The 48,695-nt window shown below is 61.6% G+C and carries 41 protein-coding genes and 4 pseudogenes (1 of these 45 only partly in view); 20 read left to right on the forward strand and 25 right to left on the reverse strand.

The annotated features are described in order from the left end of the window. Together traG and NKI95_RS11245 are read left to right on the forward strand one after the other, a co-directional pair. Window positions 1-524 (forward strand): annotated as a pseudogene (gene traG / locus NKI95_RS11240) (IncP-type conjugal transfer protein TraG) (its annotated part extends 892 nt beyond the left edge of the window); the annotation flags it as partial. Further along, window positions 518-1,939 (forward strand): annotated as a pseudogene (locus tag NKI95_RS11245) (transketolase-like TK C-terminal-containing protein); the annotation flags it as partial. The pseudogenes traG and NKI95_RS11245, both read left to right, overlap by 7 nt. Before the next feature lie 141 nt (window positions 1,940-2,080). On the opposite strand, the gene NKI95_RS11250 reads toward NKI95_RS11245, so the two are convergent. After that, window positions 2,081-2,380, reverse strand: coding sequence for a HigA family addiction module antitoxin (locus NKI95_RS11250; RefSeq protein WP_352716682.1), 300 nt, complete (start codon window positions 2,378-2,380; stop codon window positions 2,081-2,083). Window positions 2,381-2,821: 441 nt separating this feature from the next. Between NKI95_RS11250 and NKI95_RS11255 the strand changes: the two genes are divergently transcribed. The 3 genes from NKI95_RS11255 (at window position 2,822) to NKI95_RS11265 (ending at window position 4,711) form a co-directional block, all read left to right on the forward strand. Further along, complete coding sequence (locus NKI95_RS11255) at window positions 2,822-3,988, forward strand: acyltransferase family protein (RefSeq protein WP_352716684.1); 1,167 nt, start codon at window positions 2,822-2,824, stop codon at window positions 3,986-3,988. 91 nt (window positions 3,989-4,079) lie between these two features. Further along, entirely contained in the window at window positions 4,080-4,256 is a 177-nt protein-coding gene (locus tag NKI95_RS11260; RefSeq protein ID WP_352716686.1) for a hypothetical protein, read from the forward strand. A 209-nt stretch (window positions 4,257-4,465) separates the two neighbouring features. Further along, window positions 4,466-4,711: a hypothetical protein gene (locus NKI95_RS11265; RefSeq protein ID WP_352716688.1), complete on the forward strand. Its 246-nt coding sequence runs from the start codon at window positions 4,466-4,468 to the stop codon at window positions 4,709-4,711. A 476-nt stretch (window positions 4,712-5,187) separates the two neighbouring features. Here NKI95_RS11265 and NKI95_RS11270 read toward each other — a convergent pair whose 3' ends face one another. The 3 genes from NKI95_RS11270 to NKI95_RS11280 form a co-directional block, all read right to left on the reverse strand. Further along, the gene (locus NKI95_RS11270) at window positions 5,188-5,505 is read right to left on the reverse strand and encodes a YMGG-like glycine zipper-containing protein (protein WP_352716690.1); all 318 of its coding nucleotides are present in this window, start codon (window positions 5,503-5,505) and stop codon (window positions 5,188-5,190) included. Window positions 5,506-5,698: 193 nt separating this feature from the next. Then, window positions 5,699-6,100, reverse strand: coding sequence for a type II toxin-antitoxin system HicB family antitoxin (locus NKI95_RS11275; RefSeq protein ID WP_352716692.1), 402 nt, complete (start codon window positions 6,098-6,100; stop codon window positions 5,699-5,701). Between the two features lie 4 nt (window positions 6,101-6,104). Further along, window positions 6,105-6,293 carry a type II toxin-antitoxin system HicA family toxin gene (locus tag NKI95_RS11280; RefSeq protein ID WP_352716693.1) on the reverse strand — a complete coding sequence of 63 codons (189 nt, stop codon included), beginning with the start codon at window positions 6,291-6,293 and terminating at the stop codon, window positions 6,105-6,107. Between the two features lie 141 nt (window positions 6,294-6,434). Between NKI95_RS11280 and NKI95_RS11285 the strand changes: the two genes are divergently transcribed. Next, window positions 6,435-6,584 (forward strand): hypothetical protein, encoded by a 150-nt coding sequence (locus tag NKI95_RS11285; RefSeq protein WP_352716694.1) that lies wholly within the window; start codon window positions 6,435-6,437, stop codon window positions 6,582-6,584. A gap of 57 nt (window positions 6,585-6,641) precedes the next feature. Here NKI95_RS11285 and NKI95_RS11290 read toward each other — a convergent pair whose 3' ends face one another. The 4 genes from NKI95_RS11290 to NKI95_RS11305 form a co-directional block, all read right to left on the reverse strand. Beyond that, window positions 6,642-6,959, reverse strand: a complete 318-nt coding sequence (locus tag NKI95_RS11290) for a DUF7674 family protein (RefSeq protein ID WP_502909147.1) — start codon at window positions 6,957-6,959, stop codon at window positions 6,642-6,644. Window positions 6,960-7,305: 346 nt separating this feature from the next. Then, window positions 7,306-7,596, reverse strand: coding sequence for a hypothetical protein (locus tag NKI95_RS11295; RefSeq protein ID WP_352716779.1), 291 nt, complete (start codon window positions 7,594-7,596; stop codon window positions 7,306-7,308). Window positions 7,597-7,684: 88 nt separating this feature from the next. Next, window positions 7,685-8,020 (reverse strand): hypothetical protein, encoded by a 336-nt coding sequence (locus tag NKI95_RS11300; RefSeq protein WP_352716696.1) that lies wholly within the window; start codon window positions 8,018-8,020, stop codon window positions 7,685-7,687. Between the two features lie 172 nt (window positions 8,021-8,192). Then, the gene (locus NKI95_RS11305; protein ID WP_352716698.1) at window positions 8,193-8,402 is read right to left on the reverse strand and encodes a hypothetical protein; all 210 of its coding nucleotides are present in this window, start codon (window positions 8,400-8,402) and stop codon (window positions 8,193-8,195) included. Between NKI95_RS11305 and NKI95_RS11310 the strand changes: the two genes are divergently transcribed. Then, window positions 8,402-8,758: a hypothetical protein gene (locus tag NKI95_RS11310; protein WP_352716699.1), complete on the forward strand. Its 357-nt coding sequence runs from the start codon at window positions 8,402-8,404 to the stop codon at window positions 8,756-8,758. The two genes, NKI95_RS11305 and NKI95_RS11310, sit on opposite strands and share 1 nt — an antisense overlap. A gap of 502 nt (window positions 8,759-9,260) precedes the next feature. Here the strand turns inward: NKI95_RS11310 and NKI95_RS11315 are convergent. The 10 genes from NKI95_RS11315 to NKI95_RS11360 all read right to left on the reverse strand — a co-directional run bounded on the left by NKI95_RS11315 (window position 9,261) and on the right by NKI95_RS11360 (window position 32,204). Continuing rightward, the gene (locus NKI95_RS11315; RefSeq protein WP_352716701.1) at window positions 9,261-9,911 is read right to left on the reverse strand and encodes a hypothetical protein; all 651 of its coding nucleotides are present in this window, start codon (window positions 9,909-9,911) and stop codon (window positions 9,261-9,263) included. A 32-nt stretch (window positions 9,912-9,943) separates the two neighbouring features. Further along, window positions 9,944-16,405, reverse strand: a complete 6,462-nt coding sequence (locus tag NKI95_RS11320) for an RHS repeat-associated core domain-containing protein (RefSeq protein ID WP_352716702.1) — start codon at window positions 16,403-16,405, stop codon at window positions 9,944-9,946. A gap of 25 nt (window positions 16,406-16,430) precedes the next feature. Continuing rightward, complete coding sequence (locus tag NKI95_RS11325) at window positions 16,431-19,265, reverse strand: leucine-rich repeat domain-containing protein (RefSeq protein WP_352716704.1); 2,835 nt, start codon at window positions 19,263-19,265, stop codon at window positions 16,431-16,433. A gap of 66 nt (window positions 19,266-19,331) precedes the next feature. After that, window positions 19,332-21,452 carry an RICIN domain-containing protein gene (locus tag NKI95_RS11330; protein WP_352716706.1) on the reverse strand — a complete coding sequence of 707 codons (2,121 nt, stop codon included), beginning with the start codon at window positions 21,450-21,452 and terminating at the stop codon, window positions 19,332-19,334. 19 nt (window positions 21,453-21,471) lie between these two features. Continuing rightward, the gene (locus NKI95_RS11335) at window positions 21,472-23,517 is read right to left on the reverse strand and encodes a hypothetical protein (protein ID WP_352716707.1); all 2,046 of its coding nucleotides are present in this window, start codon (window positions 23,515-23,517) and stop codon (window positions 21,472-21,474) included. Continuing rightward, window positions 23,514-24,845 (reverse strand): hypothetical protein, encoded by a 1,332-nt coding sequence (locus tag NKI95_RS11340; protein WP_352716709.1) that lies wholly within the window; start codon window positions 24,843-24,845, stop codon window positions 23,514-23,516. Before NKI95_RS11340 ends, NKI95_RS11335 begins: the two co-directional genes overlap by 4 nt. Window positions 24,846-24,850: 5 nt before the next feature. Then, window positions 24,851-28,699, reverse strand: coding sequence for a hypothetical protein (locus NKI95_RS11345; RefSeq protein WP_352716711.1), 3,849 nt, complete (start codon window positions 28,697-28,699; stop codon window positions 24,851-24,853). Beyond that, on the reverse strand, window positions 28,696-30,024 hold the full coding sequence (locus NKI95_RS11350) for a hypothetical protein (protein WP_352716713.1): 1,329 nt from the start codon (window positions 30,022-30,024) through the stop codon (window positions 28,696-28,698). Before NKI95_RS11350 ends, NKI95_RS11345 begins: the two co-directional genes overlap by 4 nt. Then, on the reverse strand, window positions 30,021-31,094 hold the full coding sequence (locus NKI95_RS11355; protein WP_352716715.1) for a hypothetical protein: 1,074 nt from the start codon (window positions 31,092-31,094) through the stop codon (window positions 30,021-30,023). Before NKI95_RS11355 ends, NKI95_RS11350 begins: the two co-directional genes overlap by 4 nt. Window positions 31,095-31,649: 555 nt before the next feature. Next, window positions 31,650-32,204 carry an Lcl domain-containing protein gene (locus tag NKI95_RS11360; protein ID WP_352716716.1) on the reverse strand — a complete coding sequence of 185 codons (555 nt, stop codon included), beginning with the start codon at window positions 32,202-32,204 and terminating at the stop codon, window positions 31,650-31,652. A 300-nt stretch (window positions 32,205-32,504) separates the two neighbouring features. Between NKI95_RS11360 and NKI95_RS11365 the strand changes: the two are divergent. Further along, window positions 32,505-32,645: pseudogene (locus NKI95_RS11365) on the forward strand (SOS response-associated peptidase); the annotation flags it as partial. Between the two features lie 58 nt (window positions 32,646-32,703). On the opposite strand, the pseudogene NKI95_RS11370 reads toward NKI95_RS11365, so the two are convergent. From NKI95_RS11370 to NKI95_RS11385, 4 genes and pseudogenes are all read right to left on the reverse strand, one after another. Then, window positions 32,704-33,177, reverse strand: a pseudogene (locus NKI95_RS11370) (SOS response-associated peptidase family protein); the annotation flags it as partial. A gap of 670 nt (window positions 33,178-33,847) precedes the next feature. Beyond that, complete coding sequence (locus tag NKI95_RS11375) at window positions 33,848-34,003, reverse strand: DUF3606 domain-containing protein (protein ID WP_352716718.1); 156 nt, start codon at window positions 34,001-34,003, stop codon at window positions 33,848-33,850. A 337-nt stretch (window positions 34,004-34,340) separates the two neighbouring features. After that, window positions 34,341-34,616 (reverse strand): hypothetical protein, encoded by a 276-nt coding sequence (locus NKI95_RS11380; protein WP_352716719.1) that lies wholly within the window; start codon window positions 34,614-34,616, stop codon window positions 34,341-34,343. Between the two features lie 412 nt (window positions 34,617-35,028). Further along, window positions 35,029-35,157, reverse strand: coding sequence for a hypothetical protein (locus NKI95_RS11385; RefSeq protein WP_352716721.1), 129 nt, complete (start codon window positions 35,155-35,157; stop codon window positions 35,029-35,031). A 665-nt stretch (window positions 35,158-35,822) separates the two neighbouring features. On the opposite strand from NKI95_RS11385, the gene NKI95_RS11390 reads away from it, so the two are divergent. The 5 genes from NKI95_RS11390 to NKI95_RS11410 all read left to right on the forward strand — a co-directional run bounded on the left by NKI95_RS11390 (window position 35,823) and on the right by NKI95_RS11410 (window position 37,173). Continuing rightward, a complete protein-coding gene (locus tag NKI95_RS11390; RefSeq protein WP_352716723.1) occupies window positions 35,823-36,038 on the forward strand; it encodes a ribbon-helix-helix protein, CopG family in 216 nt (71 codons plus the stop codon). Next, entirely contained in the window at window positions 36,032-36,397 is a 366-nt protein-coding gene (locus NKI95_RS11395) for a type II toxin-antitoxin system VapC family toxin (RefSeq protein ID WP_352716725.1), read from the forward strand. The genes NKI95_RS11390 and NKI95_RS11395 overlap by 7 nt, the downstream gene beginning before the upstream one ends. Before the next feature lie 39 nt (window positions 36,398-36,436). Beyond that, window positions 36,437-36,562, forward strand: a complete 126-nt coding sequence (locus tag NKI95_RS11400) for a recombinase family protein (RefSeq protein ID WP_352716727.1) — start codon at window positions 36,437-36,439, stop codon at window positions 36,560-36,562. 74 nt (window positions 36,563-36,636) lie between these two features. After that, window positions 36,637-36,918, forward strand: coding sequence for a recombinase family protein (locus NKI95_RS11405; RefSeq protein WP_352716728.1), 282 nt, complete (start codon window positions 36,637-36,639; stop codon window positions 36,916-36,918). Window positions 36,919-36,930: 12 nt separating this feature from the next. Beyond that, complete coding sequence (locus NKI95_RS11410; RefSeq protein ID WP_352716729.1) at window positions 36,931-37,173, forward strand: type II toxin-antitoxin system Phd/YefM family antitoxin; 243 nt, start codon at window positions 36,931-36,933, stop codon at window positions 37,171-37,173. 92 nt (window positions 37,174-37,265) lie between these two features. Here NKI95_RS11410 and NKI95_RS11415 read toward each other — a convergent pair whose 3' ends face one another. Beyond that, entirely contained in the window at window positions 37,266-37,946 is a 681-nt protein-coding gene (locus NKI95_RS11415; RefSeq protein ID WP_352716731.1) for a GntR family transcriptional regulator, read from the reverse strand. A 233-nt stretch (window positions 37,947-38,179) separates the two neighbouring features. On the opposite strand from NKI95_RS11415, the gene NKI95_RS11420 reads away from it, so the two are divergent. The 7 genes from NKI95_RS11420 (at window position 38,180) to NKI95_RS11450 (ending at window position 46,639) form a co-directional block, all read left to right on the forward strand. Further along, window positions 38,180-39,307, forward strand: coding sequence for a sugar ABC transporter substrate-binding protein (locus NKI95_RS11420; RefSeq protein ID WP_352716732.1), 1,128 nt, complete (start codon window positions 38,180-38,182; stop codon window positions 39,305-39,307). Between the two features lie 72 nt (window positions 39,308-39,379). Next, entirely contained in the window at window positions 39,380-40,918 is a 1,539-nt protein-coding gene (locus NKI95_RS11425; RefSeq protein WP_502909148.1) for a sugar ABC transporter ATP-binding protein, read from the forward strand. After that, a complete protein-coding gene (locus NKI95_RS11430; RefSeq protein ID WP_352716734.1) occupies window positions 40,915-42,987 on the forward strand; it encodes an ABC transporter permease in 2,073 nt (690 codons plus the stop codon). The genes NKI95_RS11425 and NKI95_RS11430 overlap by 4 nt, the downstream gene beginning before the upstream one ends. A 13-nt stretch (window positions 42,988-43,000) precedes the next feature. Further along, window positions 43,001-43,807 carry an SDR family oxidoreductase gene (locus tag NKI95_RS11435; RefSeq protein WP_352716736.1) on the forward strand — a complete coding sequence of 269 codons (807 nt, stop codon included), beginning with the start codon at window positions 43,001-43,003 and terminating at the stop codon, window positions 43,805-43,807. An 11-nt stretch (window positions 43,808-43,818) separates the two neighbouring features. Then, window positions 43,819-44,766: a 3-hydroxyacyl-CoA dehydrogenase gene (locus NKI95_RS11440; protein WP_352716738.1), complete on the forward strand. Its 948-nt coding sequence runs from the start codon at window positions 43,819-43,821 to the stop codon at window positions 44,764-44,766. Then, complete coding sequence (gene kce, locus NKI95_RS11445) at window positions 44,763-45,725, forward strand: 3,5-dioxohexanoate:acetyl-CoA acetone transferase (protein WP_352716739.1); 963 nt, start codon at window positions 44,763-44,765, stop codon at window positions 45,723-45,725. The genes NKI95_RS11440 and kce overlap by 4 nt, the downstream gene beginning before the upstream one ends. Before the next feature lie 35 nt (window positions 45,726-45,760). Beyond that, entirely contained in the window at window positions 45,761-46,639 is an 879-nt protein-coding gene (locus NKI95_RS11450) for an SMP-30/gluconolactonase/LRE family protein (protein ID WP_352716741.1), read from the forward strand. Between the two features lie 883 nt (window positions 46,640-47,522). On the opposite strand, the gene NKI95_RS11455 is transcribed toward NKI95_RS11450, so the two are convergent. Both NKI95_RS11455 and NKI95_RS11460 read right to left on the reverse strand, forming a co-directional pair. Continuing rightward, entirely contained in the window at window positions 47,523-47,798 is a 276-nt protein-coding gene (locus tag NKI95_RS11455; protein ID WP_352716743.1) for a hypothetical protein, read from the reverse strand. A gap of 171 nt (window positions 47,799-47,969) precedes the next feature. After that, entirely contained in the window at window positions 47,970-48,167 is a 198-nt protein-coding gene (locus NKI95_RS11460) for a hypothetical protein (RefSeq protein ID WP_352716744.1), read from the reverse strand. Between the last annotated feature and the right edge of the window lie 528 nt (window positions 48,168-48,695).

Below are 48,695 nucleotides of genomic sequence, written 5' to 3' on the forward strand. Positions count from 1 at the left end.
ATGCAGGCCCGCATCCGGTGGTGGCGTCGGCTGCACGGGAACTGCTTAACAAGTCCGAGAACGAGCGCTCCGGCGTGCTCTCGACGGCCATGAGTTTTCTGGGCCTCTACCGCGATCCAGTTGTGGCCAAGGTGACGTCATCTTGCGACTGGCGGATCGCAGACCTTGTCGAGGAGAGACGGCCGACGACGCTCTATCTGGTCGTGCCGCCATCGGACATCAGTCGTACAAAGCCGCTGATCCGACTTGTGCTTAACCAGATCGGCCGCAGGCTCACCGAAGATCTTCACGCGAAGGATCACCGACAGCGTCTTTTGATGATGCTGGACGAGTTTCCCGCGCTCGGCAGGCTCGATTTCTTCGAAAGCGCGCTAGCCTTCATGGCCGGCTATGGCATCAAGTCGTTCCTGATCGCACAATCGCTCAATCAGATCGAAAAGGCCTACGGACCGAACAATTCCGTCCTCGACAATTGTCATGTGCGGGTGAGCTTCGCCACCAATGACGAAAGGACAGCCTGCCGCTGGCCGGCCACAAAGACAACCATGCCGGGCTGATGACCAAGGATCAGATGGCAGTCTTTCGCGCCTCGATGTCGATCGGTGAGGGGCGGGAGTGGGATGCCTTCGAAGGCTTGGATATTGGCAAGGTTGATTTCCGACGTTTCCTCGATGCGGTGCCTTTTGCCGCGAAAGGCCGACGCCGCCGGCACGCCCAACGCATCCGCGTCCCCGATCGTCTCGGCCCGGAAGCCAAGGGCAGCGTTTCCACCCAGGTAGGCTTCGGCAGGATCCTGGACGAGATTGCACGGGCCGGCGGGCCGCTTGCCGACGCAATCGTCACCACGTCGCCCGATGTCACCGTTTCGACCAATCTCGGCCCCTGGGTCAACCGGCGCGGCCTGTTTGCGCGTAGCTCGCTCGCCGACACGTTCCGCAGTGAACGCATAGCCTCGGCGCAGAAATGGGAATTCGGCCCCTCCGGCCAGCACATCGAGCTCGGCATTGCCGAGAACAATCTGTTCATCCTGCTGTCGGCCCTCGGGTTGTCGCATTCGGTCTTCGGCAAACGGCTGTTGCCGATCGGCACGCTCTACGATCCGTTCATCCAGCGCGGTCTCGATGCGCTCAACTATGCCTGCTACCAGGATGCGCGCTTTCTCCTTGCAGCCACCCCGTCGGGCGTCACGCTGGCGCCGGAAGGTGGCGCGCATCAGTCGATCGCCACCCAGTTGATCGGCATGGCGCAGGACGGGCTTGCGGCTTACGAGCCGGCATTCGTCGATGAGTTAAGCGTCATCGCGCGTTTTGCACTGGATTATATGCAGCGCGACGGCGACGCCGTGCAGTCGGAGCGCACCTGGCTGCGCGACGAGACCGGCGGCTCGGTCTATCTGCGGCTCTCGACGCGCCCGGTTGAGCAGATCATTCGTACCATGGAACCTGAGCTCGAGCAGGACATTGTCGACGGCGGCTATTGGCTGCGGCATCCTGGCCCGAATGCCGAGGTGATCGTCGCCTATACAGGCGCCGTCGCGCCGGAAGCCATCGAGGCGGTCGGCATGATGGCCGAGGATCGTCGCGACGTCGGTCTTTTGGCGGTAACTTCGGCCGATCGGTTGAACGCAGGCTGGACTGCGGCAAGCCGCGCACGCGAGCGCGGCCTTCTTCATGCCAGGAGCCATGTCGAACGGCTGTTCGCCGATCTTCCATCCCATTGTGCGATCGTCACCGTCGCCGACGGCCACCCAGCGGCACTCGGCTGGCTGGGCTCGGTCTACGGCCATCGCACACGTAGTCTCGGCGTCGAGCACTTTGGCCAGTCGGGGACAATCGGTGACCTTTACCGGCACTTCGGAATCGACGCCAATTCGATAGCGACAGCCGCCGACCGGATTGCTGGTGGGCGCCCCATCCGCTATCTGCGCGCGCTGGATTGACCGATGATGTCGTTGACGGCTGTTGCAGACCGGAAGGGTGAATATTGTGCCCAAGATGCGGCCTCGCCTGCTTGGCCCTTCGTCGCCATGCCGGCTCCAGGCCGCTTCGTCTCCAGTCGGGTGCCGTGACCGCAAAACTGTTCAGCCCGCGACTTTGAGCTGTTCGATCTCAGCAATCTCGGCTTGCTTCGCTCGGCCTTGGACGGCGAGGTCATAGCTGGCCTGCATGTTCATCCAGAACTGCGGCGTGGTGCCGAAGAACTTGGCCAGGCGCAGTGCGGTATCCGGAATGATCGGGGTCGCCTCGTGCGTCAAGCGCTCAATGCGGGTGCGCGGTACATGCAGCTTCTTCGCCAGCGTATAGGGCTTCAGGCCAAGCGGTGCGAGATATTCCTCGCGAAGGATTTCTCCCGGATGGATCGGAATGTCAAGGTTCAACATTGTTAAGCTCCTGGCAGTGAGCGATAGGTTGGTTTTGTCTAGATTGTTTGGCAAGGGCATCGACAGTCGCAATATGCTTAGTGATAGTCGGTGATTGCTACATCCTCTGCCGCCCCCGTCTACCCACCGAAAGAGACAGGGTATTGATCATTGATGCGGATCGAATGCTGACCGGCACGATTGCCTTTCAGCGGGGCAATTGGTGTCCGGCTCAACGTCCGATGACGCTTGGCCCGGCACGTCGTTCGAGTGCAGCTCCGATCATTGGTTCTGTGACCGAACCTAATCGTCATTATAGATGATGGCAGTCAACCGCATGCAAATCATGGCCTTGAACGTTTTTCCGTAACAGCCGAGCGCAGATCGTGTTCCTTCCACGCGGTTGACATTCCTCCCTCAGCCGCCATGCTGCATTGCAACATGGCCATCGAGGAGTTCGGCATGACGGAAGGCCGGTCATCGCGCATCGAGTGCCTGGACGGGCTTCGGGCGCTCGCCGCGATCTGGGTGCTGATTGGGCACTGCCTGCTGTTGACCGGCTGGCAGATTCCCATCCTCGGCGAACCGGATCTCGGCGTCGATCTCTTCATCATGCTGTCCGGCTTCCTGATGGTGTTCCACTACCAGCTGCGCCAGGACAAGGAGCCCTGGCAAAGGCCGGAAACCTGGCTGAAATTCTGGACCCGCCGCTATTTCAGGATAGCGCCGCTGTTCTATGTCATGCTGTTCGCTGCCCTGGCGCTTGGCCCCTATCTCTACCAGTCGAGGATGGTCATCGACGAGTTCCTGCTGCGGTCGCCGCAGGCGCCCGAGCGTTATCTCGACAGCGGCCTGAAGAATATCGGCGCCCATCTGCTGTTCCTGTTCGGCCTGGTGCCGAATTTCGCCTATCGCACGCCGCTGCCCGACTGGAGCCTGGGGCTGGAGATGCAGTTCTACGGACTCTTCCCGGCGGTCATGCTGCTGGTGCGCAGGCTTGACTGGATATGGAGCGCCATCCTTGTCGCCGCGATCGGCAGCGCGATCGTGTTCTTGATGGGACAATTATCGGTGCATTTTCCGATGCCGTCGTTCCTGCCGCTGAAGATGCAGATTTTCCTGTGCGGGATGCTGCTGGCGGGCGTCGTCCATCAAAGGCAGAAGCGGCCCTTCGCATATCTGGCATTGGCCATGGCTCTGGCCGCGCTGCCCTTCGGCGGCGGCTACGGGCTTGGCAAGTTTTTGATGCGCGAAGCGCTCGTCGTGGGTTTCTTTGCCCTGGTTCTCTACCGGATGCTGCCGGGAATGATGGGCATCGTGGCCAGAAAGATCGCCATGACGCTCGCCAACAGGTTCTTTCATTTGATGGGTGAGCTTTCCTTCAGCATCTATCTGATCCATCTGCTGGTTCTCCAGCCGGTGGCGGCTCTGGTCATCACCCGGTTCGGCCACGAATTGTCGGCGCCGGTGCGGTTTGCGATCGTTGTTGCCGTCGTCTTGCCGGTGGTGTGCCTGCTGTCCTGGATCACCTACACGCTGATCGAAGTGCCCGGCCAGAAGATGGGCCGTTTCGTCATGCAGCGCTTTGGGCGGACCCCGGCGCTCGAGGCGGTCAAGCCCGGCCCATGACCAGCCGCCAGACGGGGGTTTCGAGCTGCACCAGCGCCCTGTCATTGGGGCTGCGGGCGACGTCAATCATACTGGCCTTGTAAGTCAACGGATGCGCCATCTTGATGGCGAGCGCCGCCACCAGCATTTCGCTGAACCGCGCGTCCCGATCGTTGGGTTCGGCGAATTCGCCACCGATGCCGAGCTGGCACTGGCGGCAAACTGGGACCGCACGCCCTCGAGCCTCAAGCGCATTACGTTCATCGCGCTGAAGACGACCGAGGCGTGATCGGGCGAAGGGGCGGGCGTCAGACGTCCCACTCTTTCGGGACGCCAGGTCGGCCACTGTGGGGAATCCCAAGTTCACCCGCTGCGCTGCATCAGAGTGATGTGAATTTTGGGGTTCGCTACAACATTCATGTTGCCCTTTGGCCAATCGGCGGCACCAAACAGTTACAAGAAAGGGCGATGCTGACTGTCTCGGCAGGGGAGGTAACTATGAACGTGAAGTACAAAACAGTTCAGGAAGTGCTCCGAAAAGCGGGCATTGTCATGAGCAAGAAGGGGGAAGTTCATCGCATAAACTTCTTCAGCGGCCTGGAAAACACCGCCTACTACACACCAGCTCTTCAGGATGCCCTGGAAAAGGGCTTGGCTATGGCGGGAGGTGCCGGAAGGGTGAAAGCAAGCGTCTTTGCCAAGTCAGCCGAAACAGGGATCTCGACCAGCGCACGCATCGGCTGACACAATCCAAGCAAGACATCGCCGCGTTGCGCGGCGGTGTCCTGAAACTGCCGAAGCATTGCCGTCTTCCTTGCTCGAATGGGAAAAAGACGGCTGACGAAGCATCTGCCACGCCATTTCCTGACGGGCGGTTGGCGTCGTGACGGCCCCCGAGCACGAGACGTGCAACGTTCTGCCCAACCCAAAATCACAAGAAATCCCCAGCCGCATTGAAGCGGCTTTTTGCCGTGGAGGCACCATGCCCCGTTTTCCCCGACCAACCACACAGCCGGAGGCCTGAGCCATGGCCATCACCCCGCTCGACATCGCCAATATGGCGCTCGCCGTGCTCGACGAGGCCCCAATCGAGAGCCTCGATCAGAGAGAGATCTGCCGACAAGCAGGTGAGGGCGGTGCCAGCATTTCAGAACCGCGCCTCCCCTCACCCCCGGTGGGGCGCTCTCCCCAAAATTGTGACGGGGGAGAAGCGTTAACGGTCAATAATCGCCGTTGTAATAGCGCTCGTCGCAGGGCGCGGTGTAGATGCGGCCGCTGGTGCGGTCCTGATAGCGGCAAAGCTGTTCGCTGCGCGGCTGCGGCGTGGTGGCGTTGCCGACGACGGCGCCCAGCAAGGCGCCGGCTCCGGCACCGATGACCGTGCTCTTGGTGTTGCCGCCGATCGCCTGGCCGGCAAGCGCGCCGGCGCCGGCGCCGAGCAGCGCACCGGTGCTGGTTCTCTGCTGTGCTTCGGTCTGCGCGCAGCCTGCCAGCGCGGCGGTTACGAACATGGCGGCAATGGCTCTGGACATGGTCATCGTCTGATACTCCCTTGAAGTTTATGAACTAATACGCAGGCTGATTTGCCAAGTACGGTCGCATTTGCGGCGGAACATAGGCACCGTGCCTCACGAAATGAGACATGGTTGTTTTTGTCTGACAACTCCGGTTCGGAAAGAAATGTAACCGAACAAGACCACAGAGCTTCATCCCAAGTCGACTTTCGAGGCGCTACGCTGCCTCGATCTGCATCACCTTTTTTGCCGCAGCGGTCAGAAATCCCGATCGGCTGTAGCCGTGGCGCACCGCATATTGGTCGATCTGGTCGAGGACATCTTCCGGAATGGTGACATTGACACGCACGACCTTCGCCGCTTCGGCCTTCAAGGGAACCAGAATGGCGACACCGCTCAGATTGTCCCTGTCCGACATCACTTCCTCGAGGGAGGACGGCTCGGGAATGGCTTCGCCATCCTCGATCAACCCCTCGACATGAAAGGCCAGTGCTTCCTCGGCCATAGCGCGGGCATCATCCAGGCTGACGCCAGCCGTCACCAGGCCCGGAAAATCGGGAAAGGAGACGCCGAAGTCGCTGTCCGCTTGCTTGTGGATCAATCCGATGTAGTTGCGCATTTCTCTACCTCAGCTTCACGCCGGATTGTTTTTCAATACTTTTGAGAGTGCCGATCGGGATGTCTCGCTTAGGGTGCGGTACTGTCACTCGGCCCGATTTGGCTTTGTGCTTGAACTGGGCGTGACTTCCTTTTCGAGCCACCTCGTACCAGCCATCCGCCAACAGCCTGTGAATGACATCGGCGCTCTTCATGTTGTGTATATATACACACAGCTGACCCAAATGTCCATGAGATTTGCCGCAGATTACATGCCGCGGTCCAGTTGAACCTTCCTCAAATTCCTCAAAAATGGAGAAACCAGATGACCCGAGGTCTTCCCCGGACGCTTTCGCGTGCCGCCGCCAGAGAAGCCGGCCGTGCCCCGCCAGGCGGGGCTTACCGCCAGGACGATCGGGCAGGGCGGCGCCTACCGAACCGTCTTCTCCTTCAATGAGCCGGTGCCGGTTACACTACTCTGGGGGAACTGGGGCGACAGTGCCTGAGGCCGCTTGGCTTAGACCAATGGCGTTCTGTCGGACCAGAATGGCGTAGAGTTTCATTCACCAGATAGCCGACTGAGGCCGCAGCCATGGCCTGAGATCGTCGGGGTGTGCTGCGATGCAGGCTCGCGTTCTGCAGATCTTCGAGCAACCCGTCGCGGCTTCCCTCACGTGGCGATTGCCTTCGACGTTCCAGCGCTCGACGAGATCGAAAATGTCGCTGAAGCGATCTGTCTCTCCGACCTCGAGATTGTGGATCAGGTGGAGTGCTAGCTTCGACACGGCGAGACACGGCGGTTCTTCCGGCCCATCGCACCACTCGTCCTGGGAACGGGTCCCGCTGCCCACGGAATGGCGGCTCGAACATGTTCGAGCCATCGAAGGTGAGATCTGCGGCCTCGTTCTCTCCGGTCATGCTGCCTCTTTTCGCGCGGCAGCGTGCCACCAGCGGGCACCTTGCGCCGCCACCGGCCAACTGAGACAACGGGTCCGCCCCTGTCGCCAAAAGCTGGTTTGACGGTCTTTCCGAAGGCAATCGCAACCTCGCTGAACCAATGGCTGGACCAAGCCTGACAGGCTCGATCGCGTTTTCGCCTCCTATGTGGACTGGAACGGCAGCAGGGTGAGAGCTTGCGCGTTCGACTTCTCGGTCGCTTTGAACAGGACACTTCGAAAGACACGGAAAATCGGTCAGCGATCGGACGTCGACGTTAGCTGAGGGTAGTTACGCGCTCCCGTCCGTCTCGCTTTCCTCGTCGATCGCCCGAACCGGCAAATAGGCATTCGTTTCCAGCCATTCTCGCAAAATGATCTGAATAAGATCTGGCCTGCCGATTTTCATCTCAGCTGCTATGGAATCGAGTGCATCTGCGGTCGCGGACTCCAGCGGCACGCCATCGACGTTTCGGAGCATCAAAGCAGCGCGACGCAGGAGGATCTGCAAATCCGCGCGAGACATGTCGGCTATGCGCTGAGCTGCGCTTTCGAGATCTTCAGCAACAGATCGGCGTGTCATTGGTATCACTCGGTGTATGGCATCCGGCCTTCGCCCTGCTGCTCGGTTTTCGGCGCTTTTTGGAGAGGATGGCTGGCCTTCAGTACGCTCATCGTCCTTCATTTGCGGTTGCCGGGCCGGTGCGTCGGGCTCGTCTGATGGCCAGAGCTACAGGGTCGCTTCGGCTGATTGGGCCTATTGCAGCAGTGCCGACTATGGGCACCATCGACGGTTCGTCATCCTGTACTTTCCTGGTTTTTAACTCCGCGATTTCCTCGTCACGCCTGGAAATGCGACTTTCCAGATTTGCGAGACGCTCGGTCAACAAATAGCGGCCGACCGCAAATCCGCCTCCTCCGAAAAGAACGGCAAAACTGGCAAAGGCGGCCGGGTTGGCCAGCATCAGCGCGGAGTTAGTTTCCAAAAAGCTGATAAGATCCTGCATCGTCAACTCGACCCCATCATGCTGCGAACAAGCGAGCTATCGTCACCGGCTGGCTCGGCCGAGGTTGGCCTATTTGTCGCGAATCATCCGGGTTCATGTGCATCTCGAAGAACCTGAGTCGCTCGCCGTCATCACCATAGCCATCGGGCCGCATGGTCCCAACCTTCATGGCTCATCCCAAGATTGGCGGCGTGTCGTCGTAACCGAACGCCACGAGTCCAGGGTGCCGGTGAGCGAGGGCCAGAATTTTAGTCTCAAGCTCGCAGTTATACGCCATGAGCGCCTTTACGGTCTCAAGCGGGCTGTCGTATTGGGCGATGAGTTTGACCGCTTCAGAATGGAGTTCGGCTTTCGCTTCAGCGTCCAGGCGAATAATGCCCATTGTCGTTCCTCCTACTGTTTGCCCGACGCGGAGCCGAGAGTTTCGTAGAGTTCGTCAAGACGGTCTTAGAGATAGCCATTGAGGACGATCATTTCCTTGAGCGCCTTCACCGCGTCGCCCTTGTGCTGGGCGATGAATTTGTCGGCGATCGCCTGCAGCGCAGCTTCTTGCTGTCCAGCTCACAATGTGGTCCACGGCCATTGCTCCAAACCTTCTCTTTGCGAAGTGAACAAAAACGGAACAAAAATGTCAAGAGCGAATTGACTCGACGAGGAATAGATTCCTATTTTGACGGCGGTGGGGCGGGTGCTTACAGCCAAGGAGAGCCGCATGGGCAGACGAAAAAGCCGGTATGACAGACTGTTGCTCGGCACGCTGAGGAGATCATAAGGGAGGCACTAAGCCGCCGCGACGCGCTGCTTTCTGCGCAACTCAACCTGAAAGCAAACGGCCCGTTGTTTTGGCAACTTTGTGGGCTACTCGACAAATTGCACGGGGTGCTGGCCGCTGTCGCGGAGAAGGAGCCTGACTACCGCGTGCCGAACCTTGGTCTTCTACCACTCCCGGAGGAATATTCCACGCGGATATGACCACAGCGGGGCCGATGGACAGCTTGGACGCGCCAAGGCCAACATGCTGCTCATCGTCGATTGTGGCCAGAAGCGCCATGTTGCGACGATTCGCACTAAGTCGCGATGCCACGAGCGGCACCTCCAGCTCGCCATTTTAGTGATCTGTTAGACAGTAGAGTGCGCAGATTGCCGAGCCATGCGATGCGGTGCCTGACTCAGGCAGCAGGCCACGAGCGTCTGGGCCAGCCTCATTCGCTCGCGGCTGTTGCTGCTACCTCGTAGCTGTCTACCGCAGGTCCAGCTGCAACTGGCCGCTATAGTCCTCCGTCGTCAGGAAGAAGCCCTCATCGATGGCCTTGGCTTTGAACGCGGGATCGGAGCCGAGGTCCTGGAATTCCGGCTTCAATGTGCCGGAGGCGTCGAAGTAGCGATCTCGAAAGCTCGCCCGGTCAAGCCCTGCATAGTCTCCCCCCTTACCCGCGACGGTGCAGGATTTCAGTTCGGTTTGGTCGGCAGCGTCAGCCGGGAAACTCTTCCTTGCGAAATCCATGGGACCGATGCCTGGCGCTATGCTGCGGGGGAATTGTGTGACGCACCGCGCTGTCGCATCACCCGCAGCGATCGTCAGATCGAAATAGGGAGGCCTCAGGCCCTTGGTGGCGAGGTAGGCAAAGGCACGGATGCGATTGGCTGCCCTCAAGGTATCAAGGTCTGTCGTCTCCAGAATGCCGCCATTGATGGTGAGCTTTCCAGTTCCGCCAAGTGCTGCAATTTGCTTCTGCAGCCAGTCTGAGTCGCGATCGATCCAGGTCAGGAAATCGAGCGGAATCGCTTGCGGCTCCTTCATCTGCGGGTTCATGGATTGGGCGAGCGCCCCCGCGGTGGCGAGCATCGCCAGCCCGGCCAGGGCCGCCGTAAGGAGAGGGAAGTTTCGCATGTCATGCCTCCGTCCTTCTACGTTGCCGCGAATCAGTTGTAGTGGTTGCGCGGCTTGATGCCGAGCATGTCGCGCAATTGGTTCTCTGTTATGTCGTCAGGCCGCGGCGTTCCGCCGACACCGACGGTCCGCGCTTCCTCGTCCATAGAGGTATGCGGCTTTCCATCCAGCCCGTTATAGGTGGCTGGCCCCATGCCGGAGATCTGCCCCGCCTGGATGTGGGAGGCGTGGATCTGCTCATGGGCAAGCACGATGCCAGGGTCGGCCGGGTTTTTCGCGACCGTGCCGGTCGACTTGTCGAACTCGCTCGACGTGCGGATACGGGCCGCGGCCGGATCGTAAGAGATGATCGCCCCTCCCGGTGTCGTCATCGGGTTCTTCGTGGGATCGGCGAGATCGGTTCCCGTACGGCCGGCGACGTTCTGGATCGTCACTGTTTCCGGGCTGTCGACAATCCTTTTGGTGAGTTCGCGCCCTGTATCCATTCCGGTACCGGGCACGAAGAAGTCCTTGACGTCGAGCCAGGCGCCGTGGAGCCAGCTTTGCGAAACCTCGCCGGTCTTGCTGTCGACTCGGGCAGTCGGGTCGGTACGCTGGATGTCCTCCTCAACCTGCCGCCGGTAGGCGGCATCGCCGGCCACGATCTCCTTTAGGCCTGTCGGGTCGATATAGGCCATCGGATTGTTGTTGGCATAAGCGAAGAGATTGCATGAGGTTGGGTTGCCGGTGCAGCGTTCAGGATCGCCGACATAGAGCGGGTCGGGTGAGACGAAGCGGCCAAGGGCCGGATCGTAGTAGCGGGCACCGAAGTAGTAGAGCCCGGTATCGTCGTCGAGATATTTGCCGGTGAACCGATGGTGCGTCTTTTCGCGCGGCAACTCGCCCGAAACATCCGTCAAGTGATCGGCCCAGGCAGGAGCCAGCACCTCCGGCTTGTGCTCGGTTCCGTATGCCCGATAGAGCATCTGCTCCACCGGGGTGCCGCCCGAGGCGATCACATAGTCGCTGCTCTCAATATGGTCCTTGAGGTAATAAAACCATTTGCCGGTACCGTGCTCGAGCCGCACCAACTTGGTCGAGGCAATGTTGACATAGCTCTCCTCGCCCTTTGGGCCGACCTCGAATGTCTCCACCGGATAGAGATAAAGCTGGTCAGGCTTCGATCCGTCCGGAGTGGCGACCTTCTTGTATAGGCGCCGACCGGTCTGGTCGTAGCCGTAAAAGACGTCGTTCGTTGCGGTCTGCGCTCGGATGAGCCTGCCGTTGATGTCGAAGACAGTGCCGGTAAGGTTCGGCGACGTCGCCAGCTGACCGAAGCCGTCGAAACCGTATGGCTTCGACGCGCTGCCGGCCGGAATGAGGCCGGTCGCGCTGGCTGCCGCCGGGACAATCCCTGCTCCGGGATCGAGCTCGTCATTGCGGGCGAAGGTGCCGGCCGGCGAATAGCCGAATTCGGCATGCTTGCCGTAGCGATCGATGCTCACGAGCTCGTTCTTGAAGTCGTAGTGAAAGCTGCCGGAGCGATCGACGTGGGTCGCGCCGCCGGCACCACTGCCCAGCGCATCGACGATCTGTGTGATCGAGCCGTTCGAATTGAACGCCATCGCCAGGTCCTGCAGCGGAACGCCTCCCGCTTGCGAGACAATATGCGTCAGGAACAGCGTCGTCGGATCGTAGGTCATCTGCGTGAAGGCGCCGAGCCGGTAGTCGACGCGCTCGATGCGTCCTTCCGGATTGTAGGTGATGTTCTCGATCACTTTCTGCGGGCCGGCGAAGTCTGGATGGGATACCGTCACGGAGCGGAGGTTCTTGTCCGGTCCAAGCGCGAATTTCGACGCGAGGCCGCGTGGGCCGATCGATGAGTCAATCCGGCCATCGAGCGTGTGATGGAAGCGATCGACATATTTTGCGTGGTTGATCTCCACCTCGTTGGCCGTCATACGGCCATTGGCATTGTAGGCGTAGCGTTCGACGGCGTCGAACAGGCCATTGGGATCGTGGATTATGACCTCGGTTATTTTATCGAGCGGTAATGCGATCGGCAGTTCGAACCCGTCCGCAGAGGCGATGTCGACGCCCCGGTCGTAGCGGTATTCAAGATGGAGGACACCATCGTCAACCTCAGTGAGCTTGCGGTTGAGGAAGTCGTAGGTGGACGTCTGCACGGAAGCTTCGCCGTTCGTGCCGACGCGCGCGATCGCTGATTGCCGCCCGCGCGCGTCGTAAAAGGCGTACCGGTCGCCCATTCCGGGAATCGACTGGAATTCGATGTCGCCGACCGAATTGTAGACTAGCCGTCGAGCAGCGGTTTCGCCCGGCAGCCAAATCTCGCTCAAGTAGCCGAAGGAATCGCGCACGAAGCGGGAGATGTGCATTACGCCGTCGCCGTTGGCGGCGATGAAGCCGGTCACTCCGTTCTCGTTGCTGAGCGAATATTCCTCGCTCCGCACCGTACCGTCGAACTGATCGGCATAGGTCGTGATTGTGTGCGTTCCCCAAGGTCCGAAGGTCATCTCGGAAAGCTTGCCCGACGGGTAGGACTCGCGCACCATGCGGCCTGCCGCGTCGTATGTATATGCGTTGCCGATTTCGTGATCCGGGCGCGGAACGTCGCCGAGGTCGAAGACCTTCTGCAGGTTCAGGTCGTCGACACCGCCGAAGCTCCTGACGACGAATGGGGTCCAGCGGAACACCAATTTCTCGTTACGATTGTAAAGCGCGAAGTTGCGGACCCGCACGCCCCCCTCGGCAACGCTTTCCAGATCGGCGACCTGGTTCCCGCGCGCATTATAAGCCGCCAGTTCGGCTATGAACTCGCTTTCGCCTTCCGGCGTTTCAGTTGCACTCTTGTAGCGGCGCTTCGATGTCAGGATCAGTGAGGGCAGGCCGCTCTCGCCGATCTTGTAGCTGTAGAATTTCTCCGCACCGTCGGCTGCCTCCTCGTGGATCCTGCGGCCGAGCGCGTCATAGTCGTTGGTGACGACCATGCCGAGGGGAGTCGTCATTGTCCGCACAGCTCCGGCCCGTGGTCCGTCGTAGGTCATAGACGTGACCTGGTTGAGCTCGGACGCACCACCCGCCATTTTGGTGTGACTCAGCGGCAGGGTGCCGGTCTCCTCGTAGAGAACGGCCTCTGTCTGCCCTAGGTCGTCCGACAGCGCCGTGGTGTTGCCGAAGACGTCATAGGCCATGCTCTTGGTGAGCGTGCGGGTGGCGTTGCGGAACTGCTCGAGCGACGCCGGCAAGCTGCTGAGGCCTGAAAAGACTTCGAGCGTGCGGGTGCCCATGCGACCGCCCGCGTCGGCTAGATAGGTGAAGCTTTCACGGCTGAGCAGTCGCGTTCCGGTAAGGATACGGCGCTCGGATGCGGCGTTGACAATGCTGAGCGCGGCGAGATCGGCCCGCGATTGCGCATACCCGGTCTGGGTGGTGCGGCTAAAGCCCTGGACAGTCAAACCCGCGGGTCCCGGGATATCGCGAACCTGCACCGTTTCCGAGGCGGGCATATTGAATTCGTCGAAATCCGTGTAGGTCTGGGTTTTAACCGGATCCTTGCATTCGGGATCCGCCGGTTCCTGCTGTTCGGCCTCGCCGGCGGACTCGGTTAGAGTTTCCTTGACTTTCCTGAGGTACGACGAGCCGTCGCCGTTCGGGTGGGCTTCCCAAATCGAAGCCTCGCATTTGAGCATCATGCCGGTCGTCGGCAGCTTCTGGCTGCGCGTGGCAGTCGACAGCGAGTGCAGCGCCGCCGCCGACGGATCAAGCGTCTCGGTTGTCTCCGCGCTCGCAACGAGTGTCGCCTCGGGCTTCACTTCATAGGTCTTGCGGATCTTCAGTTTGCCGGCGAGATTCAGGTCAGCCGCCGTTTCGGCGAAGGTGTAATATTGTTCGCGATCGAGACTTGAACGCTGCGTGACACGCTGGCCGGCCGCGTTCTCGTCGCCGTAGGCGACCTTCTCGACATCCGAGAAGCCGATGAAACGGCGATTGATCACGTCGTAGAATGGGTTGTGGTAGAAATATTCGTCCGTCTGCACCTGGTCGCGAGCCTGGCCCGGTATTCCCTGCGACGTGACGAGCTGCTTGGCGACGACAACAGGGAAGTGCAGGTTGCGCGTCGGCTGGCCGTTGGCGCGGTCGCGCAGCATCTCGTCGATCGAGGTCGCATAGCGAATGTCGTGCCGCCGGCCAGAATCAAAGTCGACGACCGTGAGCAGGTTGGCCTTGACGAGCTGCATCGTGTCGGTGCGGTTGAAGTCAATGACGACGACGGGCTTCACCTCATCGCCGGACGGCTTCTGGAACACGATGATTTCGGTCTGACCGTCGCCGTCGATGTCGGCGACGCGCGAACCGAAGGTCTGCGTCGACGTGCCGAGTTGAACCCGCAGATTGAGTGTGATGCTGAGCGGATCTTTCAGGTAGGTGCCGTCGCCAAAGCCGAGCCAGATGCGCATCTGGTCGGTGCGCTCGCCCATAGACGCGAAATCGATGATGCCGTCCCCATTGGCGTCGATGTACCACATCGTGGCGAGGCTATCGCCGGGCAGCATGCCGCCAATCTTCGAGAAGGTGCCGTGACCGCAGGCCGGATCGCTGATCGCGGCATCTCCGAACAGCAACGCATTCGAGTCCGTCGAGAAGGCGTTGCCCTGGTTCTCGTAGAGGCAGAAGCCCTGGTCGGCTGGGCGGATGACGACGAGATCGGGCAGCCGGTCGCCATTGATGTCGACCATCCGCACATTGTTGCGGCCGAGTATCTGGCCGTCCTGGCTGTTGAATGGGAACGCCTTGGTCAGCGTGCCGAAGTTGACGCTGTAACCGCCATCGGCCTGGCGCCGTGTGAGATTGAGGAATATCCGCCATTCGGTGCGGCCATCAGCGTTGAGGCGCGTCGTGACGATGTCAGACAGGCTGTCCATATTGACGTCGGCGAAGCGACCATTGCCGCCCGCGAATGTCGTCGGCGAGACGCCGAGTAGCGGGATCGAGCGGCCGAGATAGGGGAAAGTCCCGTCGGCCTTGCCATCATAGACGTGCATCAACCCATCTTCGATTTCGACGATGTCGACGAAGCTGTCACCAAGGATGTCGGCAAAAGCGAAGCGGTTGTCGGTGAGCCGTGGCGCGATCTGGCGCATCAGTCCAGCCTCGGTCGGACGCGACAGGATGAGCTGGGTCGTGTCGCCGAAGGCGCTGTTCAGGTCGCCGCTGCCAAGATGCACGGTCGCGCCATCATCCTTGCTCTGCACGATGTCGACCAGCGCATCCATATTGAGGTCGGCCAACTCGAAATTGTTCGGGGGGATGTCGCCAGCGAACGCCATCTTTGGCGCTTCGAACACGACGGGGCGCGACGCCAGCTCGGCGCTTGTCCACGACGAATAGCCGAAATGGATATCCGGGAACTTCAGCGTCGATTGCGCCAGCGCCTCGCCGCCAGTGTCGCCATAGCGATAAAGCACGCGCAGCTGGTCGAGCACATTGACCGACTGGGTATCGATAAGCGGTGTCAGGTCGGCCTGAGCCTTCGCCAGGCAGTCCGGATGCGCCCGGACGATGAACTTCGACGTGTCACTGGTATCACGGCCGACATATCCCATGCACCATTGGCCGTAGACGGTGTCCTTAAACTTGGCTGTCATCTTGCCGTAGAGCCGGGCGTTTTCCTGTCTGCTGCCATTGGTGTGGCTGACGAGCGTCGATTGTGTCTCGATCAAGTCGAACTGATAGCTGCTCTGGCCGCCGGCGAAGCTGGCCTTTGTAAGATAGCTGCGTCCACCGAAACGCTGGTAGTCGTAGCGGACGGCTTCGCGGTTGGCGTTGAGCTGCAGAACCAGCGGCCATTTCGTCACGTAGGGGGCGGCTATATCGAAATTGCCCTCCGCCACGGACGGATCGCCGCTGAAGATCAGCCGCGTTCCGTTGGCATTAATCACCTCGAAGCCTGAGGGGATGGTATCGGTGTGCAGGCCGCCTGTCAGGTCGAGCGAAACGACGTCGAACGCGCCAGTGTGGTAGAGGATCTTGACGAAATCCTCGGCGTATTCGGGCTTGTACTCCCAGACGCCGTTCTGGTTTCCGAGAAAGACGAGCCGAGCGCCCATGTATGACAGGCGGGAGAAGAAATCGCCGCCCGGCTTGGTGCCGGGCAAGGCCGTGCCGAGATCGTCATTGACGGCGATCGCCTGGGTGTTGAACTGCCAGCCGATGCCGAGCCCGTTGCCGGTATCGCCCGCGAACTGGCTGTAGGTGAGGCTCATCTGCGGCCCGAACTGGCCGCGCGTCGGCAAGGTGGGCAGCGGCAAGGTGAAGTTCGCGGATCCCGTGTTGTTGTTCAGCGAGAAGCTGCCTTCCTCTTGCGAGACGGTGCCGCCCGCCGCGGGCAATTGCACGACTGACGTCGCCGATTTGTCTTCGGCGCGGGCCGGGGAGCCGAGTACTGCGGCGCCGGCGGTCAGGGCTGCGAGAGTGGCAAAGGTCTTTGCGAACATGGGACTACCTCTCCGGATGCAGGCATTACTGATGAATGTGCGGGCTCACGATGATGAGTTGCAAGCAATTCGGGCGTGGACAGATGACCGAGGGCTGGACGGCGATCGCGTCTTGCAAGTGAATGTTTCCATCGAAGATACGCAACGGCTCGCGCTTGCAGGCTTCGGCGACTTGCTGGAGGAGCGGCTGCGGGAACGAGCAGATCGGGTTGTTGCCGAGATAGGACTTTCCGATCACCGGATGGACCTGAGCGAAATTCTCAACCCGGTTACCCCTCAGATCGACGACCGACAGCGCCGGAAGCGTGCCGAGCGGCAGCGCATTGAAAACGCGGTTGTTGCGCAGATCGACATCCGACAACGCTGGCATGCTCGACAGATTGCCGACATTGGTGATCTGGTTGTTATTCATGTAGATGTATTTGAGCCCGCTCGAGCCGAAGCGCGGGATGGCCGACAGCCGGTTGGTGGCGAGGTTCAGCTTCTGAAGTCCCGTCAGCGATGCGATCGGCGACGCGTCGGTGATCAGGTTGTCGAACAGGTTGAGTTCGCCCAGCGCCCGGAAATAGACCACAGGGTTGACGGCGATGATCGACTTCTTGTTCAGCGTCAGGCTGGTCAGTGACTGCGCCCAGTTCTGCGCTGCGCTGCAATCGGTGCTGTCGATGTGGTCGGCCTGCATGCGGCTGTCGAGTGCCGCCATGAAGCCGCGCGAGTCGCCGAGCGCGATCGAATCGAACCGGTAGACGATGCAGTATTCAGCGAAGCTGGCGTACTGCAGCGGCAGGTTGCGCATTCCGGCGTCGTCGAGCAACGGCAGGTCCGCCAACGGCATAACGGATTGCACCTGGGTGTTCGAGAAATAGAGCTTGGTGAGCTTGTTGAGCAGCCCGATGCCGATCAGGTTCGACAGTGGATTGCCGTCGACGTTCAGTTGTTCAAGGCGGCGCAGTTGCAATACCCCTTGAATCGAGGGGATCTGGTTGTTGCGAATCCAAAGTTTTGTCAGCCCCGGTACTGCCGACAGCGCCGAGACGTCGGACAGCTGGTTGTCGGACAGGTCGATGGAGGTCAGATTGCCCATCACCTGGAAGAGCGAGACGCTGGTCAACCCACGGTTCTTCGCATCGGCGAACTGGCGTGAGCTGAGATCGTCATAGGCTCTGCCGCAGACAGTCTTGCCTGAGATGGACAACAGCGCGTTCACTTCTGCGGCTTGCGCGGGGGTCAGAAAGTCGGTCTGGTTGCGCATCAGGCATGCCGACAGGAAATCAGTCGCTTGCACAGGATTGTCTGAAAGATCGAGATTGATCAGGCCCGACAGCGCCGCCAGCGGCCTGACATTAGCGATCGAATTCTTTGACAGGTTGAGTATGCCGAGATTGGTCAGGCCGGCGAGCGGCGCGACGTCGGTGATGTCATTGCTCGAGAGGTTGAGCGAGGTGAGTTGCGGCAAGGTGGCGAGCGGACGCAGGTCGCTGACGATCTTGGACGACAGGTCGAGCGCCGTGGTCGCCAGCAGCTTGTTGCCGACCGCCGAACATGTTCCGCCGCCCTCCAATTCGACCATGGCGCGAATGGTCTGCCCAAGCGGGGTCGCGGCGTCGCGGTGCAGCACGCAAAGGTCAACGAAGCTCTGCCCGCCGCCCGCTACGATTGGGTTGCCGCTGAGGTTGATGGCTAGCGTCGAGGGGAAGCTTCCGAGATTGGCGAAGGTATCGATCTTGTTGTTGGCAAGGTTGAGGCTGGTCAGCCCGCCGAGCGCGCTGAGCGGTTCGAGCACGTCACCTGTGAGTCCATTGTTGCCAATGGAAAGTATCGAGAGCGCCTGCAGGAATTGCAGCGGCTCAAGGCTGGCGATCTTGTTGTTGTCGAGTGTAAGGTTCGTAAGTAACGCCAGCGCTGACAGCGCGCGGATGTCGGTGATGTCGTTGTCGGAGAGATCGGCCCGGGTCAGCGCGGTCAGTGGCGCCAGCGCGTTGATGTTGCTGATGTGATTGCCGGAAATGTCGAGGAAGGTCAGCGTCTTGAGCTTGGCCAGCGGAGCGGGCTCGGCGATCGAATTGTTGGCGATCGACAGGCTGGTGAGGTTCGTCAGCACTGTAATCGGCTCGAGCGATTGCACGCCCTTGCCGTTCAAGTTCAGCGTCGCGATCGATTCCAAGAAGGTCTGGGCGGTGGCGCAGGCGGCCGGGTTGCCGAGCGCAGAGACCCCGCCGGGCGTTGAATCGAGCACCGCCATCACGGTTGCCGTTTCAGCCGGCGTGCGGTCGCCCTTGACGCACCATTTCGCGAAGGTCGTCGGCTTATCGACCAGCGGCGCGCCGGAGAGGCACGCGATGGTGTGGATCTTGCCGACGAAGAACGGCGTGGGATCCGCGTTCAGAGCCTGGTCGAGCTTCAGCTTCAGCTCGGTGACCAGCGGCGCGCAGCTGGGAATGTAGATCCGGTCGGAAAATGTCGTCGCGCCGAAATCGGAGGGGAATTGCAGGTAATAGACGAGGCCGCTGCCATTATCGTGCGCGAACACCTTGATCGGATATGTCTCGCCCGACGGGCACAGCAGCGGGTTGGCAGCGGGATCCGCGGCGACGATCGCGCTGTCGACGGCGGTTAGCACCTCCGAGGGAACCGTCGCGAAGCCAAGTCCGCGAATCACTGCTTCCTCGTCAGCCTGGTCCTTGCAACGGATGCGATAACCGCGCCCGTCGGAGATAAGCAGCGGATAGTGCAGTCGGTTCGCCTCCAGAGACGGATCCTCGAACAACACAACCTTCGGTTCGTCCGCGCGGGTCAGGCCGGCGCCGGCGGTCACGAGCAGGACCAGACCGAGGAGCAGCGATCGGGCGATGCGTTTCATCTGGCTTCTCCTTTCGAGGCTCCAGGCTGATCGATGCAGGTCAATCAGCCCGAACCATTAGCGACGCTACCTCGCGTCCGCCGCCTTGACGGTCCAATAGCTCGACGGATCGCGATCGCAGGCGAACTGAAGGGCCGGGATGTTGTTCAAGTTGCTAATCCCGCCGGCAATCGTCAGGCACTTGCCTGTCTGGACGTTCTCCGCCTGAACTCCGTCGCGCGTCTCGATTAGATTCCAGCGGCGTGAAGGATCGCCGTCACAGTTGAACTGCAGGGCCGGGATATTGTTTTCGGTGCTGACTCCGCCGGCAATCGTCAGGCACTTGCCTGTCTGGACGTTCGCCACCTGGAAGCCGTCGCCTGTTTCGACCAGCCTCCAGCGCTGCCATTGACTATTGTCGCATTCGAATTGCACCGTCGGCGCGTTATTGTCGGTTCTTCCTTGCGCGACCGACAGGCACTTTTCGGTTTGCCGGTTCACCAGCACGACCTCGGGGTCGGCCGCCCGTATACTCCAGAACCGTGCCGGATCGCGGTCGCAGTTGAACTGGAGGGCAGGGATGTCGTCGTCGGGGCTCACCCCGCCGGCAATCGTCAGGCATTTTTTCGTCTGCACGTTTTCAGCCTGAAAGCCGTCGCCGGTCGCGGTCAGCTTCCAGCGTCGCGACGGGTCCCGATCGCAGTTGAATTGGAGGGCCGGGATATTGTTGTCCGTGCTGATCCCGCCGGCAATGGTCAGGCATTTTCCGGACCGCACGTTCTGCAGCTGAAAACCGTCGTCCGTCTCGACCAGCTTCCAGCGGCGCCACTGGTCGCCGTCGCAGTTGAACTGTACGGCCGGCGCGTTGTTGTCGAGGCGCCCCTCGGCAACGGCCAGGCATTTGCCGGTCTGCATGTTTGCCAGCACCACGTCGGCCTCCTTGATTGCCGTGATGCAGGCTTCGAAAATCTTGCCGGAGGCGACGGTTGAATGCTCCGGTCGACTGATGCAGACCGGATTGCCGTCCAGGGAAGGGTTGAATGGCAGGATGGCGCTGACGGACTGCACCGTGGCCAGGCGGTTGGCGCGCAGGTTCAGAGCGGTAAGTTTGGTCAAGCCCGTCAAGGCGCGCGCATCCGCGATCCGGTTCTTCGACAGGTCGAGCACCGTGAGTTCTTGCAGAAAGCGCAGCGGCGACACGTCCGTGATCTTGTTGTTGGCCAGAACCAGCCGCATCAAAGCCCGCGCCGAGGCGAGCGGTCGCAGGTCGGCGATCTGGTTGGAACTGAGGTCGGCGTCGGCCAGCTTCTTCATCACGGCCGCCACGTTGATGTTGCTGATCCTGTTTCGCGACAGATCGAGGAACGTCAGCTCGGTGAGCTTTTCGAGATCGCGCGTGTCGGCAATTTCATTGCCGGACAAGGTCAGGCTCGTCAGATGGGTGAGTGTCGCCAGCGGCTCAAGGTTGGTCAGCCGTCGCCCGGCGAGGTCGAGCGTCGTGCTAGACGCGAGAAAATCCTGCGCGCTTGCGCACGCGGCCGGATTGCCCAGCGCAGAGGCACCGCCGGGTGTCAGGGCAAGCAGCTCCTCGACCGTCGTCTGCTGGGCGGGATCAAGGTCATCCTTGAAGCACCAGCTGGCAAAGGTCGTCGGCCGGCCGACAAGTGGCGCGCCGGCGACGCATGCAATGGTATGAACCTTTCCGGCGAAGAATGCGGTGGGATCGGCGTCAATCGCCTGATTGAGATTGAGTTTCAGTTCCGCGACTAGGGGGGCGCAGCCGGGAATATAGAGTTGGTCGGAGAAGGATGTTGACCCGAAATCGGTCGGGAACTGCAGGTAGTAGACGACCCCACTGCCGCCGTCGTGCGCAAAGATCTTGATCGGGTAGTTCTCGTCGGACGGACACAACAGCGGATTGGCGGCGGGGTCGGCCGCGATGACCGCATTGTCGACGGCGGTCAGCACTTGCGACGGAACGGTGGCGAAGCCCAGTCCACGGATCACCGCCTCTTCGTCAGCCTGGTCGTTGCAGCGGATGCGATAGCCGCGTCCTTCGGAGATGAGCAGGGGATAGTGCAAGCGGCTGGCATTCAGCGTCGGGTCCTCCAACAGGACGACCTTCGGCTCCTCGGCGCGGGCCGGACCGGCATCGACCGCCAGGAGCAGCGTCAGCAGAAGGAGCAGCGAGCAAGCGATGCGGTTCATCTGGTTTCTCCTTTCCGCTCTATTCGACCAGGCTGAAGCGGCCTGGCCCGCAAGCCCGGCTCGTATTGTCGCGTGCGATGTCGTTGCCCGGCAGCAGGAAACTGGCGCTTGAGCCGCTGTCTGCGAAACTGACCGCGCAGCGGAAGCCGGATACCGTCGAGGTGGTGAAATTCGCCGACGAACCGCGCTCGAGCTGGATGGCGGAGCCGATCGCAAGGCCAGTGGCCGTCGCCGCGAAGCTATCCGAGCGGCCCGCCACGATCGCCCCGCGCAGAACCAGCGGATTGGCGGCGGCGACATCGGTAAAGTCCACCCGCATCAGGCTCTCGGAGGTGAGCACCGCGCCGAAGCGCGCGCGGACAATAGTGGACCGGGCGGGCGCCTGGGCCGAGATCAGCAGCCGTGCCCTTACGCCTTGGATCGCCAGCATGTCTGCTTCCACCCTGAGGCCGCGCGCGTAAAGATCGGCCAGGCACAGAGACACGCCACGCGCCACCGGCGACAATCCGTCCGCCACGGTGCCGATCGTCACATTGTCGAGCGCGACAGTGCCGTTCTGCGCGATCACGGCGACGACCTCGTCGGTCGTTTGATCGGCTGCCCGTGCTAGATCGATCCGCTCGAGCTCGAGCCGCGGCAATCCATCCGCGACGATAATGACGCCAGTCGCGGACAGGATGCATGATGAGGTTCCGGCCGGCACGCGGTTGGCGTTGCCGACGAGCCGCGTGCGGGCGACGCCGGGGGCAGGCGCCATGTGCACCGTCTGGAACTGCAATCCCTTCAGGACCAGTGTCTGCGGCACCTGGACCGCTGCAGGCAGTTCGAGCCTGAGATTGACCCGCCCGGCGCAATCGCCCTCGGCGGAGAATTGCGTCAGCGTCAGCGTGCCGCCATCATTAATGCGGCGAACACACGTATCGCTGGCCGAGCCGCGACAATCGAAACCGGTAGCCGGCGGCGGAGCGGCTGTCAGCGCGCGATCGGTCTCGCCCATCCAGTCGCCAATGCCGGGGGCAGACAGGCCGAGCGCCGAGGTGAGAAGCGGGCAGCCCGTGAAGGACAGGCTTCGCCCTTCCGCGAAGGTCCAGTCCAGCCGCGCATTGCCGAGGGGGTCAAGCGAGCTGATGGACGGGCCGGCTGGCAGCGGCGACAGGCCGAGGTCGATGCCCGGCTGCGCGAAGGCCGCGTGCTCGCGCTGATAGCCGTCGCAATTCGACAGACACAGGTCGACGAAGGGCGCCGAACGAAGCGCGGACACCGCGTCGGCGCCGAGCAGGGTTACGGCCTCGGCCTCGGCGATTCCGAAGAATGCTCGCAATTTCTTCTCTACCGCTTCCGCCGCAGCCGCATCGACGATGATGTCGCGCGTCGCCCTGCCGTCGAGGCGCACAATGGGCAGGTAGGAGGGCTGCGCGCCTTCGCCGGGCGGCGTGTAGCGCACGACATAGACCGTGTCGCCGATGCTGTCGGCGCTGAGGAAGGTTTCAAACCGGTGCAGGCTCCAGCGGGCGACGCTCGGCACTGCTAGGTCCAACGGGCCGACGAGATCGCCGCGCCCGCAATCGAGTACGAACGGTGTCCCAACGCTGGGCGGCGTGACGAAGCCCTGGAGCACCCCCGGCAGTTGCAGTCGCTCGCGGATGGCGAGCGCCGCCTTGATCTCCGCGCAGGCGGTGGGCACGGCAAAATAGCCGCTGCCCGAGGGGGAGGGGAGATAATAATTGCCCGATGCCTCGACATCGGCCCAGATCGCGGTTGTCGCCGGCCAGTCGATGTCGAATGCGGTGCCAAGGCATGGCAGCCGCGGCTGCGCCCCAAAGCCGTTTTCAGCTTGAACCTTGGCGAGCGTCGTCTGCGAGACCGTGGCGGTGTCGGGCAGGTGCAGTAGCCGCTTCGCCTGGCCTGGGCTGGCGCAGCCGGCGAGTTCCACCGCCTTGCCCTCGAAAAGCGCGATATAGACGTCCTTATTCTGGTCGGTCACGAAAGCGGCAAGCTGCGGCTCGGCGCTGGCCACCGAAGCGCCCGCGAGAAACAGGGCGAGCAAGGCGGGCGCCTGTCTCATCGCAATTCGCTCAGGCAGCTTGCTGCGCGGACGGGATCCATGTTGACCTCGGTGATCAACGGATCGAGGCCGGCCGACTGGCACAACTCCTTGACCGAGATCGAGTGCGGCCCCTGGAAGTCGACCGTAAGATTTCCGCTGGTGATCTGCCCGTTCTGGCCGACGCAGAGCGGATTGTTGGCCAGCGCCGGCCGACGGCAGGTGCGGATGACGTCGGCCATCGCGCGGCGATTGGTCAGTTCGCAGAAGTAGATACGGCAGAGCGCGGCGACAGTGGCGCGGTTCTCGACGTCGGCATTGATGATGCGCTTGATGTCTGCGACCAGCGCGCCCGCCTTGGCTTCGAAGGCGAGGCCTTCGACGCGGGTCTTCTCGCCCGTGATCTCACCCGACCGTTCGGTGATCTTCGGCATCAGGTTGATGTTTTCCGAGGTTATGAACAGCCCGCCCTTCCAGCGGTCGAACTCGTCAAGGATCGAGGTCGCCCTGAGGATCGCCTCGCGGTAGGCGCTGTAGATCGGCCCCATCTTGGTGTCGCGCGCCGCCTCGTAGACCTGGTTCAGCGCGGCATACTCCTTGTTCACTGCATCGGCACCGGCCTTGATGTCGTCGATGCCGGCGCGCGAACTCTGCATCAGGCCCTCGGCGCGCTTCAGCTTGCGGGAAAACATCGCCGTGATCGGGCTCTCAACGCTGGCGAAGTAGCTCTCGATCACCTTGCCGGCCGCCCCGTCGGAGAAGGCATCGATCTCGGTGTCGGACAGATTGGAGATCAGGCCGCACTGGGCGTCGAAATCGGCGCTCAAGGGGCCGGCCTGGCAGGTGCTCATCTCGGCCAGCCTCTGGTCGAGCGTTCGGTTCGAACCGAGTCGGTCGGCATACTCGAACAGCGCATGGTTCCATTCGATCGCATTCAAGTCAGCCTGGCTGTGCCGCCGGTCGCGGCAGAACAGCGTCTGTTCCATCCGGCTCTGGTTGCCCGAAGCGCGGTAGGCGTCGAGATGACGCGTCGCCTCGGCACAGTTGGCCAAGCCTGAAATCAGAGCTGCGAGCTGCTGGTGCACAGGCGGCAGTCCGCGTGTCTGCGCCTCGCGCATCAGATTGGCAGCGCGTTGGCTGTCGTCGGGGCTGCGGGCCGGGCGGTGGAAGACGCAGAGGCCTTGCTCGAAGGTCTTCAGCGTGCCGTCCGAAATGGCCGGCCCCTCGCAGTTGGGAGCGTCGAGAACGCGCGATTCGATCGTATAGCCGGCGAGATTGTCGACAAACAGGTCGCGCGCAGCCGCTCCCGTCGCGCAAAGCGCCAGACCGAGCGCTGCTGTGGCGACCATGGCTCTCACGGAGCGCTCGCGAAGATGAAATAGAGGGTGAACACAGCGCCGTCGAAGGGGCAGTCGCTCGGCTGCAGCGACAGCCGGTACGAGCCGATCAGCGGCGCACCGAGATAGGGCAGGATCAGGCTGGTGTCGTTCGATGGTCCGGGCGCGCGCGGGAACTTGCGTGCCTGGTAGCGATCCTGCACCCAGTAGCGGATGATCCGGCTGATCTCGTCGCCGCTGTCGGCCTGGTTGAAAAAGGTCTGCAAAGCGACCCGCTCGGGCCCGACCGAAATGTCTGCGCGGACCTCGCTCGACCCCTTTGTCAGCGGCTTGAGGACGAAGCCGCTGCCGCGGTGTTGCAACGCGAAGCGGTTCCACTGTGCGCCAGTGCACTGGTAGTCGGTGCCGACGAAGACATCGATCAGGGTCAGGTTCTTGCGCTCACGGAATTTGTTGGGCGCCCACAGCGCGAAATAGCCGTTTGCCTTCATCAGCGCGTCGGTCGACGCGAAGGGCGAAACCTCGAACTCGACATTCTCGTCGAGCGCTAGCTTGCGGGCGAAACCGGAATTGGCGGGCACGACGATCTGGGCGACATCGATATTGATCTGCCGCTCATCGAAGAAGCGCTTGGCAACAATGTCGTCTATCATCGCCTGGAGCTGAGTTGCGTTACGCACATAAACTACGGGCACAGTCGCCGCCTCGCCGGTGAAGGCCTGCACCACTTCAAAGCGGCGGCGCATCAGATGCATCAGCCGGTTGGCGGTCTCGAGCACGCGCCGCTTGGTCACCAGATATTCGGGGATGCCCTTCATCAGGTCGGCGACGGTGTCCTGGGTTGCGATGAACAGATTCTTGCTTCTCGCCGGATCGTCAATCTGGGTGACCAGCTTCGTCATGTCCTCCTGCTGCTTCGTCACCTCGGCCTGAACGTTGCTCTGGAATTTCAAGATGCTGTCCTGCAGCGCGCGGCTCTTGAGACCGAGTTCCTTGGCCTGGTTCAGGCCTGCGACGAGTTCCTCGGTGTTGCCGCGCGACTGTGTAATGCGCTGCTCGACGAAGGCGAGCTCGGCTTCGCTCAGCGCCAGCATCTTGTCCTTCTGCCGGTCGCGCAGTTCGTTGATCAGGTTGGTAGAGGCATTTGATTCTTCGGCGAGGCCAGTCACTGTCGTCTGCGCAGCGCGGACGCGGTCGATGCGGCCATTGGTTGCGGCGACCAGTTCGGCGACACGTGCATTGTCCTCGTTGAGCTGAGCTTCCGACAGGGACAGCTTGTCGAGTTCGAGATTGAGGATAGCGATCTCGTTGGTCAGCCGGTCGATCGTGCGTTGCTGGTCGGCGATCTGGAAACTGAGCATGTCGTTTTCGCGCGCCTGAAGATCGAGCCCGGCGAGTATGCGTGCATGGTCGGACGTGAGTCGCGCCACCTGCTCGTCGATGCCGAGATCCTGGCTCTGGCAGTCGACCGCCGCCATCGAGCCCTGCAGCGTCAGTTCCTTGATCTCCTCGGCTCCCTGCGCCAGCCGACCGGCGAGCTGGAAGTGGGTGTCGATGAGTGCCCGGGCTTTGAGCGCCTTGTCGAGGTCGAGTTCCTCGTTCGCCTGGCGAAGCTGCGTGATCCGCTGCTTCAGGCCATTGATCTGGTTGATGTTCTCCTGCGTCACCCGGCCGGTCGCGATGATCGTCGACAGGATCGACTGCGCTGCTTCGAGCGATGCCTTGACGACCTTGGAGGTGTCGATCTTGGTCGCCGCGCCGCTGGCGAGCCCGCAGGCGCAGACATTGACCTCGGGTATCGCCGCGGAGATGGCGTAGGCGGCCTGGATGGCGGTGAGTGTGATCTGCGCGGCCTGCGTCGTGCCGTTGAACGCGGCGAACCAGGCGATCACCTCGGTGAGCTGGCCGTCGACCTGGTCACGCGCCTCCTCGAGGTCTGCCTTCCTCTTAGCGTAGACGTCACGCTCGGCTTGGTAGAGTTTCTTGGCGAAGTTGGTTTCCGTCTGCGTGAACGAGCCGCAACTGACGTTCGCCAGTTCCTGCGGCAGCGAGATGTTCGACGTGATCATCTGCTGATCGGACATCAGCGGCTCGACGTCGGCGAAATCGGCGTCACCGATGACGCACTTCATTAGGAAAGCCCTGGCCTGGGTCTGCGTGGTCAGGAGCTGAGCCCTGAGGCCTGATTGTCCGTCCGGGCCGCACATCTGGGCCACGTACTGGTTACGCGTGAAGGCCGGCGTTACTGTCTGGCACGGCTGTTCACCCGCCAGCAGTGGGGTGAACGGATGGGCCGGCGCCTCTCCGATCAAGGCAAGCTGGCTCTCGATGCCGCAAAGCTGCTCGCGGTCGACGGCCCGGCGGCGCTGATAGAGATCGGTCTGGCGCAGTTGCAGTTCAGTGATTGCTCCGTTCGCGCGAGCGATCGCACCCTGGTTGTTGGTGATTTGCGTTTGGAGGATCTGCCGCTGGCGAACCGCCTGTTCGAGCTGGTTGGCGTTGCGCTCGGTCTGGCGGGCATATTCGGTGATCTGGCTTTCGAGCGAGGAAATCTGCAGATCGAGGTTCATCTGCGTCATTTCCCAGTTCAGCAGCCAGCGCAGTTCGTTGCGTCGCTCGATTTCGGCCTCCTTGGAGAGGACGATCAGGTCGAGTTCCTGCCTGTCGTTGATCTGACGGCGCTGGTTCTCGAATTCGGCGATCTTGGTGGCGAGCTCGATCTCCAGCGACCTGATCTGCTGGCGATAGCCGAACGTGTCCTTCTCGGCATCGACCGCGTTGATCTCTTGCTGGACAGTGGTGGCGAAAGTCTGCGCCTCGTGTTCCAGCTTGCCGATCTTGTGGGCGATCAGGTTGACTTCTTGACTACGGATCGTCCGCTCCTCGTCGATCGCCCGCGTCGCTTCGCCCTCCTTGTTGGCGTACCATCGGTCAACCAACGTCTCGACATTGCGTTCAACATCGGTCAGCCGCTGTTCGCTCTCGGTCAGTGCCTGCTGCAGTTCCTCGAACGGGATCGTCGTGAACTGCATCGGGTCGATATTGAGGAACAGGAAACCCTTGCGCACACTGTCCATGCGTGCGTTCAGGTCGCTCTGCTGCAGCAGCAGGTCGGCTCGCAGGTCGTCGTAGGTGGACTCGCCCGGAATATCCATTTGCGTCTCGACCAGCACCCACATCGCGGCTTCGTAGTTGGTGTAGGCCTTGGAGAGGTTGGGTTGGCTGTCGAGACCAGCGCCTCCAACGGCGCCCAGTGTATCGCTGACCAGGAAGTCGAGCGCCTTGACGCGAGCCTCCGAAAGGGTCTGGTACCATACGTCGCCGGTATTCATCAGCAGCTGGATCTTCAGCGAGGACAGCGCCGTCAGCTGCCGCACGAAGGTGCGGTAGCTCGCATCCTCTCCCGCCGTGGTGCCATGGTCACCGCCTTGTTGTCGGGCGAGAATGCGAAGGCCCCGGTCGACGATCTCGATCCCTTGCCGGCCGAATTCCTGCGCGGCCTGCGGCGAAACCGGCGTATCGTTGCGGCTGACGCCGCTCGCCGAAGACAGGAAGGGCATGTCGGCGGCGAGGAACAGGCGATAGCGCCCGAGTTGCAGGTGGCAGTCGAAATCGCACACGATCGCCAGCCGTCCGGTCGTCTCGTCGCCGCAGGTCGTCAGGAACTGTTCGAGTTCGGTTGCGACTTCACCCATGTATTTCACGTCGGCTCGGAAATTGGCGATCTTGAGCAGCGTCGTCAGCTCGCCGGCATGGCCGGCGGCCGCGTCGACGTCGAGCGCCATGCAATCTTGCGCGCGCGCCATTCCCGCAGCCGCAAAGATGATGCTGAGGACCAGTCCGCAAAGCAGGAAGAACCGCCTCATGGCTGCCCCGCCGTCAGAAAGACCTCGGAAATCTGGCGCACATGCCGGGCAAGTTCGGCCATCTGCGCCTTGGAAAGCGACGGATTCTGGAACCGTCCGACGACCGCCCGGGCATGGTTGATGCAGTCCTCGTAGGGGCTGCTGATTTTCGCGGTCAGCGCGCCAGTGTCGAGCGTGAGGTCGAGCGCTGAATACGCTCCGCCCAGTCCTGCGCAGGAAGAAAGCTCAGCGGTGATCGCCGGATCGTCGACAACATGCGTGAGGCCCGACAGAGCCGTCATCACCCCTTCGATCTGCCCGACGATCTGCGCCATCCTCGCCTTCCCGTCTTCGAACTCCTTCAGCGAATCCGGCTGGTTGAGGCTGGAGAGATCGACGGCTTGCAGCGTGGCGATCGTCTCGGCTGCCTTCAGCTGATCCGCCTTGACGAGCACCATGTTGGCCTGCGCGTTGCCGAGCACACGCTCCAACTCCATAACCTCGGCCGACTTGATCGACACGTCCATCTCGTTGACCAGCGACTGGTATTCGGTCGAAGCGGCGTTCATCAGGTTGAGCGTATCGTCGACCTTCGTCCTGACTGCCTTGACGATCTGGCCGCGCACCCGCGTCTCGATCAGATCGGTCGTTTCGGCGCGCCCGCGCACTGGCTTGGCCGAACAGACCAGCTTCGCCAGCGCGTCCGAGCCGAGCCGTGCGCGCACGGCCTCGACGATCGGGAATAGCGGACGCCAGGCGGGAGGCAGCGCATCCGCGCTTGCGCCCGACAAAGGCCCGGCATCGATCTCGTTCATTCTCGTCAGATGCCGGCATTTCTCCGGCAAGTCGGCCCCGGAGAAATAAAGCCGCCCGGTGATCAGATAAGCCTCGATGGCGGCTGCATATTGTCGGCCGACGAGGGCGGCGAGCTCTTCGGCGCTATCGGTCGAAACTGGCGCGAAGAAGCGGTAGCGGCTGAGATAAATCTCCGCCCAGGCGAGGCGTCGCAACAGCACCGAGGCATCGTCGGCCGAAAGTGGGATGACCGGAAAGCCGATGCTGCGGCTGCCGCCGGAAGGGGCCGATGCCTCGCCGATTACCTCGCCGGCGAAGGGCAGGCCGAAATCGGGCTGCGTCGCCTCGTGACTCGGTTCGACGGCGGCGGGACCGGGGGCGAGCAGGCTGAACCGGGTCGTCTCGGGCGTCGCGCTAGAGAGCGTCGCGTTCCAGAAACTGTCGAGCTTCTCCGACGTGTAAGCGCGCTCCAGGATCGATGCGGCGCCGGCTTCGCCGGCCAAGACGCAACTGACGATTAGAAACAGCGCAATGTCTCGGATGCTTGTCATCGGCAGTACCACACTCTGTCGGCCGCGCCAGCCTGGGCGCAGATTCCCGTCGCAGCGCCGTGCGCCTTCCAGTCAGCCTTTATTTTGGCGAGATCGTTGAATGCGCCCTGTGCCGCATTGTCGGCATGAACCTCGGCGTCCAGTCGCCAGAAGGGCTTTGCCGGATCGGTCGGCAGCAGCACTCCGATCATGTTGATGTGGAAGGCAGAGATTTTGAGAAAGTCCTCGGCGCTTGCAACAGTGTTGCGATTGAGATTTGCGTATTGCTCAGGCGTGACGTCGCCGAGCGCCCGCTTGAACTCTCCCTCCGAGACTTCGACGGAGCGCAGCATCTGCGTTGTCTTCGCCGCCAGCCCATCGAGGATCGAGGTGTTGGCGACCAGCGTCGCGCCCACACCGCTCACCGGTCCGAAGATCTCTGCAAAAATGGCGCGGATCGCCTTCAAGTGCGTATCGGCCGATTTGATCTCGACGCGGCGCAGAGCGATGCCTGTTTCGAGATCGGACGCTCGACTGACGAAGCTTCTCAGCGCCAGTTGCAGCGTGTCGAACGAGGAACGGGCTTCCGGCGGCGGCTGCAGGAATACCGAGCGCGCATAACGTACCGCCTCGCTACGGGCGATGTCCTCGACGGTAGCGCGTGTCAGCGCCGATTCAGGACAGCCGGTGACGTCGCCGAGGTCAATCAGAATCTGCGCGGCATGATAGATTTGATCCATCTGTCGCATGGTGCCGAACGAGCCGCTGGTGGTGAACTCAGCCTCGACGCCGGACAGATAGTCGGTCAGGTATTCGCGCGCGAACTTCACCATCTCGCACTGCACGCCGGCGGCGCGTTCGCGAATATGGCGTCCGTAGAACGATGCGCCGACGAAGTATTTCTGGTCGGGCGTCGGTTCGAACCGCTCAACGAAGAGCGACTGGATAACGGTATCATATTCGCCGCACGCATAGGTGCGTTCAAGACATGCGGGGTCGGTCTGCAGGTCGCACTGCGATAGCGCGGAGCCGCACATTTGCTGGGCTGCCGCGAGGTCAACCCCTCCGCCGAGCACAAGAACCGCGGCCAAGATGATCGCTGTATTGAAGACGCATCTCTTCAACATAACGACCAAAGGAAAATGCACAAAAGCCTCCCCTCCCGCCGAAGCGGCGGCCCCATTGCTTTTTTACTGGCAATATCTAGCAGGCTACTTTTGGTATTTGCTCGTTACAGCGAAAATTGGCCGCCAAAGGCGTGGCCAATTCAACCTCACATTCGCTATAAAATGCCTCAATAAAGTAAGTTAAAACAGTTTGTCTGTCAATACACCTGGCTTTTTGCATTCCATCCCGGAAAACCCGGCCTAACTGCCGAGGCAGTTAACATATCGTAAAGAATTGTCTTTTCCGCTTGCTTTGGCCTCGTCCAAGCGTCGTTCGGCGCCCACCGTTCGAGTGCGGAAGGTGACGATCTGGCCTGAGAAGCCGAAGAACTGCGCTGAGGAAGAGCAGAGCAACGTCCAGCGATCGCCTGGCGATCGCCAATTTGGCAAATTCGTAACGACTCTATGATTGTCTTCCGCGATCGCGGAAATATTAGCTCGCGTAAGAGCGATATCGTGCTCAATAGGTCACGCCAGTAGCTAGTCCACGCCTGTGGCCGGCACCCCAAAAACGCACCATACGCTTGCCTTCTTGGTCGCTTCAAGCGGACGCACCAGAGTCGTGGGTGCACTGAATGTGACGACCGCGAAGGATCCTGCCAGCCCTGGCCATTCAGTGCGGGTCCAGTATTCGGTTTCGCTACGCGCGAGCGGTGGCAGCTTGTATTGCGCGAACGCTTCACGCTGCCTTGGCCAGTCCGCCGAATCGAGGCTCGTCAATTCCGCCATCGTCGGAAGTTGCCAGCCCATGTCGCCGTACGGCCCGCCTTGTCCGAGCGTAGCGCAATACCCCATCGCATCGCTCAGCGTGGCAGGCTGATCAAGCCTGTCTATCCTGGCGACGAGGCAAGTGCGTTGGTCAACGAAGGCCCTGCCGCCATGTTCAGCGAGCAGCCAGAAATTTTGGTCATTCAGCGGCTGGCGGGCCTGCTTGTGCACAATACCGCAAGGTGCGGCTTGGGACTGCGGCGGCGACATGGTGACGAAAACGGCAAAGCCGATGCTGAAAGTCGCAAGAGTGGCAATCCGAAGCATGCCTTCCTCCTCCCTGGCCGCGCGTTCCGCGTGGCAACCGAATAAGCGTACTTGAACCGGCGAACAATTAAAAGTTCCTGCACTTCGGAAATGGCAGGAACTTCCTTGAATTTACGGCCACTATGACGGACATCCCAGTTGGTGCTCTGCCGAAAATCTACTGCAAGCGGTTCTCGATACATGGGAACTGGTTGCGTGATGTATGCCAACTGCATGGAAGCATATTCACGAACAGCCGACCACAGCTAATTCATGAGATCATACGGGGGGCGCCAAAGGCCGGAAGAAACCGAGACCTAGCTGACGGCGCCATGGTCGGAGGCAAGACACCTGCAGCGCACGGCGCCCGATGACGCGCTGGTGATCGTCGACAAGCCGGCGACACAGATTAAGTTCGCGGCAGCGCCTGAACAGGCGCCGGCGCAAGGGTCGCTGTTTTAGGTGTGAGTCAACACTCGCTCCGCCCTTAAGCGAACCGGCCTGTCGCGCCGTCGCGCTAGCCATAGACCTGGTGATCGGCGGGGCCGTCCTTGACCTTGCGAGTGCCCTGCCAATGCGTCCACAGGCCAGCGAAGAAGAACAGCGGGCGGTCCTTGCCGAATGCAAACCAGTAGTTGCGCTGGATCCCGGTCTCGGGCTCCGTGTCGCCGGGCGTCGGACTGGGTTCGGCGAAGCTGGTGACGGGCACCACGCAGCGGTTCTCGATGCCGAGATATTGCTGCCAATGGCCGTATTGCGGATTGCGGATATTGGTGGTGCCGTAGTCGGCCTTGCCCTTGACCCGCTCCAGTGGCGTCGGCATGCCCCACAGCAGATTGGCCAGTTCGCGTTCGCCGTCCAGCGCATTGCGCACCACCGGCTGGTTGGGATAGATGTCGATGGAGGGTTCGAGATTGCCGAGGATGTCATGCAAGGCGCGGGTCCACTGGCGAATGGCCTCCTGGCTGGTCGTGATGTTGTAGAGATTGCACATGGCCTGGAATGTGCCCCAATCGCTGCTATGTCGCAACGTCCACAGGGCAATAGGCACGGCTTCCATTCCCCTGAAATGGCCTGGCAGAAGTTTAGCAAGACTTGCTTTGGCGAAGCGCACAGCAGGCGGCTCCTCCTAGCAGCGTAAGAATGCATCCGAGCAGTGTTGGCTGTCGCGATCTCCGAAGGGAGCGGACTACGCCCAGCCTGATCTCTGCGCAACTATATCGCGCATTTAGATGCGCGAAAAAGCTTACCACCTGAGCGCCGATAGGAATTATCGCGCATCTGTAATGCGCGATAATTCCATGCTGCACCTTGTCGGAAAGCAGTTCACGCGGGTCAGTATCGGGAACGCCTTCGCTTGCTCGGGATCAGGAATCCGCCCTTCAGTAGCTCCAGAGCGTCAAGTGCCTCTTCCCCCTGCAACTTTGTCAGAGCTACCCCGTCTGTGAAGACAACCTCGTCGTCATCTATATCATACACCTCCCAAAACCCGTTCGTGACTCTTCGGAGGGCGTGACGACGTTCCATCAGCAGATGCTAATTGAGTCGCGCGAAATGGAGGAAAAAAATTTGAGAACGGGCGAAATTTGCGGTGGAAAAGCTGGACGCACCGCGCGAGCTTGCCCTCCGAAGTCCACGCGCCATCTGCGCCTTGGCAGCTTCCCTCAACGGGTCCGGTCATTGCCGTGGGTCCTGACGAGCTGCCGAACCTGGTCTGGCGTCAGGCCATTCTGCTCGGCGAAATATTCCACCTCATGGACTTCGTGCGCCGATAAGTGGGTGCGATCTCGAACATCCAGCTTGCTGTGGTCGTCAGCCATCCTGGTGCTCCTTCAGCTTTGGATCAACGGCACCGCTGGCAAGCAACTTTCGTTGCCGAGCCTCGGAATCATCTTCTGTGCCACCGCCAGGCGCCCCAAAGAAGCAGCCGGCAATCCAGTGGGTCAAACCTGGTGTGAGAAGGCTGCGCGTCAAGCATCTTTCGTGGCGATCGCGGACGGGTGCGGCCCGGCACCCACCCGGCGGGACTGTCAGCAGGATGCCGGGCCTGACCGGCGGGGTTAGAGGGGCAGCGCCGGCTATCGAAGTATGAGCTCATGCTAATGGAAGCGAAGCATGCAAACGAAGGACGCAAAGGCCAGTCGATGGCGAGTAGGCCTAGTGTGTCTTGTCGTATAGGTGCGTTCTGCGCTGCTGTGGACGGTATTTCTCCACCAGGCGGACATTGTCCAGATCAACTGTCACCAGCGGTCCAAGATCAATCGTCACCTTCTCCTCATCGATCCGGGTGACTTCTCCCCTAAGCTCGATTTGCTGGCCTCGCTTTTCGTTCGAGGCACTGTCCTTGATGGAATGCGGGAATTTGTAGCCCGGGATAGAGACGCTTACGCGATCCTCTATAATCCGACGCCGAACTGTAGCGGTTATTGCCACCTCATCTCCAATGCTGAGCCGCGCCAGGGAATGAGGGTGGAGCGGCCTTGGTGGTAGTCAAGGTGTTGCTAATATACACCACGGCAAGCGCTTCATGAACGGATTGGTATGGAACCGCTAGCTGCTACTGCCCGTTGCTGTCAAAATGACTAAGCAGAAAAGTGGGATCAGCACGATGGATGGGCGCCAAAACAACACTTTTGAAATGTGCTGTCTCCTGGCCGTTCCGCTGTCACTGCTCCTTACGGTCCTATTGGCGGGTTCGTCTTGAGCTGACCACGACCAGACTCAAGTCCACTACATCGCGTCGCATAGTTTTGCTCGCCCGACGATCCTCGAGAAAAGAGCGTCTCTCCGGCGCACGTCATGGCGCGACCGATCCGCGCGTCAACTTTGGCCGTTTCTTACTGGGTCATCTTGTCGCCGGCAATACAGCCGCGGTGGCCAGCGCACGATCTCTCAGCTCGTGCTTTCGCGACTGCTCGGCCAGTCCCTTGTGCAGTTCGAAGATTGCCAGCTTCTGCGGATAAGTGAGCGGCACGTTGGCTCTGCACCCGTCGCATATGAAGTGGGCGATCGTTCTTATCGCAGAGCCCTTCCTTACCATCGGATGCGAGCAATTCGGACAGTCGAACGTGAACGCAACATCAGACAAATCTTGGGCCAAAACCATTTCCACCTCCTGAGTGAGCCCTGCGGCTACACGCCAGCGAGTCTTGCTAGGCAACTCAGATGCCAATCCGGTTGTGCCAAAGCGGGACTAGTCGCCTCACAAACCGCGCTTGCCCCTGCGGCCCGAGACTATCAGGTTTGGCGTTAGGCTTTGCCCGACAGAGCCCGGCCGGCTCGCACGGCACGCGATTGCACGTTGCGCCTCGACCCTGCGTTTTCCTTCTGCGTCATGTTGTTGGCCGTGATCAGCCGCCTGAGGCTGGTGCGACCTTGCTCGGCTAAAGTTGAGCGCCGCGTCGGCGACCGGTCGATAATATGGGATGGCTGCCCGAACGATGAGCTTTAGATTGTTGCCCAGGACTTCGCGGCGTCGCGCACCGCAGCGAACGACAACAAACCCCTGAACACCCCGACCATGGAAAACGAGACCGACGGGAGTGAAGAGATTGCCTCCAGACTTGCTCCCAAGACGATCTTTCCCTTCCGCTGTATCGTAGCATATGATATGTATAAGGCATATCATTGGAATGCGCGATGCGAGCCCTTATCGACATGAACGATGCCCAGGTTGAAGCCCTCGACCGGCTTGCCAAACGGGCGCGCCAATCCCGTGCGGCCCTGATCCGCGCGGCAATAGACGATTATCTCGACCGCCATAATCGCGAACAGGTCGAGGATGGCTTCGGCCTGTGGGGTAAGCGCAAGGTTGATGGGCTGGCTTATCAGGAGAAGGTGCGCCGCGAATGGTAGGCGCGCTCTTCGACACCAATATCCTCGTCGACCATCTGAACGCCGTCCCCCAGGCCCGCGAGGAAATCGAGCGCTTCGTAAGCCGTGCCGTCAGTATCATCACCTGGATGGAAGTGATGGTTGGCGCAGACCCCGATCTGGTCGAGCCGACCCGGCTTTTCCTCGAAGGCTTCAAAGTCATCGCTCTGGACGACGAGATCGCCAACCGTGCAGTAGCGCTGCGGCGAGCACATCGCATCAAGCTGCCCGACGCGGTGATCTGGGCTACGGCGCAGACCGCCGGGCGCTTGCTTGTGACCCGCAATACCAAAGACTTTCCACCTGACGATCCGGGGATACGCGAACCATACACGCTGTAGCGAACGCGCCCCCGGCCCGTAACGATAGGAGCCAGCCGCATGACCCGTATCGCCCTTTACGCCCGTTATTCTTCCGGCAACCAGCGCGACGCCTCCACCGAGGACCAGTTGCGCCAGTGCCGTGAGCGCGCCGCGCGCGGGGGATGGAGCGTGGTAGAGAACTAGTCCGACACGGGCCATCTCCGGAGCATCCTTGTATTCAGTCGCTTCTTGCCGATGCTCAGGCGGGCCGTTTCGGCATGATTCTGTCAGAGGCGCTGGATCGCATCAGTCGCGATCAGGAGGACGTGGCAGGCGTCTTCAAGGGCCTGAGTTTCGCAGGCGTGACCATCGTCACCCTGTCCGAGGACCAGAAAAAAATCGCCGCGGTCGAAGGGCAGCACGGAATCGCGTGCGTCGAGGGTTTCGGCCGTCTCGCGACGATTCTACCATTCCGGGTCTTTGGGAGTTGCCCTGTCACTGCCTCGTTTCCATCTGGCGGGCGCCCGACACTTGCGGAAAGCCCGTATATTCCGGAATAAAGGAGTCTCGCGATGACCACCACCGTCCCCGCCGCCGCCGTCTCGAAAAATTTTGGCGCCTATCAGGATGCCGCGGTCCGCGCCCCGGTCATCATCACCAAGAACGGTCGCCCGCGCACGGTGCTGCTGGCCTACGAGGATTTTGTCCGGCTGTCGAAGCGCGACCGGCGAGTCGAGCTGACAGCGGAGCTCGGCACGAACGAGATCGCGGCGGTCGAAGCCTCTGAAATGGAGCAGGAATCTATACCGTCTTGATCTCAGGGGGCAGACGGGCGGGCGCTATACGCTGACGGACATGTTCGTGCCTAGCGGCGACTCGCCGCCGTATCGGCGCAATTGGAGGAATCTTACTTCAGCAGTTTGATCAGCACTGTGAAAGCCGCGTCGATGTCGGCGCGAACCGCGGCCCCGACCGCTTCCGCATTGCGGTCTCGCAGCGCTGCAAACATCTGCTGATGGTGCTGGTTGGCGGTCGAATAGTTTCCAGAATCGTGCAGCATGTTGAAATAGGGGCTGATCTGCAGCCACAGGTTCTCGATGATGCTGAGCATGTTTTCCGAGCCCGCGGCCCGGTAGATGGAAAAGTGAAAGGCGTAATTGGCCCTGAGATAGGATTTGACGTCGCCGGCGGCATTGGCCTGCTCGAGTGCCTCCAGATGCTGGCCCAGCAGCATCACGCCGTGATCGTCAATGCGTTCTGCGGCCCATGCGGCGGCGATCGCCTCGATTTCGAACCTGACGTTCCTGAGATCGATAAGCCGCGCACGACTTAATGCCGGGATACCGATCGAACGGCCGGAAACCACCATCAAGGCGTTGGCGGCGCTCAGACGCCGCAGTGCCTCGCGAACCGGCATCGGGCTGACGCCGAAAGCGTCGGCGAGGCTCTGGACCGTCACCATCTCACCTGGAACGATGCTGCCGTCGAGAATCAACTCGGTAACGTGCCGGTAAACCCTGTCCTGCAGGGTTTCCCTGGACAGCGGCGTGATCTCCACTCCCGGCTTCCTGAATGCCGCCCCAGCCATTTCTGCCAACCTTCCCCCATTCGGGCGACGCTCTTGTCATACCCGGCGCCTGTGCCCGGAATGCAAGGTTCGGATTGCCGCGTCAAGCGCCCGCGTTTCCGGCTTTTGCCTCTCGGCCATTTCATCATTGATCTTTGATCAAATCATGATACGGTCAGGCGCATCGAATGACAAGGTGTGCGTTTTCGTGCCCTTGGGAGGCATTCGTTCGTCTGAACTGGGAGGAGTTTCGTATGGGTATCGGATCGAAGGCCCGGCGGCTTGCGCTGCTTGCCGGCATGGCTGTTTGCGCTTTTGGGATGTCCGCCGCCGAAGCGGCTGGAAAGCACAAGATATTTCTCAGCATGAGCTTCATCGGCAATGATTGGCAGGCCGAGGCCGCCAACATGGTCAAGGCGATGGCGTCGCACAAGAGCATGGCCGACAAGGTGGACCTCCAGGTCCAGGTGGCGGGGCCGAACGCACAGCGCCAGATCCAGCAGATCAATGCTATGGTCCAGGCCGGCGCCGAGGCCATCGTTATCTTCCCGATCTCGCCGACGGCGCTCAACCAGGTGGTGAAGAACGCCTGCGATAAGGGCGTGAAGGTGTTTGCCTATGATGCCGAGATCACGGAGCCCTGCGCCTACAATGTCCATATCGACCAGGAAGAGGCTGGCCGCGTTACGGCGGAGTGGCTGGTCAAGAAGCTTAATGGTAAGGGCAACATCATTGCGGTGACCGGCGTCCCCGGCACCTCGGTCGATGACCTGCGCACGAAAGCGGCGAAGGAGGTGTTTGCCAAGCATCCCGACATCAAGATCGTCGGCGAGGCGGTCGGCATGTGGAGCCAGGCGGTGGCCCGTACCGAACTTTCCAAGATATTGGCGACGCGCAGCTGGGACGACATCAACGGGCTATGGATGCAGGTCGGCTGCTTCACCGCCAATTCCATGCAGCTCGAGGCCGGCAAGAAGACCAGCGAACTCCTGCCTTGCGCCGGCGAGGGTTCCAATGGCGGGCGTATCCAGATGCTGCCGGAAGGCACGGAGGTCGAGGGCGCGACGTCTCCCTATGCGCCGCTCGGCGCGGCGCGCATTTCCTATGCCTCGCCGCCTTATTCCGGGGCACTCGCTCTCAAGCTTGCCGTCGAGGCGCTTGAAGGCAAGGACGTTGCCAAGAAGACGATCCTGCCGCTGCCTGTCGTCACCAACGAGACGATAAAGCTTTGCGACGAGGGCACCTGGGCGGAGATGAAGGCTGGTTGCAACGCGTTCAAACCGTCGCTGGTCTCGAACCCAGGCTGGTTCGCCTCGATCTTCTCCGATCAGACACCTGAAATCGGTCTCGCAGCCGCCCTTGTAGGCCAGCCCGAGGAGTAGGCACTCGGAAAGTGGGCGTGGGGTGCTTTCGAGGCGCTCCACGCGCCTTTCATGCAGGCCGGGACTGGGATCATGATGTCAGCGCATTCGACAGCTGTCGGCATAGAGGGCGTCCGCAAGGCGTTTGGCGCAACAGTCGCCCTCGATGGCGTTTCCTTCGAGATCGCTTCCGGCAGCGTGCATGCCTTGCTTGGCGAGAACGGTGCGGGCAAGTCCACGCTCGTCAAGCTGCTGTCGGGGCTGGTACGGCCCGACGACGGACAAATCACCCTGTCAGGCGAACCGGCGCCACTCGGTTCGCCGCGCGCCGCGCACGCCAAAGGCGTGCAGACAGCCTTCCAGGAAATGACGCTGGTACGCGATCTCAGCGTTCTCGACAATATTTTGCTGCCTTACGCGCCCGTTGGCCCGATCGGCCTGATCAGGCGGTTGAGCGCGCGCAAGGCAGTCCGCAAGCACACCTCCGATCTGGGGTTTTCGGTCGATCTCGATGCCGAGGTAGCGACGCTCGATCTCGCCGTCCGCCAGAAGATCGAAATCGCGCGCGCGCTCTATCGCAAGCCGCGGATCCTTCTGCTCGACGAGCCGACTTCGACACTGTCAGGTGGCGACGTCGAGTGGCTGGGCGCCATCATCGCGCAGTTGAAAGCGGCCGGTACCACGGTCATGTTCATCACCCATCGCATGCGCGAGGTGCGAGCTTTCTGCGACACGCTGACCATTCTCAGGAACGGCCGCCACATCGTGACCGCGCCGGTTGCCGACGTTTCGGATGGTGAGGTGATCGAAAAGATCATCGGCCGCAGCATCGCCCAGACCTTCCCGCCGAAACCAGAAAGCGCGGCCGCCTTTGGTCCGCCGGTGCTCGGCGTACGCGATCTCAAAGCCGGGAGGAAGCTCGACGGCGTTCGTTTCGACCTGCGCAAGGGCGAGATCCTCGGCATTGCCGGATTGCAGGGCATGGGTCAGCTCGACCTGTTCCTCGCCTGTTTCGGCATGGCCGAGATCGAGCGCGGCCACATCCTGGTCGACGGGCGCAATGTGTGGCTCGGCTCGCCCGCCGATGCGCTCAAGCCCAATATGGCAATCGGGCTGGTGCCGGAGGACCGCAAGACCGAAGGCCTGTTCCTGAAGCTCTCGGGCCGGCAGAATGCATCGCTGCCGGTCGTCGCACGCTTCACCCGGTTTGGCCTGATCAGAACAGACGAGGAGGCAAAGGCCGTACAGTCCGCCTTCTCGACCGTGGAGGTCGATAGCAGTGCCTTGTGGACGAGGGCAGGGGCGTTCTCTGGCGGCAACCAGCAAAAGATAGCCATTGCCAAATGGCTCGTCGCCGAAAGCCGGATCCTGCTGCTTTTCGATCCAACCCGGGGCATCGATGTCGGCACCAAGCACGAGCTCTACGTGATGATGCGCGACTATGTGGCGGCCGGCGGCTCGATCCTCCTGCATTCAACCGAAATTCCCGAGCTGGTCCATCAATGCGACCGGGTGCTCGTCCTCTATGACGGCCATCTGGTGGCGGAGCTTACCGGCGACGAGATCACTGAAGGCGCGATCATGCGGCCGGCGCTTGGCCATCGGAACGTGGTCCGGGAGGCGGCGGAATGAGCGTGACGAGCTTGGCCGCCGCGGCACCTGCTGCGACATTGTCGCGGTTCCTCGCGCGGCATCGCGGCGCGATCATCGCGGCGATCGTCTTTGCGGTGCTCCTGCTGATCGTCGATCTGGTCAGTGCCGGGCGGCTCACTTATTTCGACATTTCGTTCCTGTCGAGCGGCGGCGCCACTTCGGCACTGGCGGCGATCGGCCAGACCCTGGTCATTCTGTCCGGCGGTTTCGACCTGTCCGCCGGCGCGGTGATCTCACTGGTCAATGTCGTCCTGGCAAACGGCATGGATCCGATGGCGACCGGCACGAGCGTTGCGCTGTGGACTTTGGCAGGAATTGGGGTCGGCATGCTGATCGGCGCCTTCAACGGCTTCTTCATTGCGGTCCTGCGTATGCAGCCTATCGTCGTCACGCTGTCGACCATGTTCATCCTGCAGGGGGTAACGCTGCTGGTCATGGACAAGCCCGGCGGCTTCGTCTCGCCCGATCTTGGCACCTTCTATCTCGGTGATGCTATCGCAGGCTGGATACCGATGCCGCTGGTGGTCATCGGCGTCGTCCTGCTCGGCTGGTTTTGGCTCAAGGGCACACGCTTCGGGACGGCGCTCTATGCGGTCGGCAGCGATCCGGATGCCGCCGCCTCGGTCGGCGTGCGCGTCGTTCTTGTGCGCTTCCTGGTCTATGTCATTGCCGGAGGCTGCTATGGGCTTGCCGGCGTTTTCATCAGCGCCCAGACCGGCAGCGGCGATCCGCTGGTTGGCAACCCGTTGTTGCTGTCGATGTTCGCGGCGGTCGTGGTCGGCGGTACAAGGCTGGGCGGCGGTCAAGGTGGGCCGGTGGGCACCGTCTTCGGCGCCTACATCCTGATGATGGTCGTCAACATCCTGCTCGTGCTCAACGTCTCGGCCTATTACTCGACGATCGCCGAGGGCACGATCCTGATCCTTGCCGTGCTTGCAGGCTCGCTGTCGCATGGCTCCGTGCTTGCCCGCCAACTGCGTGCTCTGCGGGCTCGCCTGGCCGCGCGGCGCGCCGGAATGCTGCCCTCGCAGATCGATCGCACCGACCGGCGACTGAGAATTGCCCGGGGCAGCGCCGGCGAGCAGCAGGCGCCGCAACCTGCCTTCCATGTCCGTAATGCCGAGACGCTGCGCTATGCGCTGCCGGCCTATGTCTGTCTTGCCATCGTCGTGATCGTCACCCAGATCTGGCTCGGACGCGCTATCGTCAATTTTGGCTACTGGAATTCGCTGTTCGTGCTGTCGAGCTTCCTCGCCATCCTGGCGCTTGGGCAAGGCAGCGTGATTCTTACCGGCGGGCTTGACCTGTCAGTGCCGTGGACGATCGGCCTGTCGGGAATCCTGCTTGCCGGTATGGTCAACGGATCCGACGCTGCACTGGCCTATGCGCTGCCGGCGGTGCTCGCCGTCGCTTGCCTCATCGGACTCGCCAACGGCATCGGTATCGTCTTCCTCGGCATCTCGCCGATCGTTATGACGCTGGCCACCAACGGCATTCTGCAAGGTTTCGCTTTGCTCTACTCGCAAGGCACGCCGGCCGGCTTCTCCTCGCCGATGCTGCGCTGGTTCATGACTGGCAAGGTATTCGCCATCACGCCGGTGGTGCTGTTCATGATCGCCTTCGTCGTCTTTGCCGTGCTACTGCTCGGCCGCACCGCTTTCGGCCGCCGCGTCTACGGCATCGGCAACAGCCTGCGCGCAGCCCAGCTCTCCGGCATAGCGGTCGGTCGCACGCTCATCCTCGTCTATGTGCTGTCGGCGGGCTGCGCGGCACTGGTCGGCATCATGCTGACCGGCTTTTCCGGCCAGGCCAGCCTCGGCATGGGCGACGACTATCTGCTGCCCTCCATCGCCGTCGTCGTAGTCGGCGGTGCGCTGATCACCGGCGGGCGCGGCCATTACCTCGGCATGCTGGGTGGGGTGCTGCTCCTGACCGCGTTGCAGATGCTCCTCGCCGGCACGACGCTGCCTTATGCGACGCGGGCGATCCTGTTCGGGCTGGTGGTGCTCGGTGCCGTCATGGCACTGCGCGAAAGGCGGATTCAGTGAAAGGAATGGAACAATGAGCTCAAGCGCACCGGCATCCGCGGACGAATTCCTGACCGGGCTCAAAGGCCAGCGCGTGCTGGTCACGGCGGGCGCTGGCGGCATCGGCTTTGCCATTGCAGAGACGCTATCGCGGCTCGGCGCGCGTGTCGTGATCTGCGATATTTCCGACGAGGCGCTGGCTGCCGCTCCAGAGAGGATTACGCTCGCCGCCGCAGTCAAAGCCGACGTTTCGCGCGACGACGATGTCGACCGGCTGTTCGAGACTGTCAAGGAGAAGCTCGGCGGGCTCGACGCCCTGATCAACAATGCTGGTATTGCCGGCCCGACCGGCGGCGTCGACGAGATCGATCCGGCAGACTGGCGGCGTTGCATAGATATCTGCCTGACCGGCCAGTTCCTGTGCGCGCGCCGTGCCGTGCCGCTGATCAAGGCGGCGGGAGGCGGCTCGATCGTCTCGATGTCTTCGGCCGCCGGCCGCCATGGCTACGCGTTCCGCACCCCCTATTCGGCTGCCAAGTTCGGCGTCGTCGGCCTGACCCAGAGTCTTGCCAAGGAACTCGGACCGCATGGCATCAGGGTCAATGCCATCTTGCCCGGCATCATCGAAGGGCCGCGCATCGACAAGGTCATTGCCGACCGGGCAAAGCAATTAGGCATTTCAAACGAGGAGATGACACAACGCTATCTGCAGAACATCTCGCTGCGCCGTATGACCAGCCCATACGATGTCGCTGCGATGGTGGCTTTCCTGCTTTCCGATGCGGGCGTCAACATTTCCGGCCAATCGCTCGGCGTCGACGGCAACGTCGAGACACTCTGAGGAGGGCGAGCATGGCGAAGGTAGCAATTGTCGGAAGCGGCTTCATCGGGCGGGCGTGGGCGATCAGCTTCGCTCGTGCCGGGCACGATGTGCGCATGTGGGACCAGGCGCCTGCCGCGACCAGCGGTGCGCGCGACTATATCGCCGGCGTGCTCGGCGACCTCGCCGCCAACGATTTGCTGCGGGGACAGGCGGTTGATGCAGTGCTCGGCCGCATCACCATTGTGGCGGAGCTTGGCGAGGCCCTGGCCGATGCCGTCCACGTCCAGGAGAACACACCGGAAAACCTCGAGGTGAAGCGTGACGTGTTCTCCCGGATCGACGTCCTTGCGGGTCCGCAGGCGGTGCTCGCCAGTTCCACCTCGGCGCTGTTGCTGTCGAAATTCACCGATCATCTGCAGGGGCGCCATCGCTGCCTCGTCGTACACCCGATCAATCCGCCCTATCTCATCCCGGCAGCGGAAGTCGTGCCGGCGCCATGGACCTCCGCCGAAACGGTGGAAAGGACCCGCGCCTTTCTTGTCGAAGCGGGCCACGCGCCGCTGGTGATGAAGCGCGAACTCGACGGCTTCATCATGAATCGCTTGCAGGGCGCGCTGTTGGAGGAGGCGTTCCGGCTCGTCGCCGACGGCTATGCCAGCGTCGAGGACGTCGATACGGGCCTGCGCGAGGGGCTGGCGCTGCGCTGGTCGTTCATGGGTCCGTTCGAAACGATCGACCTCAACGCACCTGGTGGTGTGCGCGACTATGTAGAGCGCTACCAGACGATCTATTCCAACATCTTCCCGCAGATGCTGCGTCGGGTCGACTGGGCGGGCGAGGTCATGGAAACGGTCGAGGCCGAGCGCCGCAAGCGCCTGCCGCGGGAAGAACTCGGCGATCGGCAGGTCTGGCGCGACCGCCGGCTGATGGCGCTGGCGGCGCACAAGAAAAAATCGGATCAGGAGTTTGGACGATGACGGAAGCAAGCCGCAAGCCCGGCGCCCCGCAGGCCAAGGGCAAGGTCATCATCACCTGTGCGGTGACGGGGGCAATCCATACGCCGACCATGTCGCCCTATCTGCCGATCACGCCGGACCAGATCGCCTCGCAGGCGATCGCGGCGGCGGAGGCTGGTGCGGCGATCCTGCATCTGCATGCCCGCGACCCTGAGACCGGCAAGCCCGACCAGACGCCGGAGGCGTTCGCGCGTTTCCTGCCGCGCGTCAAGCAAGGCACCAATGCCGCCATCAACATCACCACCGGCGGCAGTCCTTACATGAAGGTGGAGGAGCGTGTGCGCCCCGCCGCCCAGTTCAAGCCGGAAGTCGCCTCGCTCAACATGGGGTCGATCAATTTCGGGCTCTATCACCTCGTAGACAAATACGAAACGTTCAAGTTCGACTGGGAAAGGCCGCACCTGGAAGCGACGCGTGACCTGGTCTTCCGCAACTCGTTCAAGGACATCGAGTACATACTGGAGACCTGTTACGACAACGGCACGCGCTTCGAGTTCGAGTGCTACGACATCGCCCATCTCTATAACCTCTCCCATTTCGCAGATCGCGGGCTGGTGAAACCACCGTTCTTCGTGCAGTCCGTATTCGGCCTGCTCGGCGGCATCGGTACGCATCCCGAAGACGTCGCCCATATGAAGCGCACCGCCGATCGCCTGTTCGGCTTGCAGTACCGCTGGTCGGTGCTGGGTGCCGGCGCGAGCCAGTTGCGCATTGCCGCGCAATCGGCAGCGCTTGGCGGCAATATCCGCGTTGGGCTTGAAGACAGTCTTTGGGCCGGTAAGGGCAAGCTTGCCAAGTCAAATGCCGAGCAGGTGGTGCTTGCCCGCAAGATCATCGAAGGCCTCGGCATGGAAGTGGCAACGCCCGACGAGGCCCGCGAAATCCTGTCATTGAAGGGCGGCGACCAGGTCGCGTTCTGACCGGTTTCTGCAAGGTTCGAACAGAGGAGGACGGCATGAAGATCGAGGTCGTGGTGGACGTGAAGACCACGCTGGGCGAGGGACCGCTGTGGGACGTTGAACAGGAGCGCCTCTACTGGATAGACAGTTTCGACGGGCGTGTGTTTCGGGCGACCGCCGACGGCCGCGAGATCCGTTGCTGGGACGTGCCGATGAAGATCGGTTCGATGGCATTGCGCAAGGACGGCGGTGGCGCAGTGGTGTCGCTACAGCGCGGTTTCCATCTGCTTGATTTCGCCACCGGCGAGGTGACGCTGATCCACGATCCAGAGCCGGACAGGCCGATGAACCGGCTCAATGACGGCAAGGTCGATCGGCGCGGCCGCTTCTTCGCCGGCTCAATGGACACGATGGAAGAGGGACCCTCCGGCGGGCTCTACCGGCTCGATCCCGATTTCTCCGTGACCAGGATCGATTCCGGCATCATCTGCTCCAACGGCCCATGCTGGAGTCCCGACGACCGCACCTTCTATTTCGCCGACACCTGGACCGGCGAGATCTGGGCCTACGACTATGATATCGAAACCGGTGCCGCCACCAACAGGCGCACTTTCACGCGCGTCGATACCAGCCGGGGAGGGGCGGCCGACGGCTCGACAGTCGATGCGGAAGGATTCCTCTGGAACGCACTGGTCTATGACGGCAGGCTGGTGCGTTACGCGCCCGACGGCAGCGTTGATCGCATCATCGACATGCCCGTCAAGAAGATCACCAGCGTCATGTTCGGCGGGCCGAAGCTTGACACCCTGTACGTCACGTCGATGGCCAAGCCGCCGCTGCCGCGCTTTCCGGGCGACGGAGTTTTACGCGGCAGCCTTTTTGCCATTACCGGCCTCGGTGTAACGGGAGTTCCGGAGCCAAGATTTGCTGCGTGAAGCTCGGCATCAAGCTGTTGCTTTATGGCGTTCATCGTCTCGGCAGCTTTCCGCAATACTCAGTCTCTAGCAGCCTGCCATCCGACGGGCGTGGCCGGCGGCCGGCATGATCCTCGCGCCCGAATTCGTTTCAACAGGCTCGCCGGGACAAGCCTTCTCCGCGTACCTCGTCGCTGCGGCCCGCCAACTGAGTCAGCGGCGCTTGGATGGGCTCTCTCGCCCTATTGAGAGAATTGGCAACCCCGACCGGGAGGCCTATTTTTCGGCACTTTGAATGTCAGTAAAAAAATATGCTATTTTCTGACACATCAAGACGGTCGTTTCTTCAGTTTCCTGATCGGATTTTGAGGCGCGCCCGCGGCAGCGCTTTCACGTCCAGCGAGTTTCTTGATCTGGCGGAACGGTCAGCGATCGATCAGGCGCTCTCGCTCTCGCTTCATCAAAAGAGGTAGGTTGGCGTCTCGCCCGCGGACGCGCTGCCGCCCGAGGAGCAAGCCGGCACGTTCAGGCATCGCACCTGAGCGGATTGCGAATGGGAGGGCTATCGCGAGCGGAGGCAGGCCGACACTAGCTGCGCGTCCGATGGCCGGGCATGCACCAACGCTCGTTCGCCGGCAGGGCGAAGGCGCTCTGTTCAGCACGGTAAAGGGGCGCTTGTCTTCTGCACGAGCTGCGACTGAGGCGGGCCGGTGTGGAGATCCACAAGCAGTCTCAATGATGGCCTTTGCAAGCGCCTCGCCCTCATGCAACGGCAACGGTCCATAGAGCAAGTTGACCGTCTCTCGCTCGGCAGCACGCCGGCCGGGCAGGTCAGCTCGATCGCCATGCGCACGAGCTGCAGGCCGGTTCAGCCCACGCCGCATTCGCTTCGCATGAGCAAGGCCTATCGCTCTGCTGCTAAATCGCTGTGCGGCTTTCGGCCAATAGGCTCAAACCTTGTGAGCTGGTCCGTGCGGGCAGGCTGACCAGGCTCGATCTTCGTCAACCGCAATCTCGCCTCGGCCACGCGTCGTTGCGCAGCCCGGATCCTGCTGCACAGCGCGATATTGATGCCGACACCGCAGCCTTCATCCAGCATTTCATTCGCACGTTCGAGGGAGCGCTCGGCCCGGTTAAGCCGCTGTCGGGCTCTCGCCAGTTCCATCTCCAAAAGTTCCATTATTCCGAATCCATTGCGGTCCCTTCGATTGGTAAACCGCTTGTGGTCGCCGTTGGTTCCGGCTGTTCGCAAGCGTGCAGCCCAGACGGTCGATGTGGCTGGCACAATTCTAGAGCGAGAGTGATGGCGCAGGTGGCCTGAAGGTCGCGACGAATGAAACGCCGGCCCAGTTCAACCCACGCGACGTCCTTCAACGCTGAGGGGATCGATCTTCACCAAGCGGTCTGCGGCCTCGACCGCAGTTCGTATCCTGCTGGACAGCGCGAGATTCTCGGCCAGCATTTCTTCGGTGCGTTTAAGCGCGACCTCGGTCCGGCGGATGCGCTGCCTGGCATTGGCAACTTCCGATGTCAAAATATCGGCCGCCATCCCGTGGCCCGGCCGTCATTGCGGCCGCAAAAAACGCGCGATGGGCCTAATGACCAATGCGCATCCTGCCAAAACAGCGCCTGAATGAGCCCTCGGCGACGCGAGCGCCAGCCGCGCCGGCGCGCCGACCGCGAACTGCTCGTCGATGAACGCTGGTACGCGACGCGTACGGTGCAAGAGGTTCTATACATAATCATTCAAGTGAATGATGGGTGATCTATCGGAACATCAACGGGGAGCTCATCGGCCTCCCAACGGTGCAGGCCGTCCTTGCCTCAGGCGAGTTCGCGCATCCCCGCATCACAGCTACCAGGCACGATCTGGCGCTGACGAACGCTGCGGCTGGCCAAAGCAGCGTGGGCGCCTGGCCAGTCAATCGCCCTCCATGCCCGTTGCGACCGGAACGGTATTGGTTAATGCAACCTCCGCCGTGTCTTGGCGTTTAGAGCGGTTCCCCCTTTGACGGAATCAAAGGGGATTCCAGATTTATCTGTTTTGTGATTCAAGATGCTGGCTGGAGTGGAGGCC

The organism is Mesorhizobium sp. M0306 (assembly GCF_040321655.1).
In the GTDB taxonomy this organism is placed as follows: Bacteria; Pseudomonadota; Alphaproteobacteria; order Rhizobiales; family Rhizobiaceae; genus Mesorhizobium.

Coding starts and splice junctions, on each gene's coding strand:
- NKI95_RS11270 (WP_352716690.1), bottom strand. CDS start 5,505: ATGACCATGTCCAGAGCCATTGCCGCCATGTTCGTAACCGCCGCGCTG.
- NKI95_RS11405 (WP_352716728.1), top strand. CDS start 36,637: ATGATTCTGTCAGAGGCGCTGGATCGCATCAGTCGCGATCAGGAGGAC.
- NKI95_RS11340 (WP_352716709.1), bottom strand. CDS start 24,845: ATGGTCGCCACAGCAGCGCTCGGTCTGGCGCTTTGCGCGACGGGAGCG.
- NKI95_RS11425 (WP_502909148.1), top strand. CDS start 39,380: ATGATGTCAGCGCATTCGACAGCTGTCGGCATAGAGGGCGTCCGCAAG.
- NKI95_RS11375 (WP_352716718.1), bottom strand. CDS start 34,003: ATGGCTGACGACCACAGCAAGCTGGATGTTCGAGATCGCACCCACTTA.
- NKI95_RS11360 (WP_352716716.1), bottom strand. CDS start 32,204: ATGCTTCGGATTGCCACTCTTGCGACTTTCAGCATCGGCTTTGCCGTT.
- NKI95_RS11280 (WP_352716693.1), bottom strand. CDS start 6,293: ATGAAGAGCGCCGATGTCATTCACAGGCTGTTGGCGGATGGCTGGTAC.
- NKI95_RS11320 (WP_352716702.1), bottom strand. CDS start 16,405: ATGTTCGCAAAGACCTTTGCCACTCTCGCAGCCCTGACCGCCGGCGCC.
- NKI95_RS11335 (WP_352716707.1), bottom strand. CDS start 23,517: ATGAGACAGGCGCCCGCCTTGCTCGCCCTGTTTCTCGCGGGCGCTTCG.
- NKI95_RS11255 (WP_352716684.1), top strand. CDS start 2,822: ATGACGGAAGGCCGGTCATCGCGCATCGAGTGCCTGGACGGGCTTCGG.
- NKI95_RS11460 (WP_352716744.1), bottom strand. CDS start 48,167: ATGGCGGCCGATATTTTGACATCGGAAGTTGCCAATGCCAGGCAGCGC.
- NKI95_RS11395 (WP_352716725.1), top strand. CDS start 36,032: ATGGTAGGCGCGCTCTTCGACACCAATATCCTCGTCGACCATCTGAAC.
- NKI95_RS11315 (WP_352716701.1), bottom strand. CDS start 9,911: ATGCGAAACTTCCCTCTCCTTACGGCGGCCCTGGCCGGGCTGGCGATG.
- NKI95_RS11400 (WP_352716727.1), top strand. CDS start 36,437: ATGACCCGTATCGCCCTTTACGCCCGTTATTCTTCCGGCAACCAGCGC.
- NKI95_RS11455 (WP_352716743.1), bottom strand. CDS start 47,798: ATGGAACTTTTGGAGATGGAACTGGCGAGAGCCCGACAGCGGCTTAAC.
- NKI95_RS11305 (WP_352716698.1), bottom strand. CDS start 8,402: ATGGGCATTATTCGCCTGGACGCTGAAGCGAAAGCCGAACTCCATTCT.
- NKI95_RS11265 (WP_352716688.1), top strand. CDS start 4,466: ATGAACGTGAAGTACAAAACAGTTCAGGAAGTGCTCCGAAAAGCGGGC.
- NKI95_RS11290 (WP_502909147.1), bottom strand. CDS start 6,959: ATGGCTCGAACATGTTCGAGCCGCCATTCCGTGGGCAGCGGGACCCGT.
- NKI95_RS11440 (WP_352716738.1), top strand. CDS start 43,819: ATGGCGAAGGTAGCAATTGTCGGAAGCGGCTTCATCGGGCGGGCGTGG.
- NKI95_RS11325 (WP_352716704.1), bottom strand. CDS start 19,265: ATGAAACGCATCGCCCGATCGCTGCTCCTCGGTCTGGTCCTGCTCGTG.
- NKI95_RS11350 (WP_352716713.1), bottom strand. CDS start 30,024: ATGACAAGCATCCGAGACATTGCGCTGTTTCTAATCGTCAGTTGCGTC.
- NKI95_RS11430 (WP_352716734.1), top strand. CDS start 40,915: ATGAGCGTGACGAGCTTGGCCGCCGCGGCACCTGCTGCGACATTGTCG.
- NKI95_RS11410 (WP_352716729.1), top strand. CDS start 36,931: ATGACCACCACCGTCCCCGCCGCCGCCGTCTCGAAAAATTTTGGCGCC.
- NKI95_RS11450 (WP_352716741.1), top strand. CDS start 45,761: ATGAAGATCGAGGTCGTGGTGGACGTGAAGACCACGCTGGGCGAGGGA.
- NKI95_RS11300 (WP_352716696.1), bottom strand. CDS start 8,020: ATGCAGGATCTTATCAGCTTTTTGGAAACTAACTCCGCGCTGATGCTG.
- NKI95_RS11435 (WP_352716736.1), top strand. CDS start 43,001: ATGAGCTCAAGCGCACCGGCATCCGCGGACGAATTCCTGACCGGGCTC.
- NKI95_RS11295 (WP_352716779.1), bottom strand. CDS start 7,596: ATGACACGCCGATCTGTTGCTGAAGATCTCGAAAGCGCAGCTCAGCGC.
- NKI95_RS11415 (WP_352716731.1), bottom strand. CDS start 37,946: ATGGCTGGGGCGGCATTCAGGAAGCCGGGAGTGGAGATCACGCCGCTG.
- kce (WP_352716739.1), top strand. CDS start 44,763: ATGACGGAAGCAAGCCGCAAGCCCGGCGCCCCGCAGGCCAAGGGCAAG.
- NKI95_RS11260 (WP_352716686.1), top strand. CDS start 4,080: ATGCGCCATCTTGATGGCGAGCGCCGCCACCAGCATTTCGCTGAACCG.
- NKI95_RS11420 (WP_352716732.1), top strand. CDS start 38,180: ATGGGTATCGGATCGAAGGCCCGGCGGCTTGCGCTGCTTGCCGGCATG.
- NKI95_RS11250 (WP_352716682.1), bottom strand. CDS start 2,380: ATGTTGAACCTTGACATTCCGATCCATCCGGGAGAAATCCTTCGCGAG.
- NKI95_RS11390 (WP_352716723.1), top strand. CDS start 35,823: ATGCGAGCCCTTATCGACATGAACGATGCCCAGGTTGAAGCCCTCGAC.
- NKI95_RS11330 (WP_352716706.1), bottom strand. CDS start 21,452: ATGAACCGCATCGCTTGCTCGCTGCTCCTTCTGCTGACGCTGCTCCTG.
- NKI95_RS11345 (WP_352716711.1), bottom strand. CDS start 28,699: ATGAGGCGGTTCTTCCTGCTTTGCGGACTGGTCCTCAGCATCATCTTT.
- NKI95_RS11275 (WP_352716692.1), bottom strand. CDS start 6,100: ATGCGCAACTACATCGGATTGATCCACAAGCAAGCGGACAGCGACTTC.